Below are 57,671 nucleotides of genomic sequence, written 5' to 3'. Positions count from 1 at the left end.
ACGCCAGATAACTATTGGCGATAACACCTTCCCGCTGCCATCGCCTTTTTTGGTACTGGCTACCCAGAACCCTATCGAGCAGGAAGGTACCTATACGTTACCTGAAGCACAGGTAGACAGGTTTATGCTGAAGGTGGTTATCGGTTACCCAAATAAAGAAGACGAAAAACGCATTATCCGCTCAAATATATCGCCATCGGGCATGCCGAAACCCAATCCTATCATTAAGCCTGAAGACATCCTGAAAGCCCGTAAAGTGGTAAGGGAAGTTTATATGGACGAGAAGATTGAGCAGTATATTGTAGATATTGTATTTGCTACCCGTTTCCCTGAACAATATAAACTTGCCGATTATAAAAACCTGATCACTTACGGTGCATCACCACGTGCCAGCATCAATTTGGCGCTGGCGGCTAAGGCTTATGCGTTTATCAAGCGTCGCGGTTATGTGATCCCTGAAGATGTAAGGGCTATATGCCACGATGTTATGCGCCACCGTATCGGCCTAAGCTACGAAGCGGAAGCCGAGAATATGACCAGCGAGGATATAATCACCGGGATATTGAACGCGGTAGAAGTACCGTAAACCCCACCCACCCCCCTAAATGGAGAGGGCTTTAAATAAATGATGATATTAAAGAACATATAACAAGTCTCCCCTTTAGGGGAGATTTAGAGGGGCTTAAATGGCTAAGGATACCAAAGACCTGCTGAAGAAAGTAAGGAAGATCGAGATAAAAACGCGGGGGCTGAGCAATCATTTGTTCAGCGGCGAATACCACTCGGCCTTTAAGGGGAGGGGTATGGCTTTTAGCGAAGTGCGCGAATACCAGATTGGCGATGAAATACGCACCATCGATTGGAACGTGACTGCCCGCTTTAATCACCCTTATGTAAAGGTGTTTGATGAGGAGCGCGAATTGACCGTGATGATCCTGATGGATGTAAGCGCCTCGGAAAACTTTGGTACCAACACCCAGCAAAAGCAGGAACTGGCTACCGAACTTTGCGCCGTTTTGGCTTTTTCAGCCATTCAGAACAATGATAAGGTTGGCGTGATCTTCTTTAGTGATAAGATAGAGAAGTTCATCCCGCCCAAAAAAGGTCGCAGCCATATCCTGATGATCATCCGCGAGCTGATCGCTTTTACACCCGAAAACAAGGGTACAGATGTAGGCCAGGCGCTGAAGTTTTTTACCGGTGCCATTAAAAAGAAATGTACCGCATTTTTAATGTCCGATTTTATCAGTCCAGCATTTGAAAACGAGTTGAAGATAGCCAACAAGAAGCACGACATTATTGCCCTGAGGCTATATGATAAACACGATGAGGAATTTCCTGACTTAGGCCTGATCCCATTAAAGGATGAAGAAACAGGTCAGTTGGTTTGGGTGAATACCGGCGATAAACAGGTACGCAATGCTTATAAAGCCGAAGCCTTGCGCCGGAACGCTAACCTGAAGGATGTGTTCAGTCGCTCGGGTGTGGATGCTACGGCTATCGGCACGCACGAATCATACGTAAAACCATTAATGACCTTATTTAAAAAACGCGAAGGCAGAAGGTAAAGATGAAGCAACAGTATTTTAAATTTTTGGTTATCGCGTTAGCACTGATTTGTTGTTTTAAAGCCAATGCGCAATCGGTGCAGGTTGTTGCCAAACTGGACAGCCCCAGCATAAAGATTGGTGAACAAACCAAATTAAGCTTTATTGTACATCAGCCAGCTAAAGAACGGGTTAACTTCCCGCGGATTGACAGCATCAGCAATAAAATAACATTGGTAAGCGCTAACAAAGCCGATACCACTTACGACCAAAGCCGCGCTAACATCACTATAAACAAAAGCTACACTATTACCGCTTTTGATGCCGGTACCGATACCATCCCCTCGTTTGATTTTGGCTCAAGCGGCGGCGTGCAAAAAAGTAACCCGCTTATCCTCAAAGTTATAACGGTTAAGGTTGATACTACTAAAGGCTTTTACGACATTAAACAACCACTTTCTGTACCCTACACATTTTGGGATTTGCTGCGTGAATATTGGATGGTGCTATTCCTTCCGCTGGCGGTGATACTGATCATTTTCTTTACCATCTGGTATTTCAAAGCGCGGAATAAGAAAGAAGTGGTGGTGAAAAAAGTTATTCCGGATGTGCCTTTGCATACCCAAATGCTGAATAAGCTGAATGAACTGCGTGCCAAAAAGCTGTACCTGCACGATGTAAAGGCTTACCATAGCGAACTGAGCGACATTATCCGCGAATACCTGGAGAAACGCTACGCTATTAAAACTCACGAAAAAACAACCGACGAGATTTTCACGGGATTAAAATATATAGAGATTGAGCAAGAGAACCGCAACCTGTTGCGCCAGATATTATTGCTGGCCGATTTGGTGAAATTTGCGAAGGAAAAACCATTACCCAACGAAAATGAGCAAAGCATGGATAATGCCATTGCTTTTATCAGTAATACAAGGCAGGTAAGTGTTGTACCGCCTGCACCAACGGAAGGAGGCCATACCGATGCGCATGTTTAAAGGCATTGAATTTGCACATCCCGGCTTTTTTTGGTTACTGTTGTTAATTCCGCTAACGGTAGCCTGGTATGTCTGGCGCCAGCGCCGGTTGTATGGCAACATGAGCGTATCGGCCATAAAAGGTTTTGCCTTGCCGGCTAAAACCTTGTTACCAAAGTTCAGGCATACAGGGATAGTGTTGCGATCGTTAGCGCTGATTGCGTTGATATTTGCCCTGGCGCGCCCGCAATCATCCCTAAGCTGGCAAAACAGCACAACGGAAGGTATAGATATCATCATCGCCTCGGATATTTCAGGCAGTATGCTGGCCGAGGATTTTAAGCCGAACAGGTTGGAAGCAGGCAAAGCTATAGCTATCGACTTTATAAAGAACCGCCCCGATGACCGCATAGGTTTGGTGATCTTCAGCGGCGAAAGCTTTACCCAGTGCCCGCTGACGATCGACCATGATGTATTGATAAACCTATATCAGGATATTAAATATGGGATGATTGAGGATGGTACCGCTATAGGCGAGGGCTTGGCTACCGCCGTTAACCGCATAAAGGATAGTAAGGCCAAAAGCAAGGTAATTATTTTGCTTACCGATGGTTCAAACAATATGGGGTCTATCCCGCCACTTACCGCTGCCGAAATTGCCAAACAATTTGGCGTGCGGGTTTATACCGTAGGCATAGGTACGCATGGCATGGCCCCAATGCCGTTCCAAACGCCACAAGGTACGGTATATCAAAACATGCTGGTTGATATTGACGAGGGCACCTTAACCAGGATTGCCAACGTTACCGGCGGCAAGTATTTCCGTGCTACCAATAATGCCAAACTGAAAACTATTTACGAAACCATTGATAAACTGGAAAAGGCGAAAATTGATGTAACGCAATATCATAAAAAAACAGAGTTGTTCCTGCCGTTCGCGCTGGTGGCTTTGTTCTTTTTATTGTTGGAATTTATACTGAGAAACACCCTGTTCAGAGGGGCTTTAACATAACAGATGCTACGTTTTGCACATATAGATATTTTGTGGGGATTGGTTACTATACCGGTGTTCATTTTCCTGTTTTTGGAAATTACCCGCTGGAAAAGTAAAGCCATAAAAAAACTGGGCGATAAGGAAGTGGTAAAGCAAATGATGCCGGATGTTTCCTTCTCGCGCCCCTGGTTAAAATTTATCCTGTTTATCGTAGCCTATAGCCTATGCATCATCGGCGCTGCCGATCCACAGATAGGTTCAAAAGTGGAAGATGTGAAGCGTAAGGGTGCGGATATTATGATACTGCTTGATGTATCCAATAGCATGCTGGCCCAGGATTTGGCGCCTAACCGTTTAGAGAATGCCAAGCGCGCGGTTGCACAATTGATAGATAACCTGAAAGACGACCGTATTGGGATGATCGTTTTTGCAGGGCAAGCTTACGTGCAACTGCCAATTACAACCGATTATTCGGCAGCTAAGCTATTCTTAAGCACTATTAACACCAATATGGTGCCTACACAGGGTACGGCCATAGGCGCGGCAATTGATTTGGGCATGAAATCGTTCGATTTTAAGAACGGTACGGGTAAAGCAATGATCATCATCACCGATGGCGAAAACCACGAAGATGATGCGGTGGCCGCGGCTAAAAATGCTACCGATAAAGATGTATCCATACACGTAATAGGCGTAGGTTCGGTTGAGGGTGCGCCCATACCCGTTTACCAGGATGGCAAAATGGTGGGCTACCACATGGAAGAAGATGGCAAAACACAGGTGTTAAGTAAACTGAGCGAGGATATGTGTAAGGAGATAGCTACAGCGGGAAATGGCGCTTATGTACGCGCTACCAATGCCAGCAGCGGATTAAATCTGGTGATGGATCAGATAGGGAAGATACAGCGCAAAACGGTGGACAGCAAGAGTTTTAAAGACTATGAGGACAGGTTCCAGTTTTTCCTGGGTTGTGCATTAGTGCTGTTGGTTATTGAATTTTTTATATCGAACAGGAAAAGTCAGCGTTTAAGCAATTTGAAGTTATTTGAGGTGAAGAACACATGAAAAGGCTGATCATTATCTTATTGTTTTTATTGCAGGGAAGCTGGCTGTACGCGCAGCAAGAGAAAAGTCTTTTGAATAAGGGTAACCAGCTTTATCAGCAAAAAAAGTACGGCGAAGCCGAGCAGCTTTATCGCCAGGCCTTACAAAAGAAAGCGCAGAACCTGGAGGGTAATTTTAACGTGGGTGATGCCATGTTCAAACAGAAAAAATTTCAGGAAGCCGGCGAACAGTTTGGCAAGCTGGCGGGCAGTACCACTAATAAGCAAGTAGCGGCGGCGGCCTATCATAATATGGGTAATTCCCTGCTGGAAGATAAAAAGCTGGAAGAAAGTATTGAGGCTTATAAGAAATCACTATTAAGAAATCCGAAGGATCAGGAAACCCGCTATAACCTGGCTTATGCGCAGGAAAAATTAAAAAAGCAGCAACAGCAAAATAAAAACAATAAGAACAAGAATAAAAACGATAAAAATAAAGACAAAAAAGATAATAAGGACAAAAACAAGGACGATAAGGATAAAAAAGATAAAGACAAAAAAGACCAGGACAAGAAGGATCAGGATAAAAAGAACCAGGACGATAAGAACAAACAAGACCAGCAAAAGCAACCACAGGATCAGAAACCGCAGATGTCGAAAGAAGACGCCCAGCGCATGCTTGATGCCCTGAACAATAACGAAAAGCAAACCCAGGAAAAACTAAAAAATCAAAAACTAAAAGGCGCAAAAGTGAAAATTGCTAAGGATTGGTAGTTTTGGATACAGATAAATGAACGGCAGATATTACATATTATCGGTTTTAATATTGTGGGCAAACCTGCTGCTTGCTCAAAGCGCCAGCTTTACGGCATCGGTAAGCAGCACCCAGGTAGCAGCTGGCGAACAATTCCAGGTAGATTTTACGCTGAACGGTAACGGCGAACGCTTTCAACCACCTAATTTTAATGGGTTCCAGGTACTTTCAGGCCCTAATGTTTCTCAAAGCATGACTTCAATTAACGGGAACACCTCCGTTAGCATGGGTTACAGCTTTATATTGGCCGCAGTTAAAGAAGGCGACTATACAATTGGTCCTGCAACAATTTATGTAAACGGTCATATTTTAGGCACGCGGCCTTTAAAAATACATGTGGTAAAAGGGTCGCCGCAACAGGCCCGTCGCATGCGGCAGCAACAACAGGCGATAGACCAGGTGCCTGCGGCCGATCTATCCAAAGCGGTATTTCTAAGGGCAAGTGTCAGCAAAACCAAAGCCTATATTGGTGAACAGTTAAATGTTACTTACCGCCTATACACGCGCGTCGGCATATTGCAAAATCAGTATGATAAATTACCTGAACTGAATGGTTTTTGGAGCCAGGACCTGAACGAGCATAAACAACCAACCGCAGCGGTATGGCGAACCGAGATTTTAAATGGTACCCGCTATAATGTAGCCGATATAAAAGAAACCATCGTTTTTCCCGAACGCAGCGGAGATCTGACCATCGATCCTTTTGCTATGACCCTTGTAGTACGTGTACCGGCACCGGCCCACGATATTATGGAAGAGTTTTTTGGCAACAGCTTTAAAGATGAAAAGGTGAAGCTGAAAAGTCCGCCTATTATTGTGCATGTGAAAGACCTGCCCGCTGCCGGCAAACCTGTTGATTTTAGTGGTGCGGTTGGTACATTCACTTTAAGTGCCGACCTGGATAAAAAAGCGCTGAAAGCCAATGAATCTCTAAACTATAATGTAAAAATTACTGGTGTAGGGAACATTATGCTGGTTAAAAATCCAACTGTTGGTTTTCCTCCTGATTTTGAAAAATACGATCCCAAAGTTACCGATACCTTAAGTAAGGAAGGGGGCAAGATACATGGCAGCAAGTTGTATAATTACCTGCTGATACCGCGACATGAAGGTAACTATACTATTGATCCGATTAAGTTCACCTATTTTAATCCGGCTACCGAACGCTATGTAACGCTGACAAGTAAAGCATTTCCGGTGGCGGTTGCCAAAGGCGACCGCCAGACCAATGTGAGCGCGCTGGCAACCGATAAGCAGGATGTAAAACTACTGGATAAAGACATCAGGTACATCAAGACCAGCGATTTTGGGCTGACAGAACAAGGTGAAAACTTCTTTGGCTCGGTTGGTTATTACCTGCTGCTTTTACTTGGGCCTGTGCTATTCGTAGCCGCGTTCTATTACCGCAAATGGTTACAGCGCCATAACAGCGATATTGTTAAGGTAAAAAGCCGCAAAGCCAGCAAAATAGCCCGTAAGCATTTGGCTAACGCGCAGGCACAACTGGCCACTAAAAATAAATCTGGCTTTTACGAGGCCTTGTTTAAAGGTATTTACGGCTATTTAAGTGATAAACTGAATATACCATACGCTAATCTGGATAAAGAAACTATAGCGGAAGCCTTAAGGAAACGGTCGGTAAACGAAACTTTGATCACCCGTTTGCAGGATAATTTAGACCTGTGCGATATGGCGCGTTTTGCCCCGGTGACCGGTATTTCCGAACAGGAGGTTTTCGAGAAAACAAAAAACACCATCAATGATATTGAAGATGAATTATAAACGCGTGATTTACCTGTTTTTAGTCATTGCCATGCCATTGGTAACATTTGGTAAGGGCGATGTAAAAGCGCTTTTCGATCAGGGCAATCAGCTATACCAGAAAGCTAATTATAAGGGGGCCTTAGCCGCTTATCAGCAAGTATTAAGTAGTGGCTATCAATCGGCAGCGTTGTACTTTAATATGGGTAATGCCAGCTTTAAAACAGACGATATCCCCTCAGCTATATGGTACTACGAGAAAGCGCACAAACTATCGCCCGGAGATGATGATATCAACTTTAACATCCGTTTTGCCAATCTTAAAACCGCCGACAGGATAGACGAGGCCCCTGAATTTTTCCTGACCAAATGGTGGCATAACTTCATCCTGATGTTTTCGTTAAGCACGCTATCAGTATTAAGCATAGCATTTATCCTGCTAGGGTTTCTGCTGTTGACAGGTTATTTGTTCACAAGCTCGGTCACACTTAAAAAAGCTTCGTTCTATACGTCAATGGGTTTATTCGTGCTTGGTTTAATTACGATACTGATGGGCAACCGCCAGGCGGCCTATTTCGACAGCCACAAGCAAGCTATCATTTTTAGCGGTTCGGTTACGGTAAAAAGTACACCGGCCACTGCGGCTAAAACCCTTTTCCTGCTGCACGCCGGTACCAAGGTTGATGTAATGGAAACCAACGCCGGTCACGTAAAAATAAAACTGGCCAATGGCAGTGAAGGCTGGATCAGTGCCGGGGATGTGAAGGAGATATAAAGCACCATTCGTCATGCCGAACTTGTTTCGGCATCCCATCATGCATATAAATGCCTGTCCTGTGAGATCCCGAAACAAGTTCGGGATGACGCAAGATATACTTTTTACTTATCCCCCAAAACTGATAAAATATTCCCTGCCGGGTCCTTAAACCAGGCAATGACAGGGCCGCCGTTGCCGCGCGCGATGCCTTTAGCGTCGGTTTTTAGCTGATCGTAATCGTAGTGTTCAAATTGCACACCTTTGGCGGCCAGGGCATCTACAGCTTTTTCTACATCATCTACAGGGAAGTTTAAAATGGTGTAGGTAGCAGGCTCGTGGTTTGGTTTGGGATAAACCATAATGTTATTTTCGTTCCCGGCTATTTTTATACCCAGCAGGGTAACGCCCATTTCTTTCCGGGTGATTTCCAGTCCAAGCGTTTCTCCATAAAACTGCGCGGCTTTCTCTATATCGTCTACAGAAAATCCGCTGAATGCTTTTGTGTCCTTAAACATAGCTTTGTTATTGATTGGTGTATATACAAAACTACCGGGAATGGATTTGGTTTGGTGGGTGCGATAGTGCCAATGTGGGGGTGCTTTGCGACAACCTTTAAGCGAAAAACCTATTATGTCATTTCGAATGACGAACGAGGAGAAATCTTCTACATGCAGACAGCCTGCACGTAGAAGATTTCTCCCGCTGGTCGAAATGACATGTTGTGTGTGGCCTACGCCCTCGTCTTCGGCGCACTTTTCTGTGCGCCCAGCTCAAATGGCAAATTCCTGTACCTTTTACCTGTAGCGGCGAAAATGGCGTTGGCTACGGCCGGCGCAATAGGGGGCAGACCGGGCTCACCTAAACCTGTCGGTGCATCTTCAGATGGGACGAATTTTACGATCACCTCTAAAGGCGCGTCCTTCATCCGCAAAAACTTGTAGCTATGGAAATTCTTTTGCACTGCAGCGCCCTTATCAAAGGTGATCTTACTGAACAGTGCGTGGCTCAAGCCGTCAATAATTGCGCCTTCAACCTGGTTTTCGGCACCGGCAAGGTTCACTACCCGGCCGCAATTAACGGCACAGTATACTTTGCTTACGCGTGGCATACCGTTTATTAAAGTAATTTCAGCTACCTGTGCTACATAGGTATTGAAAGAATAATAAGCGGCGAAACCCTGGTGGGTGTTTTTATTGGTGTTTTTACCCCAGTTACTCATTTGGCTCACCAGGTTTATCACACTTTTAAATTTATCAATATTATAACCTGCCTGTCCTGCGGGCTGGTTTTTGGCTTTCTCTAAAAGTTCCAGTCGCAGGGCAATAGGGTCTTTCTTCATTTCAATAGCCAGTTCATCCAAAAAGCTTTCATCACCAAAAGCGGCAGCATTGGCAGTTGGTCCGCGCCATGGGCCTGTAGGTATATTAGATTTTAAGCTATGATTGTCCAGCCTGAAGTTTGGTATGGCCGCTGCCGGGAAGCCGTTACGCATAGTGGCAGAGCCACCAGTCAATACAGCCGCATTAGCGTGCCAGCCTATTAGTTGGTTATCGGCGCTAATTACCGCTCGGTATTTAGACATGCTGGCCGGACGATAATAATCGCCTTGTATATCATCCTCACGTGTCCACATCATTTGTACAGGGGCTTTCGCTGCAGCGGATATTAAAGCAGCTTCTACACCGTTATCCGGGCGCAGCTTACGGCCAAAGCCACCACCCTGGCGCGGCATCCCCAGGGTTACATTTTCAGGCGGGATACCCAAAGCCTTTGCTACCTCGCTCCGCATAGCTTGCGGTACCTGGGTAGGGCCAAACAAATCGGCTTTGCCATCTTTTACATCAGCAAAAAAGTTCATAGGCTCCATTGGCGCGTGAGAAAGGTTCGGGACAGAATATACTGCTTCTATCACCTTACCACCTGATGCCAGTGCTTTATCAAAATCGCCATCGTTACGGGCAGCATTGTCGGATTTCGTTTCTATCAGTTTGGCAAACGCAGCTTCATGTTCGGCAGTGCTTTCCAGCGGGCTGGCATCTTCCCAAACAACCTTTAATTTGTCCCGGCCTTTTTTTGCAGCCCAGGTTGATGTAGCCAATACGGCCACCACGCCATCGGCCTGTACCACGTTTTTCACGCCGGTTACTTTGCGGGTTTCGGTATCATCAAACGATTTTAGTTTCTTACCAAATGCAGGCGGGCGTGATACCATAGCAAACAACATCCCCGGGCGGCGGGTATCAATACCATACAGGGGTTGCCCGGTAATGATCTTATGGTTATCTACATTATGCACCCGTGTGCCTATGATCTTAAAGTCTTTAGGGTCTTTTAACGGTGCGTCGGCGGGTACCGGGAGGGTAGCGGCCTTTGCGGCCAGTTCGCCATAGCTTAGTTTTTTACCGCTGGGTTTGTGGATGATATAACCGTCTTCGGCATAGCACTCATCCTCTTTCGCGTTCCACTGCTGAGCGGCCGCGGTGATCAGCATTTGGCGTGCTGTAGCACCGGCCTTGCGTAAAGGCGCAAACCTGCCGCGGATAGCGCCGCTGCCACCTGCCACCTGTCCGCCATATTTGGGGTCGTAAGGTGCCATTTCAATATGTATGGCATCCCATTTCACACCAAGCTCTTCGGCCAGTATCATGGGCAGCGATGTTTTTACACCCTGGCCAATTTCGGGGTTAGGGGCCATTAATGTAACCAGGCCGGTATTGCTAATGGTTATATATGCGTTAGGCGAAAAAACAGCATCGGCTATATCTCCGGCTACAGCATCGTTTAAAAAATTAAAGCCCAAAACCAGGCTGCTGCCCGCGGCAATGCTGGTTATTTTTAAAAAACTACGGCGTGATACAGCTTCCATTATTTCTTAACTCCCTTCTTTGCGGCTAAGTGTATGGCCTTGCGTATGCGGTAGTGCGTAGCGCAGCGGCATATATTGGTTATGTTGGCATCAATATCATCATCGGTAGGGTTGGGCACCCGTTTTAATAAAGCCGCTGCCGCCATTATCTGGCCGGCCTGGCAATATCCGCATTGGGCTACATCCATTTCAGACCAGGCCGCTTGTACCGGGTGGGTACCTGTGGCGCTTAAACCTTCAATGGTAGTTATCTTACTTTTATCAACCGCCGATACCGGGAACGAGCAGGAACGCACCGCTTCGCCGTCGATATGCACGGTGCAGGCGCCGCACTGGGCAATGCCGCAACCAAACTTTGTACCTACCAGGTTTAACTGGTCGCGCAGTACCCAAAGCAGCGGGGTATCTTCGTCGGCGGTTACTGTTACCGGCTTGTTGTTCACAGATAAATGATATGTAGCCATAAATATTGGATTTATCTATCAAATTTAGGATTAATGTGAACATCTGCACATTTTGGCAGGTAAAATTTTCCATACACATATGATATATTTACTATATTGTTAGCCATTTAATTAAATGTAGATTGAAGCGCTACCCCCTGGTTATGAGAGGCCTGTTATTATTTTTCCTGGTTTTTTCGGCGCTGACCGCATTTTCAGATTCAAAAACAGACAACCTGTTTGATGAGCTGAAAGCGGAATTTGGCAAGAAAAGTTATTACGACCATCAGAAGGAAGTGCGTATTCAACACCTGAAGGCCGCGCTCTTTTCTGTTCCGGGAACCGATCTTAACAGGCAATTTAATATTTGCAATAAACTATATGATGAGTATAAGTCTTATCAGTACGATTCGGCCTATGTATATGCCAATAAGCTGCAGGGGTTAAGCAATGCCCTGCACGATAAAGCCAAAATAGATTTCAGTAAAATAAAAATTGGTTTCATCCTGCTATCATCGGGGATGTTTAAGGAAACATTTGATAGTATGCACGGTATTGATGTGCATAACCTGGACGATAGCGTAAAAGTGGAGTACTATTCGATACTTACCCGCGCTTATTACGATTTGGCCAATTATGATAACGACCGCATTTATTCCCCGCGTTATAAAATGCAGGCCAATATGTATATCGATTCGGCTATTAAACTAAGCAAACCCGGGTCGTACGATAATATTTATCTTACGGGGTATAAGAAGTTAAAGAATGGCCATATCGATTCTGCAGCCGCCATATTCAATCAGTTGCTTGATCCTAAAAAATTGACAGAGCATCAATATGCCATTGTCGCATCAACATTGAGCAATGTTTATTTGAACACCCAAAAGGATAAATGTATTGAACTGTTGACCCGCGCTACCATGAGCGACATCCGGTCATCAACCAAGGAAACGATAGCCTTGTTTTGGCTGGCCGAACTGCTGTACAAAAAGGGCGATATCCAGAACACCTATATCGCCTTAAAATACGCCCAGGCCGATGCCGAGTTTTATGGCGCCCGTCAGCGTAAAATCCAGATAGGGACATTAATGCCTATTGTAGCCGCGGAAATAATTACCTATAAAGAAAGGGAAGAACGACGTTTTATCATTTTTTTAAGCATTGTGACCGTATTGGCGGTGCTGGTTATTGTAATTTCCATCCTGTTGTCTAAGCAGTTGAAAAAACTGAAGCAGAAGGAAAAGATAATTGATGATAAAAACGTGCAGCTGGAAAAAGTGAACCTGAAACTTTTGGAAGGCGCCAAAATAATGGAAGACTATATTGGCTATTTCTTTAACGTGATATCGGGTTATATACTTCAATTGGAACGCATTAAACGTTCGGTTGATACCAAGCTGTCCATTAAAAAGTATGACGATATACAACTGATGGCCAACAACATCAATATCAAGAAAGAACGGGATACACTGTTCTATACCTTCGACCATGTGTTTATTAAGATATTCCCCAATTTTATTGAGGAGTTTAACGCGTTGTTTAATAAGGAAGACCAGATATGGCCTAAAGAACATGAGGTGCTAACCACAGATCTGCGCATCTTCGCCCTGATGCGGATGGGTATCTCCGATACGGAAACCATTGCCAAGATATTGGAGTATTCGGAAAAAACTATTTACGTATACAAACAACGCATCAAAGCCAAGGCCCTCATTCACGGCGATGAATTTGAACATCGTATAATGGCCATTAAAGCCGTTGATATTAGCGGTAGGTAATCATTTTAAAACTTCGTCCTAACGTCCTGCCGAACTTGTTTCGGTATCCCATCAAGTAGTTTACCTGTCCTGTAATATCCTGAAATAAATTCAAAATGGCGCGATAATTATTACCCCATTGTAGGGTTCTTTCCTAAAATCGCATCTCAATTGTATTAAAAAACTTACCAAACCCATTAAATTTTTTGCGATGTGTTAATTTGTAATTGTTTGATTATTAGTAACTTAATTTTTAAAAACATCGATTTTAATTAAATTTTTAATAAATAAATAGGTTACCCTAATCTGCTCAACTTTCTTTGTGTTGTTATAAAGCATTCAGCCAAATAAAAAGGCGGTGTTAATAAACATTTAACCAATTATATTTTTTTCCTGTACGCTGATATAAAATGATAGCCCTGTGGCTTCATTGTTGCCTAATAAAATGTTTTAATTTTTAAGGCATCATGAAACACAATAGCAATGTTTTAGCAGCCATTGAATAAAAGTTTTAAAAACCTGTAATAAACTTTAAGTATGACGACACTTTACCCAACCTAAAGTCTACCAATTAAATGGCCTGCAAGCCATCAGGCGGTTAAGCGCCGGGGTTGTTTGGGCAGCAATTTGCACAGACAACCAGGAAAAATACCAATCCCAATGCCCATTATTAACCTTAAAATAAATTAAATGAGAAACTATTATTTAAAAAAGTATATGCTGCTTGTTGCATTACTGGTTATTTCGTGCCAGTTGTTTGCGCAAACAAGAAGTATTACCGGTAAAGTTGTTGATGAGAACAACCAATCGCTGCCGGGTGCCACTGTAACCATTGGCGGTACAGCTATTGCCGCATCTACAGATGCGACAGGAGCGTACAGAATTAACGCCGTAAAACCGGGCACCTATACGCTTTCGGTTAGTTTTGTTGGTTATATCACTGCACAAAAATCGGTAACTATAGGTGCCGATAACGCTGTGGTAAACTTCAACCTGCAACCATCATCAAAAAGCCTGAACGAGATTGTGGTTATTGGCTATGGTACCGCGCGCCGTAAGGACGTTACCGGCGCTATTACCACCGTAACTTCAAAAGATTTCCAGACAGGTAACATTACCTCGCCCGAGCAATTAATTGCAGGCAAAGTTGCCGGTGTATCTATCACCTCAAACAGTGGCGCGCCTGGTGCGGGCAGTACTATCCGTGTTAGGGGCGGCGCTTCGTTAAACGCCAGCAATGACCCGTTGATCGTTGTGGACGGTGTGCAACTGAGCAATGATAACATTCCGGGTGCACCAAACCCTTTATCGTTAATTAACCCTAATGATATCGAATCGTTCAACATCCTGAAAGATGCATCGGCCACGGCTATTTACGGTTCGCGCGCTTCAAACGGTGTAATAATTATCACTACCAAAAAAGGTACTTCAGGCAAACCACAGGTTAACTTTAACACCCAGGGTTCGGTGGCTACTTTGCCAAAAGAGGTAAGCGTACTTAGTGCCGACCAATTACGCGCTTATGTAAACGCTAACGATGCATCGGGTACTTATAAAGCTTTATTAACCAATAGCAATACCGATTGGCAAAAGGAAATTTATCAAAATGCTTTCAGCAACGATAATAACCTGAGTGTTTCTGGTACAGCGGGTAAAAACCTGCCGTATCGTGTATCGGTTGGTTACCTTGATCAAAAAGGTATCCTTAAAACCGGTTACCTTAACAGGGCTTCAGGCGCTATCAACTTATCGCCTAAGTTTTTTGATAACCACCTGAAAGTTGACATTAACTTAAAGGGATCGGAAAGCAAAGTGCGTTTTGCTAACCAGGATGCTATTGGCGCAGCTACTTTCTTCGACCCAACAAAACCAATACTATCCGGTAATACTAAATATGGAGGTTATTATGAATATCTTGATGCCGACCCAACATCAGCTACCGGCCTTAAACAATTAGCGCCACGTAACCCTGTTGGTTTACTACAGGAAAAAACTGATAAAAGCGATGTTAAACGCAGCATTGGCAACGCGCAGTTGGATTATAAATTCCATTTCCTGCCCGATCTGCATCTGAACGTAAACTTAGGTTATGACGTATCGGAAGGTAAAGGCACTATTGTTATCCCTTCAACAGCGGCATCGGGCTTTAACAGATTTAAAGATGCTAATAACGTATATCATGGCGGTACCAATAACGAATATCGTACTACTATCAGCAATACCACATTCGAGGCATATTTGAACTATGTGAAAGACCTGAAATCTATCAATAGCCGTTTAGATGTGGTTGCAGGTTACGCGTATTATGATTATACTACAACTAACTATAACTTTCCAGACAAAACAACTGATGGCACTATAGTAACCAACCCAACTTTTCCTTACGATAAGCCGGAGCACAGGTTATTATCATACTATGGCCGTGTAAATTATACTTTTGATGATAAATACACCTTAACCGGTACTATCCGTCGTGATGGTTCATCAAGGTTTAGCCCCGATAACCGTTTCGCGGTATTCCCTTCAGGCGCGTTCTCATGGAATATTAATGAAGAGCCGTTTATGAAAGGCAATACTACTTTCTCTAACCTGAAATTACGTTTAGGTTATGGTATAACCGGTCAGCAGGATGGCATTGATAACTATGCCTACGCATCGTATTATGCTTTAAGCGATTCACATGCGCAATACCAGATAGGTAATAACTTTTACGCGCTATACAGGCCGGCCGGTTTTGACCCAAGGCGTAAATGGGAGCAGAGCGCTACCACCAACGTGGCTTTTGACTATGGTTTCCTGAATGGTCGGATTAACGGTAGTATCGATTTTTACTACAAAAACACCACCGATTTGCTTAACTCGGTAAATATCTCTGCCGGTCAGGGTTTCTCTAATAAAATTGTAACCAATGTGGGTGACATGACTAATCGTGGTGTCGAGTTTTCTATCAACGCACAAGTAGTCCGCAAAAAAGACCTGGCCTGGGACGTAGCTTTCAATGCCACCTATAACGAGAACAAAATTACCAAGCTAACACTGGTTGATGATCCAACTTCACCGGGCAATGCTACAGGTAGCATATCTGGCGGTACTGGTAATAATATACAAATAAACTCAGTTGGTTCTCCGCGCAATTCTTTTTATGCTTACCAGCAGGTATATGATGCTAACGGCAAACCTATTGACGGTGCATATGTAGACCGTAATGGCGATGGCACTATTAACGAGAAAGACCTTTACCGCTATAAAAGTCCCGATCCTAAATTCTTCCTTGGTTTCTCAACCAGCTTGAACTATAAAAAATGGACAGCGGGAGTGGTAATGCGTTCAAGCCTGGGTAACTACGCTTATAACAACGTATTCTCTAACGCGGGTACACAGCAAAGCATATTCAATCCGCTGGGATATTTGAACAATGGTTCAACCAGTGTATTGGAAAGTGGCTTGAGCGGCAAAAGCGATAAAAATGTTTTATCTGATTACTATATCCAAAACGCGTCGTTCGTGAAAATGGATAATGCCAGTCTTGCCTATTCTTTTGGTAAAATACTAAAAGGCAGCGCAAACCTGAGCATTAACGCCAACGTACAGAATGTATTCACTATTACCAACTATAAAGGTGTCGATCCTGAAGTTGGCGGTGGCATAGACAATAACCTGTACCCAAGGCCGCGCACATTTGTGTTAGGAGTAAACCTGAAATTTTAAGCTACCGTATATAACCATATATACGCCAAAAAATATAGCGATATGAAGAAAAATATGATCAAACAAGCCATTGTAGCCCTGATAATAACAGGTACATTGGTTTCATGTACCAAAAAGCTGGATTTGCTGCCTACTAACGATGTTACGGCAGAAACGGTTTACAGCACTGTGACTGGATACAAACAAGCTGCTGGTAAAGTTTACGGAGCGTTTGCCTTAACCGGTAACCAGGGCCCTGCTGGCGATGATAACACCAAAGATATAAAAGGCATTGACGAGGGTACTTCCGACTTTTTACGTTTATTCTGGAAAGCCCAGGAACTAAGCACCGACGAGGCTGTAATAGGCTGGGGCGACGTTGGTATCCAGGATTTTCATAATATGAACTGGAGCGCCAGCAACCCTTTCTTGAAAGGCTTATACTACCGCTCGCTTTACCAGGTTACCCTGGCAAACGATTTTATCCGCCAGTCGGCTGATGATAAATTAAGTAGCCGCGGCATTACCGGTACCGATGCGGATAACATCCGCAAGTTCCGCGCTGAGGCCCGTTTTTTAAGGGCTTATCAATATTGGGTACTGCTTGACCTGTTTGGCAGCGTGCCATTGGTTACAGATGCCGATGTGATTGGTGTTACCGTACCTAAACAAGCTTCACGTACCGAATTGTTTAACTATGTTGAATCGGAACTGAAAGCCATTGATGGCCAGTTAGCCGCGCCAAAAAGCAATGAATACGGCCGCGCCGATCAGGCCGCCGATTGGGCTTTATTAGCACGTTTATACCTGAATGCGCAGGTTTACACAGGCACCGCTAAATATACCGAAGCCATTACTTACGCAAGTAAAGTAATTGGTGCTGGCTATAGCCTGGTAACTAATTACCCATGGTTAATGCTGGCTGATAATAACTTAAATACTAACGAGTTTATTATGACCATTAATTATGATGGTTTACATACCCAAAGCTACGGCGGTTCAACCTTCCTGGTGCATGCAGCGGTAGGTGGTTCAGAAAGCGCCAGCCAATTCGGTATCGGCGGCGGCTGGGGTGGTGCACGTACTACTAAAAACCTGGTTAACCTGTTCCCCGATGCTACAGGTGCTGCCGATAAACGGTCGCAGTTCTATACCAACGGCCAAAATCTCGAAATCAAAGATATCAGCGCATTTACTGATGGTTACGCGGTTACTAAATACAAAAACGTGACCCGTACAGGTGCGCAAGGCCAAAGCCCTGATTTTTGCGATGTAGATTTTCCAATCTTCCGCTTACCTGAAATGTACCTGATATATGCCGAGGCTGTATTACGTGGTGGTAGCGGTGGCAATTTGGTTACTGCTCTTGGTTACATCAACGCCCTGCGCGCACGTGCTTATGGCAATGCTACAGGTGCTGTTGCAACTATCGACCTGAACTTTATCCTTGACGAGCGTGCCCGCGAATTATACTGGGAAGGCTTCCGCCGCACCGATCTGGTGCGTTACGGTAAATTTACCGATGCCAGCTACTTATGGCCGTTTAAAGGCGGTGTAGCCGGTGGTAAAGGTGTGGAATCGTTCAGGAATATCTATCCGATACCATCAGATGATATTACCGCTAACCCGACACTTAAACAAAACACAGGATACTAAAAATATAAGGGCGTGGCTGCAAGGCCATGCCCTTTAAACAAAACTTATTTTAACCTGAGAGTAAAGATGAAAACATTAATTACCAAATTTTTAGCATTAAGCTGCCTGGCTGTAACAGTGCTGGCAGCATGCAAAAAAGATGAAACCAGGGTAGTGGCCAATAGCAATCCAACAGCCAGCACTTTGACTTTATCTACCACCGCGCCTACATTAAATAAGGCTACCTTAACGGCTAATGCCATTACTATTACGGCTACCCCGCAAAGTTATGGCTATAATGCTGCCGTTAATTACACTTTGCAACTGGCGGTTAAGGGAACCAATTTTGCTAAGCCCGTCGAGATCGGTTTAACTGCATCAGCCCTGAGTAAAAGCTGGACAGTGCAGGATTTTAACAACCTGTTATTATCTATGAACCTGCCGTTCACTTCAGCGTCGCAGGTTGAGGTTCGTTTAAAATCATTTTTAAGCCCAACTTCAACTACAGGCATTGTCTATTCAAACGTAGGTACTATTACTGCTACACCTTTCCCATTGGTGGCTTATGTTTATGTACCAGGTGCTTATCAGGGTTGGAACCCGGCTACAGCGGATAGCTTGCAATCGGCTACAGGCAATGGCGTTTATACGGGTATTATCAACTATACCGGCACCGATTTTCACTTTAAAATTACCCCAGCCAAAAAATGGGATGTAGCTTATGGTGATGCAGGTGGCGGGAAGATCAGCACCAGTGGTGGCGATATCCTTGCACCGGGTGCAGGGCTGTACCAGGTAACTGTAGATTTAAACGCCAATACCATTACTATGGTTAAAGCGGCTGCGTATTACAGCGTTATTGGGGATGCTACCGCAGGTGGCTGGGGAAACGATACCGACATGAAATTTAACAACGGCACCCAAATATGGGAGATCACCATACCATTAGTTTCAACAGGCCAGTTCAAAGTACGTAAAAACCACGATTGGACAATTAGCTACGGTATCCCTAAAACTGGCGCTAATGGCAGCACACTGGCGTCGTCAGATGATGACAACATCCCGGTTGCTGCAAACGGCACGTATAAGTTTACTTTCGCACCTATCGGCACCGATAATGCAAAGGCTACCTATACGCTGGTAAAACAATAACATTTCTTATCCGGCCTGCCCAAAGCAGGCCGGATTATTAAAACTAAATTTTACCCTAATAAATATCACGCCTAAAAATGGGTGAATGATATCGTATTATCTCTAAAATTCTAAAAATGTACATTAAATTTCGCTGGCTGTTAATCTTGTTGTTAGTGGTAGGATATGTGGGTGCTTTTGCGCAGAACAGCCCGGTTAAAAGCGTGGGTAATGTGCGTAACGTTACTATAAATGGCCAGCAAATAAACATTACTACCGATAACGCTTTCGCGGAAGTTACCGTGTACAGCCCTAACATTATCCGCGTCCGTATGGATAAGCAGCAGTTGCCTGCCGATTTCTCGTACGCCGTTATCGCGCAGCCGCAAAAAACTAAAGCTACTATTTCACAAACCCAAAGCGAAGTAACTATCGTCACCGATTCGCTGAAGGCTACTATTACCAAATCGCCATTCGCGGTTACGTTTTATACTACCGATGGTAAGATCATCAACCAGGATGAAACCGGCCTGACCACCTCATGGGTGAACGAATCGGTGACTACCTACAAACATATGCAGGACGGCGAGCGCTTCATCGGCCTCGGCGAAAAAACCGGCGACCTTGACCGCCGTGGCAACGGCTACACCAACTGGAATACCGATGCTTTTGGTTATCAGGCCAATCAGGATCCTATTTATGCTACTATCCCGTTTTATATGGGCATACACCATGGCTTAAACTATGGTATATTTTTAGATAACACCTATCAAAGCGATTTTAACTTTGGTGCCAGCAACAACCGCTTCTCGTTCTTCGGCGCGCGCGGGGGCGAGATGAATTATTACTTCATTTATCATAAACAGGTTGCGGACATCATTTCTTCATATACCCAGCTAACCGGTCGCATGAAAATGCCGCCGCTGTGGAGCCTGGGCTACCAGCAAAACCGTTACAGCTATTACCCCGAAACCGAGGTTTTCCGCATTGCACAAACGCTGCGCGAAAAGAAGATACCTGCCGACGGCATTACGCTGGACATCCATTACATGGATCATTACAAAGTATTTACCTGGGACAAGGAACGTTTCCCTGATCCTAAAAAAATGACTGACAAGTTAAAAGATATGGGTTTTAAAACCACTGTCATCGTCGATCCCGGCGTGAAGGTGGAAAAAGGCTACGGTACTTACGAGCGTGGTTTGGCCGCGAACATTTTTGCCAAATATCCCGACAGCACAAATTATACCGGCGAGGTATGGCCCGGGTGGTGTCATTTCCCCGATTTTACGAATCCCAAGGCGCGCTTATGGTGGGGCAGCGAATTGAAAAAATACGGCGAAGATGGTATCAGCGGTATCTGGAATGATATGAACGAGATCGCGACCTGGGGCCAAAAAATGCCGGACAATATTATATTCGATTATGACGGCCGCAAGGCATCGAACATGCAAACACACAACGTTTACGCCATGCAAATGACCCGCGCCAGCTACGAGGGGGCAAAAGTGGCTTTCAATAAACGCCCTTTTGTATTAACCCGTGCGGGGTATGCAGGCTTGCAGCGCTATACCGCCATCTGGACTGGCGATAACCGCTCGGAGGACAGCCACATGCTGGCAGGTGTACGCTTACTGAATAGCATGGGCTTAAGCGGTATCCCGTTCACCGGGATGGATATTGGCGGCTTTACCGGTGGTGCAACACCAGCATTATTTGCCCGCTGGATACAGATAGGTGCGTTTAACCCCTACTTCCGTAATCACACGGCCGTAAACACCAAGTCGGCCGAGCCATGGACTTTTGGCGAGGAGGTAATGGAAATATCGCGTAACTATATCAGTCTGCGTTATAAACTGATGCCGTACCTGTACAGCACGTTTTACGAGGCCACCCAAACCGGCAAACCGGTAATGCGTTCACTGGCTATCGATTATACGCAGGATCAGAATATCTATAACACGCAGTTCCAAAATCAATACCTATTTGGCAGCGCATTTTTGGTGATGCCTTTCGAGGGGGGCGCGCAGTTTGGTAAAGTATATTTCCCTGCTGGCAAATGGTATAACTTATACGATGGCGCGGTACAAGCCGGTGGCGAACAAAAGCTGATTGAAGTAGGTATGCAGAAACTGCCGGTTTATGTGAAGGAAAGCAGCATTATCCCTATGCAATCGCTGGTACAAAGTACTGCTGAAAAGCCGACCGATACCCTAATGGTACACATTTACCAGGGCGCGCAAAACAACAACTATACTTATTACGAGGACGACGGCGAGAGCTTTAACTACGAGAACGGCGCTTACTTTAAACGCCTGATCAGTTATGATGCGGCTAAGCGCGAGATTGCTTTCGCTAAAGCGGATGGTGCGTTGAAATCGAAATTCAATAAAATAAAAGTGATGATGCATGGATTCGGGAACGGGGCATTTAAAATGAACGGCAAAAGCATCAATATGAATGACGATTTTGTATCGTTCCTGAACCCGCTCAGTAAGTTCGATCCGCAAGGCTCGGCCAATGCTACCGAAGGTGAGAAGGTAAAAAGTATCATTATAAAAAATAACGGGGAAGCATTCTCCATCAGCTACTAATATGAAACTGAAATTAACCATACCATTTTGTTTCACCCTGATATCGGGCTACCTAATGGCGCAAATACCCGCGCTGGATAAAGTAGAGCCGGCCTTTTGGTGGGCAGGGATGAAAAACCGTAAGCTGCAATTGCTGGTACACGGGCAAAACATTGCGGGCAGCACGGTAAGCCTGCATTATCCCGGCGTAAAGCTGGCAGCGGTGCATAAGGTTGAAAATGCTAACTACCTGTTTATCGATTTGGAAATATCGGCGGCAGCCAAACCGGGCAAATTTCCTATCAGCTTTAAAAAAGCCGGTGGCAAGGATTTGGTCTATAATTATGAGTTGATGCAACGCAATCACTCAGCGCAATGGGCGCAGGGTGTTACAAATAAAGACCTGATCTACCTTATTATGCCCGACCGTTTCAGCAACGGCGACCCGAAAAATGATGTGGTCCCCGGTATGCGCGAAACAGGTTTAAGCCACGATTCGATGTATTCTCGTCATGGCGGCGATTTGCAGGGTATCATCAATCACCTGGATTATTTGAAAAACTTAGGCGTTACCGCGATATGGCTGACGCCGGAGATTGAGAACGACGAGCCCCACGCATCCTACCATGGCTACGCGGTGACTAATTATTATAAAGTCGATCCCCGTTACGGGACTAACGAATTGTACAAAACCTTTGTAGCTAAATGCCACGAAAAAGGCCTGAAAGTAATTAAAGATCTGGTGCATAACCACGCCGGTACCGAAGGCTGGATATTGCAGGATATGCCGATGAAAAGCTGGGTACACCAGTGGCCAAAATATACCAACTCCAACTTCCGCGACGCGGCAGTGATGGACCCCCACGGTGCTGCTGCCGATAAAAAACAAATGCTGGATGGCTGGTTTGATCGCAGTATGGCTGACATCAATCAAAACAATCCCTATGTGCAGAACTATCTTACCCAAAACCATATTTGGTGGGTGGAATATGCCGGTGTTGATGGCTTCCGCCTGGATACTTACCCGTATAACGATCCCGCCTACATGGCCGATTGGGCCCGCAAGGTAAAAGCCGAATTTCCACACTTGTCCATCTTCGGCGAAACGCTGGTATGGTCGGTGCCTAACCAGGCTTATTTTACACAGGGCAATACCGTTAACCGTGGCTTTGACACCCAACTGCCCGGTGTAACCGATGCGCAGATAAAAGACGCTATATACGAAGCCCTGAATGGTAAAGAAGGCTGGACAGACGGCGTTAACCGCCTGTACAACATCGTGGCGCAGGATTTTATGTACCAGGACCCAACCCGCAACACTATCTTTTTAGATAACCATGACATGAGCCGGTTCTACAGCATGGTAAAGGAAGATTTTACCAAATACAAAGCAGGTATGGCCATGTTGCTCACCATGCGCGGCGTGCCCCAAATGTACTACGGCGACGAGATACTGATGAAAAACTACAGCGACCCGGATGGAAAGGTACGTGAGGATTTCCCGGGCGGCTGGGCTGGTGATAAGAAAGATAAATTCACCGAAGCCGGGCGCAGTAAGCAGGAAAACGAAGCCTTTGATTTTGTACGCACGCTGGCCAATTATCGTAAAACCAGCACCGCGCTGCAAACCGGTAAAATGATGCAGTATATCCCGCGCCAGGGCGTGTATACTTATTTCAGGTACGACGCAAAAAGCACTGTGATGATAGCTTACAACGGCAACGACAAGGAAACAATGCTTGATACCGGCTATTTCACCGAACGCATGGCTGGCTTCACCAGCGGTGTTGATGTGCTGACCGGCAAGAACCTAACTAATTTAAAGCAGGTAATTATACCTGCCAAAACCACAATTGTAATTGAATTAAAGAAATGATTGCGCTTGAACAACAGGAGGAGGTAACAGTGAAGCCTACAGCGAAAAAGGTAATAGAGCGGCCGAAACTAAGCTTTTGGCAAATCTTCAACATGAGTTTTGGCTTCCTGGGGATACAGTTTGGCTTTGCCTTGCAAAACGGCAACGCGTCGCACATATTGCAAACATTTGGGGCCGATGTAGAGCACCTCTCATTGTTTTGGCTGGCAGCGCCTATTACGGGCATGATCGTTCAACCTATTATCGGCCATTACAGCGACCGCACCTGGAACAAACTGGGCCGTCGCAAGCCATACTTCCTTACCGGGGGTATCCTGGCAGCTATAGCGCTGGTGCTGATGCCCAATTCATCCATGCTGATGTTCCTGCCGCCGCTAATGGTCGGCGCGGGTATGCTGATGATTATGGATGCTACCTTTAACGTGGCTATGGAGCCTTTCAGGGCATTGGTTGCTGATAATCTGCCGGATAGTCAGCGCAGTACCGGTTTTTCTGTACAGACGTTTTTAATAGGCATTGGGGCGGTAGCCGGTTCGTGGCTGCCTTACATATTTGCTGAAAAGCTTGGTGTTGCTAAAGTGGCGCCTAAAGGCCATATTCCCGATAATATCCTGTTCTCGTTCTACGCGGGCGCGGCGGTGCTGGTGATTAGCCTGTTATATACTATTTTCACTACTAAAGAATATCCGCCTGCGGTTTACCGGCAGTTCGATCATGAAGAAGCCGAGGAAGGCCACCAGGGTTTATCCGCCATCTTCCGCGACTTGGCACACATCCCCGCCACTATGAAACAGTTGGGTTTGGTGCAGTTCTTCTCGTGGTTCGCGCTGTTCTCTATGTGGGTGTTTATGGCACCGGCTGTAGCCCAGCATGTTTATCATGTAGCGCCAACCGATACCACTTCTGCCACCTTTGCCGACGCGGGTAACTGGGTAGGTATTTGTTTTGGCATTTACAACGGTATCTCGGCCATTTACGCCCTGATGTTGCCAGCTGTAGCCCGTAAAACCAGCCGCAAATCGGCACATGCTTTATCGCTGATTGCCGGAGGGGTAAGTTTGGTATCCATATTTTTTATCCAAAACCCTACCATGCTGGTTATCCCCATGATTGGTATCGGCCTGGCCTGGGGCAGTATTTTGGCCATGCCTTATGCCATCCTTTCCGGATCGATCCCGGCTAAGAAGATGGGGGTGTATATGGGCATTTTCAATTTGTTCATTACCATTCCGCAAGTGGTTAATGGCTTTTTTGGCGGCTGGGTAGTAAAAAACATCTTCGGCGGTCAGGCCATTTATGCCATTGTACTGGCGGGCATATTTATGCTGTGCGCAGCGGTATCGGTACTATATGTGCAGGATAGCCGCGATATCAAAGTATCTAAAAAATTAATAGTAGCTGAATAAACATCATCTATCAAAATAAATATCATGAGAAAACTATTTTTATTGCTGACAACCTGTGTGCTGTTGTTTTGTGCGGCGTGCGGCAAAAAAAGTTTAGACCCAACGCCCGATAATGGCAATGGCGGCACAGTTACACCACCGGTAGCTAACGGTAAAGCGTTACCCTCAGGCGCTAAGGATGGCGTGACCTTCATCAACAACGGCACATCGGCTATATTTAACCTGATAGCTCCGGGCAAAACATCGGTAGCGGTTATTGGCGAGTTTAATAACTGGCAGCCTACCGCCATGAATGTTACCCCCGATGGCAACAACTGGTGGGTACAAATTGATGGCCTTGATGCTAATAAAGAATATGCTTATCAATTTTTAGTAGATGGTACACTGAAAGTAGCCGACCCGTATTGCGAAAAGATCTTAGACCCCAGTAACGATCAGTACATCAATCAAAAAACAACAGTTTACCCTAACCTTAAAGGTTACCCCACCGGGCAAAGCGGGATAGTGAGCGTAATGCAGGCCAACCAAACCGCTTACAGCTGGAAGAACACCAGCTTCGCCCGACCGGACAAAAAGAATTTGGTGATCTACGAATTGCATGTGCGCGACTTTGTTGCTACCCATGATTATAAAACACTAAAAGATACCCTGAACTACCTGAGCAATTTGGGCGTTAACGCGGTTGAACTGATGCCGGTGAACGAGTTTGAGGGTAATTCATCCTGGGGATATAACCCATCGTTCTACTTCGCGCCTGATAAGTATTACGGTACCAAGAACGATTTGAAAGCACTGATTGACGAGTGCCACAGTCGTGGTATGGCAGTGATTTTGGATATGGTGCTGAACCATTCATTCGGACAATCGCCAATGGTTCAGTTGTACTTCGACCAGGCATCGCAAAAGCCTACCGCCGCTAATCCCTGGTTTAATATCAATGCCACGCACCCTTACAGTGTTGGCTACGATTTTAACCACGAGAGTGCCGCCACCAAATATTTTTCTAAAAACGTAATGAAGTTTTGGATGCAGGAATACCACATTGATGGTTACCGTTTTGACCTGGCCAAAGGTTTTACTCAACACGTCAGCAGTGATGATGCAGGTTTTGCCGCCTACGATGCCAGCAGGGTTGCCATTTGGAAGGAGTACAACAGCTTTATAAAAAGCGTTGACCCGAATAATTTTTACGTGATACTGGAACACTTTGCGGTTGACCAGGAAGAGAAGGAACTGACCGATAACGGCATGATGGTTTGGTGCAACAACAACTATAACTTTAACGAGGCAACGATGGGTTGGGTGCCCACCTCAAACTTCTCGCGCCTGTACTACACCAATCACACCGGCTTTACCCAGCCCGATGGCATTGTAGGCTACATGGAAAGCCACGACGAAGAACGCCTGATGTATAAGAATGAAATGTATGGGAATACGGGAGGCGCTAACGGCTATAACGTGAAAACCATAGCTACTGGCCTGGCCCGACAGGAAGCGGCCGCGGCATTCCTGCTGACCGCACCGGGACCGAAAATGATATGGCAGTTTGGCGAAGTGGGGTACGATATTAATATTGATTACAACGGCCGCACAGGTGAAAAACCTATCCATTGGGAATACAACCTGGATGCTAACCGCCATAAACTTTATAAGGCTTTTGCCAAGCTGATAAAAATGAAAATAGCTAACCCAGTGTTTACTGCCAGCACCATGACCTATAACGCCGCCGGTGCTATAAAAACGGAAACACTGAGCGGCTCTGGTGTTACCGTGGTTGTAGTGGGTAATTTTGATGTGAATGCCCAATCTGCTACTGTGGCCTTCCCAACCGCAGGCACCTGGTACGATTATATGAGTGGCACTACCATCAACGTAGCGCTGCCATACACTGCGACATTAGCACCGGGCGAATACCATATTTACAGCAATGTGGCTTTAAAATAAAATTGATTTTGGTTTGAATGATGGGCGGCGGCTTTCGGGTTGTCGCCTTTTTTGTTGGTAATGACTTCATCAGCCTACTATAGTTCGCTGCCGTTAAATTGGGCTTGTGAGCCCAAAAATATGGTTTACACGATTTTTTATTAAAGTGTTTATAATCAGCTAATTAATCAAAAATAACCCCTGATTTTGTAAACCATGTAAACCATGATTTGGCGATGGTTTACATAGGCCGCGGCTTGTGGCCCTCTTACTTCCTATTTAAATTGAAACGATTGCCGGAAGGCTACCAGCACTTTCAGGTATACTTCACGGTCGACACCAAAGGTAGCGGGATGTTCGGGCTTCACAGGCCGGCCATTTTTGAACCGCATAGGGAATAGTGCTACAAAGTCGCGCCGGGTAATTTCGTACCGCAGCCAGGGATCGTTACGGTGTATTTCTTCCAGCCGCATTTCAAACAGCGATACGTCTATTGGGTCAACATTCATTGCATCAAAAATATAAATCCTGTGGTTATAAATAATGGCAATATAAATATCATACGTTCCAACATTCGCCTGTCGACACAAAACCTTCATTTACCGAGACATCCATCTTTATATGTTTTAGCCTAAGTACGTTTGAGCAACAAATAATTACTAAAACTTTAACACGATGGAAAGGAAGAACTTTTTAAAAAGCTTAATGATAGGGGCAGTTTCAACATCTGTATTAATAGATGCTTGTAAAAAAGACAGCGCATCTACTACCGATACCACCACCGGGACAACCACCACTACCACCGGGGGCGCCAGTACATCAAACGGTTGTGTTGTAGCGCCCGATGAAACAGAAGGGCCTTTCCCTACAAAGGCGCCCGCATCCTATGTGCGCAGCGATATTACCGACGGCCGTACAGGTTACAAGTTAACAGCTAAAATTACAGTCGTTAATCATAACAATAATTGTAATGCCTTATCAGGGTTATTGGTTGATATATGGCATTGTGATGCCGAGGGTAATTATTCAGAATATGGCGGCACCAGCATGCAAAGCACAAATTATACAGCAGTACATTTTTTACGTGGCCGCCAAACTACCGATTCAACCGGTACGGTTACCTTCACCAGTATATTTCCCGGCTGGTACAGTGGCAGGGCTACACATATCCATGTCCATATTTACACTGCATCCGGTACATCTTTAAAAGTTACTCAAATTGCTTTTCCGGAAGGTACCGGCACTGCGCTTGCCGCAGTTAATGGTTATACCAAAGGAATGACAGGTTATACCTACAACAAAAACGACGGCGTTTTTAGCGATGATACTGCCGGTATCGAAATTGCCACGGTTACAGGCAATGTAACCGCTGGCTTTGCTTTATCTATCAACTTGTCCGTCTCAGTGTAACTATTCGATACCCAAACATATAACGGCGCTTAAGGGTTAACTTTTGCGCCTTTTTTATTACCGCAATGAACAACCGCATCATTACCCTGTGCTATCGTAAAATTATCAGACCAAATTCCCTGCAACCGTGGGAAAAAATGGTACACGAGGATAGCTATATGGAATTTAAAATGCAGGCGCAAAATTTTAGTGTCGGCACACAGATCACATCATATGCCGAGTTATTGCGACAAGTACCCAACGCCCAGCAATTGCCCGATAGGGTGGCGCCATCAGTTAGCGGTTATGTACAGCAGTTGGGCGGCATTATACCCGATATATTGAACACCCTGGGCAGGCGTTTTTTGCGTTTTAATAATTTCCAGTTTGAGATTATAAATTCCGATATTAGTGATAGCGATAAACATGTAATTGCGATCAATTTTTTTTCAACCCCTTTGCTGTGGATTGATACGGTGGATAATTACCTGCTGGTATCAGCATATCAGGAAAAAATCGGCACATCGGCTGATATTGAAATATTGACCGATCTATTTCAATTACAGCCATATTTAAATATACATAGTTTGGCCTTACCCGAATCCCTTTAGAGAAGGCTTATAGATATCAATGGAAAAAACATCACCAGGACAAATATATTTGGCTGATTTGCGCGGTATTACTGAAACGGAGCAAGCAACGCAATGGAGTACCTTTAATTATGGTGATTATAATGATGAAAGCCGCAAACCATTTGGGCCATTACTTACACTGAATGATGAATTGTTTATGCCCGGCCATAAAGCATTATATCAACCTATTCAGTCTGTATGGTCGGTAGTGATACCTATAACCGGCGAGTTGCTTTGTATTGATGACCTGCATAATAATAGCACAATTGATGTAGGCCAATTAAAGGTGCGGTATATACCCGCGGGCAATACCATTCAACTGGCTAACCCTTATGACAATGAACGAATAAATTTCCTGTACCTGGAATTTAAGGCCAATGAACTGGAAATGGCCACACTGGTACCCCAGGTATACAGTTTTGATTTTAATGGAAGACAAAATACATTGATCGATGTAGTCACCACCAGTCAGCCCGATGCCCTGCACGTTTTGCCGTTTACATTACACATTGGAATGTTTAATGGGCGTGAAGAAGCCTTTTACAAGGTAAAAAAAGATAATTTGTTTTTTGCTTTTATAATTGCCGGCGCGTTTGAATTGCAAGGGCGCCTAATGCACCAGCGCGATGGATTGGCCTTATGGGATTTGCATGAAGCGGATATGGAAGCATTAAGCAATAACGGTGTTATACTGATATTAGAAATGAAAAAGCAGGCTTAATGGCCTGCTTGCTGCATATAATTTCTGCTTTTAATATCCGTGGAATGGGTTAAACCCCTCCATGTCTTTTGTTAGCGCCACCCATTCGTTCTGGTATTGTTTTAGCGCCGATAAATAGTAAAATAATTACAATCGTGAGGATGAACTCCTGTACTCCAAATCCGCCCATAATAGTTTAATTTTTAGTGTTTATATTAATTAGTGATATAAATATATTAGTTTGTTTTTAATAAAAAAATAAAATAGCGACGAAAATTTATTTTGTATCGATTAAATTACTTTTTCTGTAAAGATTAAAGCAGCGCACGAATTTGTACCACTGCAATTAATAGATGTAAGTGCTATAAATAGTGAGTGTGATAATTAATTCACACGTCTATAATGGAAATCAACACGTTTCTTTTTGCCGTTGATTGTTCCGTCTATCCAGGCATTTAACGAATCTTTTCCGATAAATTGATAGGCTACAATTTGTGGGTAATCGTGTCCGGCATTGCTAAACATATACACCCCGTTATAAGCCGATGTCAGTTTAAAAGGAACAGGTTTGCCCTCATTTTGGCCGTTAACCGTTGGGATATAAAAGATGTAGCCCTCTTTAAGCAGCAATTGTATATTTTCTTCAATGATTGTATCAGCCCCCGAAATTCTGAAACCCCGGCCGGTTAGTTGAGTATCTCCTGCCCGTTCCCATTGCTCGCAAATAAAACCTTTTGGCGTTTTCATTTTCCAGGTGCCGCCGGCTAATTGGTGCAAAGGTTTAAAAGTATCCTGCTGAACATATAAAGTGAAGGATAGCAGGGAAAGCACGGGTAGTAACCAAATAATCTTCATGGTGTAAACACATTAGGTTTATCAAATTTACTAAATAAAACAAGGTAGTGATCATACCCCGTTTAGGGGGATATTTATAAGTGCTATCAGCATATCGTATGGTGTAATCAACACATTTGCAGGCATTTATTCGGGTGATATTTGGTTAAAATAAATATCACAAGATTATGAGAAACAAAATTTTACTGGTATGTATGGTCTTAGGATTATCTGCCGCAATCAGCACCGGTTATGCTTCCGATAAAACTACTCCGGGATATAACGAGGTAATAAACAACTATATCGATAGCTATATTAATGGCAATTACAAAAAGCTTGACAAGGTATTAAGCGACGATGCATGTGTTAAGATCCCTCGTGCCGATGTGGTGTTGGTACATAGCAAAAGCAAACTGCTTGAAAAAATGAAAGGCGAAGGAAATATTACCCAAAATTGCGAGTCGGAATATAAAGTGCTGGATAAAAGCGATGCTATGATTATAGCTAAGGTTGATTTTAAGTATCGCGAGTTTACCCAGCATAATTACCTGGTGTTGGAAAAAGATGAAAATAAAGAATGGAAGATAACCCAGGTGTGCAGGTTTTTTCAGGATGTAAAACAACCCAATGCCGAAACAGCGCCTAATGTTACGGCCAGCAAATAATTATTGCTACCTGTATAAAAAACGTTAAATTTAAAATAGTTTGACTCATAGGCTGGTTTATTATAATCACCCCAAACGGGTGATTTTTTTTATTTATAATAACGTTTATTTTGATTAGGAAATGGCTGTTGCCATTAAAGTTTATAAGGTTAAAATTGGATAACAGAATAAAGGATATCATGCGGCGGGTTATTGGCCTAATGGTTGTAGCGTGCGGCTTTTTGATAAATGTAAGTGATGCGCTGGCCCAAAAATATATGTTCTCGCATTACGATATAGAGAATGGGTTAATACAATCGCAGGTAAATAAAATATATCAGGATAACAGCCACCGTTTATGGATGGGCACATTAGGGGGCGCCTGCCGTTTTGATGGGATGGATTACTATGCCATATCAAAGGCAACCGGGTTGATCAATAACTTTGTGTTTGCCATTTACACGGATAAGCAGGGCACTGTATGGTTTGGCACATCGCACGGGCTGGCCTGTTTTAAAGATCAAAAAATACATAATTATACTATTCCTCCGGGCATAAAAATTACCTGGATAAACCAGCTTAAGCAGGATGCGGACGGTACCATATGGGGCATTATTGGCAACAGGCTTTTTAAGGTTAATGATAATAAGCTTGTTGTAGTAAAGGTAGCGGGTATATATGATACTGTTAGCGCTATTACTACAAATAAACAGGGAAAATTATTTGCAGCCGTGCATAGCGCGGGTATATTTTGTTTAAATGGCAAAAACTGGGAAACCTATCTGAAATTCTCGCCGCCGTTTACGGATGTATATGTTCAAAAATTACTGTTTGATAAACAAGAACCGGATAAGCTGTTTATACAAACGTTTAAATTTATCGGGGTAGGGCAAAAGGGCAAGCTGACTATATATGCCGGCGATATATTAAAGAGGATAGCCGCATCCTTTCTAACGATTGAATTGGATGCTTATAATGATATTTGGATTGGGACAAACAGCGGGGCATATCGTTTAAAAAACAACAAGTTAACCCATTTTGATAACAGTAATGGTTTCAGTAGCGCATCTGTCACTGATATTTATAACGATAAGGATAACAACCTGTGGCTCGGTACGCAGGGCGATGGTGTATATCGTTATAACGGAGATGACTATGTGATCTATGATCGATCCAACGCGGTAAAAGAGCAACCTATTGTAATGGCGTTGGCACAGGATAATGAACGAAACGTTCTGTTGGGTATTGATGGCGGCGGCGTTGCCCGTTTCGATGGTAAAAGTTTAACCAACATTTGGTTAAATAGTACGGGTATAGACTACCGCCGGGTACAGGCATTATATAAAGACCATAACGGAATAATTTGGGTAGGTACCAGTGGCAGCGGATTGTGGAAGTATGACGGCCGCAATTTTACCATTATAAAAGGTACCGAACATAACACTATAAACAATATTGTTGAGGATGCCGATAACCTGCTTTGGCTGGCTATGCCGCGCGGACTGTATTATTACGATAAAAGTAATTTTAATGCGGTAGGGGTAAATGTGCATACTTCAGCATTATTACCGTTAAGCAGGGATTCTATTTTATATGGAACACAGGAAGGTGTGGGACTACTGATCAACAAAAGAACAGTGCCCGACTTTAAAATAAAACAGATGGGGACATCGGCCATATTTTGCATGATAAAATATAAAAACTTTGCCATTATAGGGACGGATGATCAGGGCGTTTATATATGGGACCGCAATAATGGCCATGTGCGTAATTTACAAGTGAAAGACGGGCTTAAAGCCAATAGTATTTATAGCCTTGCGGTTGATGAGTTTGGATTAATTTGGGTAGGAACGGGACGCGGTGTAAGCCGTTTCAAGCTGAATCAGCAAAATATGGACTGCCAGGTATTTAACACCAGTTATTCTAAAGAACAGATCATTGAATCGAACCAAAATGCAATGTTGTATTATGATCATAAAATGTATGTGGGAACAACCAAGGGAATGTCTGTTTATAATACATCAATGCCGGTTACATCATCATTAGGGCCGTATGTTATTATAAACAATATCAAACTTTACGGACCGAACAATTCAAAATCTAAAATATTAATTGATGCGGCACAGTATAATAATATGGTACTGCCGTATAGCCAAAACCACCTGGCCATAGGCTTTTTAGGCGTTTATTTAAAAAGTCCCGAAAGTGTTACGTATCAATATCGTTTAACAGGGTTAGATGATAAGTTTTGCGCCCCTATGAAAAATGATGTGGTAGACTATCCTTCGCTGCCCCCTGGTCAGTATACTTTTGAAGTTAAAGCAATCAGTGGCGATGGGCAACTATCAAAAAACGTTGCCAGTTTTAGCTTTGAAATAACACCACCTTTTTATCGTACCTACATTTTTCAGTTCGGCGCTATTTTGTTCCTGATTTTTGTAGGCGTGGGTTTACAATACTTCTTTCACGAACGCAAATTACAACGTCAGCGATCGTTAGAAGCTATGAAGCGCGAAGAAAAACTGAAAATACGCCAGCAAACTGCTGAAGATTTTCATGATGACCTGGGTAATAAGCTAACCCGCATTACGGTGTTGTCGGATATTCTTGATGCTAAGATGGACCCCGATAAGGCGGAACAAAAGAAATTGGTATCGCAAATAAAACAAAACGCCGCTGCATTATATAACGGTACCCGTGACATACTTTGGGCTATGGACCCTAAAAGTGACAACCTGTACGAGGTACTGAACCACATTAAAGAAACGGGGATAGAGACCTTTGAAGATACCATGGTTGAGTTTGTTTTTGAAGGTATTAGCGATGAGCAAAAGGCAATTAAGTTACCAATGGAATATAGTCGCAATATCACAATGATATTTAAAGAACTACTCAATAACGTACTTAAGCACGCCGATGCCCGGCACGTAAAAGTTGAATTTAACTATCCTGAAAAAGATCAGGCTAAAATAAGGATAACCGATGACGGCATGGGTTTCGATACCAGTGCAACTAAACGCGGTCATGGTTTAAATAACGTGAAAGCCCGCGCCAAACGTATAGGGGGCGAAGTAACCAGCACTTCGGCCAAAGGGCAGGGAACTGCTATTGAGTTAATATTTAGAATAAACAAAAAAGCCTGATACAATAATTATATTTGATGGAAATGGAACGTGATATACGAATTGTGATAATTGAGGATGATGAAACCATCCGCACTGGTTATTCATTCCTGATTGGCTCTACCGATGGCTACGATGTAATAAATGCCTATGCCAGTTATGATGAAGCAGCCGGGCATTTAGTAGCCGACCGACCCGACGTAATATTGCTTGATATTGAGCTCCCCGGAACTAATGGGATTGAAGCATTGCCTAAAATAAAGAGAATGCTGCCGCATTGTTATGTGCTTATTTTAACCGTCTATGAATCGCAAAAGCAGATATTTGACGCGCTGGCTAACGGGGCATCGGGCTATTTAACCAAGGGGACACCTGCCGTAAAGATCATCGAATCGATAAAAGAGGTAAAAGAGGGGGGCGGCCCTATGAGTGTGAACATTGCCCGTATGGTGATCAGTTCGTTTATGAAAAATCCGGATTCACCACTTTCCAAACGCGAAACACAGATACTGGAGCTGGTGGTAGAAGGAAAAAGCCGTAGTCAAATAGCCAAGGAACTATTTATCGACCTGGAAACCGTACGCAGCCACATCAAAAACATCTATCTTAAGCTGGATGTAAATTCCCGCGCTGATGCCATTAAAACAGCTAAAGAAAATAAGCTGATATAAGAAGTTGAGACTCCGTCTGATTAGTGAGGGCCCCTTTCTAAATCACAAATGATACAAAACAAGAAAGCCCCGATACCTCGGGGCCTTCACCATAAACAAAACTATAAACTTTAACTATTATTTAAAAACGCTGTAAACGTTTGTTATTTTCCAGCCTTCGCCGGTGTTGGCTACGGTTACGTAATTGCTGCGGGTAAAGCCGTCATAATTCATGTCAACTTTTACTACGCTTACGTTATCGTTGTTTTCCACTACCGATGTTGATACGGTGCAGGTTTGCTCAACATCTTTGCTGCCTTTTAAAAAGTCAAGCATTTCGGTTTTGCCATAGCTTAGTACTTTAGTGCCGCGCAACATGCTGAACTTAGCAGTAGGGTCAAGTACTTCATTTAAGCCTTGCAATTTACCGCGGCTCATGGCATCCACATAAGTGTTAATAGCATGGTTTTTTGTTAATCTTTCTACTGGTTTATCTGCAGCTTTAGCAACACAAACAGTAGCTAATAAAGCGAAGCCTAAGGCTATTGATTTTAAGGTTTTCATATATTCGATTTTTAAAATGTGGTTATTGATTAATTACACCTATAAGATGCCGTCACAATACAAAACGTTACAGCAAATCGTACAGAATAGTGATATTTAACAATTTTTTAACAAATTAGGCTATAATTAACCAAACCCACTTTTGCGTGTTTGAAGCAGAAAACAGTGCATGATCAGCTATAATACCATCATATTACAATTTGCCGACCAGGGCGAAAAAACCGGGTGGACCTATATTGATGTCCCTGCCGATTTGGCTCAACAATTGAAACCTGGTAATAAAAAATCATTCAGGGTGAAAGGCATGTTGGATAGTTTTCCTATTAAAGCTGTAGCATTGATGCCTATGGGCGAGGGAGCTTTTATAATGGCCATTAACGCCGAGATGCGCAAGGGGATCCACAAGCGTGCCGGCGCTATGTTAAAGATAACGCTTGAGGTTGATACTAATACCGAAGTAATTATCCCTGATGATTTGCAGGAATGTTTTGAATATGAACCCCAGGCACAGGAATATTTCAATTCCTTACCCGAAGGCCATCGCCGTTATTTCGTAAATTGGATAAACAGCGCCAAAACCGAACCAACCCGCGCTAACCGCATAGCCAATACCATTGAAGCCATGCTGCATAAATGGACTTACAACGAAATGATGCGGGCGATGAAGAAGATGAAGGAGTAAATGTGTAAATGTACAGATGTGCGAATGACTAGATTTGTAATTCAATAATGACCAAATGACGGTGTAACGAAATGACTCGATGACGCGAAAGTAAAATGACCCACCTTCCCCCAATATATCTCTACCGTCGCATTGTGCAGGCAAAACTGTACATGGATAGCAACTACCATGAGAATATCGACCTGCATGCTATTGCTGATCAGGCTTATTTTTCGCGGTATCATTTTATCAGGTTGTTCAGTAAGATATATGGCAAAACGCCGCACCAATACCTCATTGGTGTGCGAATAGAGAAAGCCCGCCTGATGTTGCAAACCGATATGCCGGTGCAGCAGGTTTGTTTCGCGGTGGGGTTTGATAGTTTGGGGTCATTTACCAGCCTATTTAAACGCTGTATAGGGCAAAGTCCGGCACAATACCGCACGCAGCAACTGGCCCGCGTTGCTGAGATCGGTCGTGCGCCGTTAAAGTTTATTCCTAACTGCTTTGCCCAAAGCAACGGCTGGGTGCAGAATAGCAATTTTCAAGAAGTATAACCTACCTCTTTAACCGACATTTGACAAAAACAAAAACAAAGTCAAATGATCACCAAATTAAACCATGTAAGCATCTTCGTTCTCGATCAGGACAGCGCTTACGATTTTTATGTAAACAAACTGGGTTTTAAAGTACATACCGATGCAGCTATGGGTCCAGGTGCACGCTGGCTCACCGTTACCACGCCCGAACAACCCGACCTGGAAATTAGCCTGATGGCGATAAGTGAAGGAATGATGTTTAAAAAAGAGGCCGCTGCCGCCATGCGCGACCTGGTAAGCAAAGGCACCTTTGGGTTCGGCGTATTTGAGTGTAACGACCTGCAAGCTACTTACGAAGAACTAAAAGCCAAAGGCGTAGAGTTTACCAAAGAACCTACCAAGGAGTTTTACGGTTACGAAGCCCTGTTTAAAGACGATTCGGGTAATTGGTTTTCGTTAGGGGAGAAAAAGTAAATGTGGAAGTAATTATGAAAATGCCATTTCGAATGAGGTTTGGAGAGAATTCTATACGTTAAGATAGTTTGCTCTTAAAAGATCTTTTCTTTCCGTTCGAAATGGCATTTGATCGGTCGCTTATTTCTGCGGCATTTTAAAATGCATATCGTACTCGTCCAGCTTCACTATCCGGCCGCCTTTTAATTGCAGGTCGTTAACCAGGGATATTGAATCGGCTTTGCCTTTGGCATCGGTCCATTTTTGCACATACCATAGGGTTACCCACTCTTCTTTTTTATCTGTGCTTACTACTGATTCCCAATCTTTCATGTCAATTTTCAGGCCTTTCATGCTGGTTGCCATCTCGCTGGTCATTTTAATAAATTGTGCAATCGGGCCTTTAAATTTACCACCGTCATAGTTAAACTCAAGTGTATCTGCAAAGGCTTTCTTCAGGCCGGTGGTATCCATATTTTCAAACGCCTTAAGGGCATTTAGGGCAGTCATGGTATTGGCATGGCTGGTATCCATCATCCAATAATCCGGGTGTTTAATTTTGTAGGGATAGTTTGGCACATCGGCAGCGGCTTTAGTTGCAGTGTCCGAACTCGCTTTAGGGGTGCAAGCGGCCAGTAATAGCGGCATCAGCAATAATAAATAAGATTTTTTCATAATTGTATCGGGTTTAAATTTTATTAATTATTTGTAAGTTAAGTACTTATATTAATAGATTTATGTATTTTAAGTATTATAGTTTATTAACTATTGGTAGAAAAAACGCTGTCTCAAATGGTTAGTTTGGGGTTAAAAACATTCCACAATGTTACCTCAATGTGCAAAACTCATTTACTTCAATAGGGCAACTATAATTATATTTACCCATCCATAATTTTTAGCTGCTAATGAGTGAAGAGTTAGACGCGAACAACGCGCCTTTAGATAAAGAAGATAGTAAACTGCATAACGTAACATCGCTGGATGGGCTGTACGAGAACTGGTTCCTGGATTATGCCTCGTATGTAATACTCGACCGTGCTGTTCCGCATATACACGACGGGTTAAAACCTGTTCAGCGCCGTATCCTGCACTCGCTGAAGGAAATGGACGACGGACGTTTTAACAAGGCCGCCAACGTTATTGGTAACACCATGAAGTATCACCCCCATGGCGATGCTTCCATTGGCGATGCCATGGTGCAGATAGGACAGAAAAACCTACTGATAGATTGCCAGGGTAACTGGGGTGATCCGATAACCGGTGACTCTGCAGCGGCACCACGTTATATAGAGGCGCGCCTGTCAAAATTTGCTAACGAGGTTGTTTTTAACCCCGATACTACCGTTTGGCAGGCCAGCTATGATGGCCGTAATAAAGAACCTATCACACTACCTGTAAAGTTCCCGCTGCTGCTGGCACAAGGAGCTGAAGGTATTGCCGTAGGTTTGGCCACCAAAATATTGCCGCATAATTTTGTTGAACTGATTGATGCCTCGATAGCTGTACTGCAAGGCCAGCGCCCCGACCTGATGCCCGACTTCCCGACCGGGGGTATGGCCGATTGCTCGGCCTATAACGAAGGTCAGCGTGGCGGGCGTATCCGTGTGCGTGCTAAAATTGTGGAGCGCGATAAAAAAACGCTGGCTATTACCGAGATACCTTTCACTACTACTACCGGCGGTTTGATAGATAGTGTTATCGCGGCTAATGATAAGGGTAAGATCAAGATCAAGAAAATAGAGGACAACACGGCTAAGGATGTGGAGATTATGATCCACCTGGCGCCGGGGATATCGCCCGATGTAACTATCGACGCATTGTATGCTTTTACCGATTGCGAGGTTTCCATATCACCCAATACCTGCGTAATTAAAGGCGATAAACCACACTTTATGAGTGTGAACGACATACTGGAAGAAAGTACACTGTTCACTAAAGACCTGTTAAAACAGGAACTGCAGATCCGTTTAGACGAATTAATGGAGAAGATATTCTTCAGCTCGCTACTGAAAATATTTATCCAGGAGGGAATGTACAAACACCCTGATTATGAAAGCTCATCAACTTTTGAACTGGTAGTTGAGGCGTTAACCAAATTATTCACGCCTTTCTTCCCGCAGTTTTACCGCGAGATACTGCCTGAAGATTACAAGAAGCTGATAGATAAGCCAATGAGTAGCATCACCCGTTTCGATTTTAAGAAAACGGATGAGCAGATCAAAAATCTCAACGATGAAATAAAGCAGGTAAAACATCACCTGAAACACCTGACCGAATACACCATTGCCTGGTTTGAAAAACTGAAAGAGAAATTTGGTAAAGATCGTGGCCGTAAAACCGAGTTAAGGGCGTTCGATAGGGTGGAAGCATCGCAGGTGGCGTTGGCTAATGTGAAGCTGTACGTAAACCGTATAGATGGCTTTATAGGAACAGGGCTGAAGAAGGATGAATTTGTAGGCGATTGCTCGGATATCGACGAGATCATTGTATTCCGCGAAGATGGCCGCTTTATTGTGACCAAGGTGCAGGAGAAGGTGTTTGTGGGCAAGGATATTTTGCACGTTGCCGTATTTAAAAAGAACGACGAACGCACCGTTTACAATATGATCTATAAAGATGGTCAAAGCGGGGTATCATACATCAAACGCTTCAGCGTGGTTGGTGTTACCCGCGATAAGGAATACGACCTGACTAAGGGCAGCAAAGGCAGCAAGGTGTTGTACTTTAGCGCCAACCCTAACGGCGAAGCCGAGGTGGTAAACATTCAGCTGAAACCGCATTCCAAGTTGAAGAAGTTGCAGTTTGACGAGGACTTCTCTGAACTGGCTATTAAAGGCCGCGGTTCAATGGGTAATATCATTACCAAATACCCGGTTAAAAAGATCATCCTGAAAAGCAAGGGTGTGTCTACCCTGGCAGGCCGTAAAATATGGTACGATGAGATATTAAAACGCCTGAATGTAGATGGCCGCGGCAAGTATCTGGGCGAATTTGACGGCGAGGATAAAATACTCACGCTATTCGGTAACGGTGTGTACGAGCTTACCAGCTTCGACCTTAACAACCATTTTGATGATAAAATGCTGCTGATAGAAAAATATAATCCTGAAAAGGTTTATACCGTAGTGCATTTTGAGGGCAAATCCAAAAACTATATGGTGAAGCGGTTTGTGTTTGAAAACACGATTATTGGCAAGCAAACCAGCTTTATCAGCGATGAAAGCGGTTCTAAACTGATCCTCATCTCAGGCGCGGCGCAGCCAATTGCTAAAGTTGAGCAATTGAAAGGCAAAACACAAATCCCCGAAACAGTTGAACTTAACCTGGCCGATTTAATTGATGTGAAGGGTATGAAGGCTATGGGTAACCGCCTGTCGGCACATGTGGTACAAACTGTAACATTGATAAGCGAGCACGATGACGATAACGATGTGCCCGATCCGGAACCAAACACAATTGATGATACCGAAATTGTGGTAACACCTGAAGACAAGGCAGTAGCAGATGCGCCACCGGCAAAAAATGTTGAACCTGTTGCCGAACCGACAGATGCTGTAGAGCCAATTGCACATGTAATACCGGATGTGCCAGCAAAAGTAATTGAACCCGCAAAAGAATCGGTGAATTTGGAGCCAAAATTTGTAGCATCACAATCCGGAAAATCTGTGGAATCACCAACAGAATCGGTACAACCGCCCGTAAAGAAAGTTGATTTCGAAATAACCAACCCGGATGATATTGAGATTGATGATAAAGGGCAATTAGGGCTATTTTAAATATACCTATCGGTATGAAAGAGGTCGCAGTTATAGATACGATTACATTATTTCCCAAATTGCACGGGCATTTAATGGAAATGCTGCGCGGACTAAGTACTGACGATTGGCAGCGCTCAACAGTATGCAAAGGCTGGTCGGTGAAAGATATTGTGGCGCATATGGCCGATACTGAACTTAGGATGGTGTCGTTATATCGCGATGGATATACGCCGACGGATATCCCGGTAATTGATTCCTATCAAAGCCTGGTTGATTATCTGAATAAATTGAATAACGACTGGGTACCTGTGGCCAGGCGGTTTAGTCCTGCAATATTGATAAATTGGTTGCAGGATGCAGGGCCGCAATTGCACAAAATATATTCGGAGCTACCACCTTTTGAAAATGCCATATTTTCAGTGGCCTGGGCCGGCGAGAAAACATCACCTAACTGGTTTCATATTGCCCGGCAATACACCGAGCTTTGGCATCATCAGCAACAAATACGATTGGCTATTGACCAAACCCAACCGTTAATGTCGGCAGAGTTATATTATCCCTTGCTGGATACTTTTGTAAGGGCAATGCCGCACACCTACCGTACTATCGAAGCTAAAGACGGGACTACAATAAAACTAACCATTACAGGCGCTGGTGGCGGCAACTGGTATTTAGGCAAGGTATCCGGCGCCTGGCAATTATTCACCGGCGATGATGATGCAGCAACTAATACTGTAATAACTATAAATGGCGAAATTGCCTGGCGCTTGTTTACAAAAGGCATAGCATTACATGAGGCACTGACTCACATTACTATTAAGGGCGAACAAGACTTAGGCATGCCGGCACTTAGTATGTTATCTGTAATCGCTTAACTACATTATAAATTCATTACGCAAACGAACACCAAGTGTAACAGAAGCGAACAGTCGATAATTTATTAATATACTTAAACGGTTTATAATCAGTAGATTGTAAATATGGCATTGTTGTAGTGTTTGGTTAGGTAATTTAATGGATGCAGGCATGTTTAAAAGTTATTTCAAAACCACTTTTCGTTTTTTGCTGAAAAATAAAACCTTCAGCTTTATTAATATTATTGGTTTGGCTACAGGTACATTGTGCTGCCTGTACATATTGTTATATGTACAAACCCAGTTTAGTTATGATAAGCATCTGAAAGATGCGCAGGATATTTATCGTATTACCACTACCCTGCAACTGCGGGGCGACAGACATAATAACGCTACAGCGTCGCCGCCTATCGCGCCAGCTATGAAAAAAGATTTTCCGCAGGTACTGCAATATACCCGCGTAATACCCACGGGTACCCTGGGCTCTAAAGAGCATTTGTTGACTTATAAAGAAAAGTCTTTTTACCAGAAAGATGTTGTTTATGTTGATTCTACTTTTTTTGATGTTTTTACCTATCATTTTGTAAAGGGTAATAGTACTAAGGTGCTTAACGAGGCTTATTCTATTGTACTGTTAAAACCTGTAGCCGATAAACTTTTTGGTAACGAAGACCCTATTGGCAAAACCATCAGCATAGACGACGATGGTGGTAAACACGATTTTAAAGTTAATGGTGTAGTAGATGAAAGCCTGGGCAAATCGCATATTCAAGCCAATTTGTTTATTACTATGCGCGGTGGTGGTATTGGCGCCTATGTGTTGCAAAACAACGTATGGGCGGGTAATAATTTCACTGCATCATACGTAAAATTACGGCCAGGTACCAGCGCTGCAGCTTTAGAGAAACAATTCCCGGCATTTTTGGATAAATACGGCGCCGCCCAAATGAAAAGCCTGGGCATGACCAAGCAATTACACCTGCAGCCGGTTACTTCAATACATACCACAACAGGTTATGAGGTAGAGCTTTCTAAAACCTTAAGCCCATCGTTTCTTTATATCTTATTGTTAATAGCAGTGATGATACAGGTAATTGCCTGCATCAATTTCATGAACCTTTCCACCGCGCGCGCGTCAAAACGTGCTAAAGAAGTTGGTGTGCGTAAAGTTATCGGTGCCGGCCAGGGCGATCTGATCAAGCAGTTTTTGGGCGAATCGTTTTTCCTTGCTTTTTTAGGCGTAGTGATAGCTTTGCCTTTACTGTTGTTAATATTACCGTACCTTAATCAAATTACACGTACTGATATCCAGCTATCCTTTTTTAGTGATTACCGGCTATATCTCACTCTGACGGGGTTAGTTGTAGTGACAGGCTTGGTTGCAGGCAGCTACCCGGCGTTCTATTTATCGGCTTTCCGCACTATTAAAGTTATTAAAGGTAATTTTACCAGTCATGTTTCGGTAGCAGGTATCCGGCGTTCGCTGGTGGTATTTCAATTTGTACTTTCCATTGTACTGATAGCGGGGATCATTGTTATTTACAGCCAGTTGAATTATATTAAAAATAAAGACCTTGGGTTTGAAAAAAGCCAGCGGCTTATCTTTAGTTTTTATACAGGCGATACCCAGAAACAAATGGGCGCTTTTATGGGCGATTTGAAGCAGCTAAGTGATGTAAAAGCAGTTAGTAAAGCTGATAATTATCTGAGCCAGTTTATAGGGCACGATCATGGTATATACCTTGCAGGGGGTAACATGGCCGAAGCCACGGACGCACAAAATATATCTACCGATGAATATTTTGTAAAAGCCAATGGGATAAAAGTGATCGAAGGCCGCGATTTCAGGTTAAATGATTCTAACCGGGTATTAATTAATGAAACACTGGCAAAGCGTTTGGGTATAAAACCAGGCAAAGCATTAGGCACCAGGCTATATTCCAAATATGATAGCCAGGAAACATTTGTGGAAGTTGTTGGAGTAATGAAGGATTTTAACTACAATTCATTGCATGGCGAAGTAAAACCCTTTATGCTGATGTATAATCCAAACCAAGGCAATCTTACATCGCTTATTGTGGCAGTAAATACCACTAATTATAAATCGTTATTAAGCCAAATGGAACAACTGTGGCACAAAGATATTAGCGGCGCTCCTTTTGAATATACCTTTTTAGATGACGCCGTGCAAAAACAATATGAAACAGAAATTACCCTTTCTAATATCATCAATTCGTTTACATTAATGGCGATACTTATTTCATGCCTTGGATTATTTGGTTTGGCTGCCTTTAGCGCAGAACAACGGAGTAAGGAAATAGGCATACGTAAAGTATTGGGCGCAAGCATTCCTGCTATTGCCGGCCTGTTGTCAAAAGATTTTCTGAAACTAGTTATAATTGCTTTTGTTATTGCTACACCTATAGCGTGGTGGGGCATGGGCCAATGGCTTCAGGGTTTTGTTTACCGTGTAGATATTAGCTGGTGGATGTTTGCTTTGGCGGGGTTAATAGCGGTCATTATATCACTAATTACTGTAAGTTCACAAGCCTTAAAGGCTGCATATGCTAACCCCGTAAAAAGCTTACGTACCGAATAAAGATAAATAAGGGCGGGGTTATTATACTTCGCCTAAATAAACTTCTGTTTGATATTGCACACTAACTGTTTCATTTTCCTGGTGACGGTTGAAGATATCTTTTAGTTTATGCAGGAAGGTTTCGCCTTCGGGCGTTGCCTGGGCAGGGACGTATGATGAGGAAAAGGCTCGGCCAATTAATCCGGCTTCATCAAATACCTGCACATTAGGGAATTTACTAAACTGATATTGGCCATCCTTAAAAAATGCTGTAAAATCGGCTTCGGTAAGATTTTGGTGATTTACCCGCTTATAATCTGACGATTCCTGACGCAGCAGAAATTCATAGTCAATGGAAAATTCATCAGCTTCAATTTGCCTATTATTCCATATTAGCGCTACTTTACCGCCAGGTTTTAATATCCGTGCAAATTCTACTCTGCAGCGCTCTGCATTAAACCAATGGAAGGCCTGGGCGCATGTCACCATGTCAATACTGCCGGCTTGTAGGGTTGTCGCTTCGGCAGTTCCATTAATGCTGTGATAACGTTTATGGTCCCCTAATTGGGCATCTGCTGCCTGGCGCATGTCGCCATTAGGCTCCACAGCATAAACGGTATATCCCTCATCCAGCAAAAGCCTTGTCAAAATGCCTGTACCTGATCCAATATCGGCGATTTTAGAACCGGTTTTAAGTCCTCCATCATTGTGTAATAATTCCAACACCCCAACTGGGTACCCAGGACGATATTTAATATAATTATCAACCCGGTTAGAGAAACGTTGTGTGGAATCAGACATCGAATGATTTAAATACTGATATAGTAACTGGCATCAAACACATGGCCGTGTTCCAGTTTTTGTATACCATCTTTGTTTTTAAACTCTACAGGTGCGCCTGCATTATCAGCATGGCCCAGCCAGGGTTCAATACATACAAAGTCAGCCTCGGGTTTAGCCCATATGCCCAGGTAATTAAAATGCGGGAACTGTACCGTTATGCTTTCATCGTGTTTATGGCTGCGTATAGTTACCTGGCGCGATTTCATATGTTTAAAAACCAGTGCATCATTAGCAAACAACTTATGATTTAAAGCCAGGTTCTTGCCATCAAGTTTAGTAGGTTTTGTTTCGCCCGAAAAAGTCCCTTCGGGGGTTAATAAATGTTCGGTTAATGGTTCTTCAGTTTCAAATTCCAGGTAGTAATCATCATAGTTTTCGCCTTCATGAAAAGGGACATTAAAAGCCGGGTGGCCGCCTACCGAAAAGTAAATTGTTTTATCGTCAAGGTTGATTACTTTGAAGGTAACGCGTAACGCATTATCAATCAAATCATATATCACATGAAAGTCGAACTTAAATGGATACATTGCCAGCGTTTTTTCGCAGTAAGGCAACGAAAATTTGGCATGTGTACTGTTAGTTTCAATTGGTAAAAATTCCGAATACCGGGCAAAACCGTGGCGTTGTGTAATTTCATACGGTTTGCCATCAACAATAATTTGATTGTTAATAAGTGTGCCAATTACCGGGAAAAGAGTAGGCGAGTGCCATGGCCAGGCTTCACCGGCCTGCCACATTAGTTCTACTCCGGTTGCTTTATTAATTAATGATGATAGTTGGGCGCCTTTGGTATCAATAGCGGCTTTTAAAAATTCATTCTCAATAACGATCATATTGTAAAGGTTTGTGCCAATATATCACTTTACAACACTTTAATCGCTATCATGTTTCTTTTTCTTTTCCAATATAACAAAGGCGCTGCGTTTAGGCGCGGGCATCTCCGAATCCTCACCTTTAACCGATTTCCATACTACCTGATTCAGATCCAGATCGGGTACTTCATCCTCATCGGCCAGGTCAAACGCTTCAGATCGTTTACTACTTTTATTTACTGCCATATTCCGGATATTTAAGCTCACACCCGGGGCTTTTAAAGTAAATGGGGTAAAGTCGGGCTTATTGGTGAAGCAATCATATAATGGCATGGCTGCCGCGTCATATTGGCTCATCGGCGGTAAGCCTAATATTAATTCCATAGTGCGCAAAACACCTGAAGTAGAGTACATGCTGTGTACTACAGCATTTCGTTTTACATATGGGCCAACTACATAAACCGGCGAGCGGTGCGCATCTATATGATCGGGGCCGTTTTGGGCATCGTCTTCAAGTATAAACACTACCGACTCTTTCCAGATAGGACTATGTGATAAGTGTTCAACAAATTTTCCTACAGCCAGGTCATTATCAGCTACAGCTGATATAGGTGATATTTTGCCTTTCTTTTGTCCGCTGGTATGGTCGTTACAAATACGCACAGTGTTAAACTGCGGCACCTGGTTAATACTTAACAACGAATCAAAGTCATGTGCCCAGGCATTATAACGCACCTGGTCTGTAATATCCAGATTAAATGTAGGCGAATGCGGGCAAGCGTGGCCTTTAAGCGATTTTAGCCTGGCCCTGTCATGGTCTGCAAATTCACCATAAGTACGATAAGTAACGCCTGCACGCTGGCAAAAATCCCAAATAAAACCATCGCGCGGGTTAGCAATATGCATGGCACCCTCAGCACCATAAGCGCCGCCGCGTTTACCGTAACTGGTTGGCCAGGTTTTTTCTAAAAAATCGGTAGCATAAGCGCCCATGCTCCAGTTGTGCCCATCAGCACTAACTTCAGCATCTACATAAAAATTATCAGCCAACACAAATTCATTCACCAAAGCATGCTGATTTGGGGTTACTTTGCGGCCAAAAATACATAACGCACTATCGCCCATGCCTTGTTTTACATCACCCAAAACCTGGTCGTAAGTGCGGTTCTCTTTGATAATGTAAAACACATGTTTTATAGGCGATTTATCTCCCAGTTTACGCGGAATAGGATTTCCTTCCAGCCCCTGCGCAAGATTTACCTTATCGTTAGTGAACAAAGCATTAGCATAAACCTGTTTAGTGTAAGCCTTTAATTCATCGCCCGATGGCGCATCGATAATGGACATGGTGCCTTTAAACAAGCCTGCTATGTATTGGTCACGCTTATTGGTTGATCCTGTTTGATAGCCGTCGTCTGATTTTCTTAAAGGTTGCGGGCCTCTTGGATTGGCCATAGAGGTGAACCCCTTACCATTGGATACAAAAATTTGGTTGCCCAATGTTTTTACGTTGGTAGGGTACCAGCCTACAGGTATAAAGCCCATGCTTTGGCTGCTGCCGGGTTTGGTTACATTAAACACCGCCAGGCAATTGTTATCGGCATTGGCAATGTATAGCATCTTTTCATCCGGCGATAAAGCCAGCCCGTTAGTAGTTGAACCGGTTAACGTTGTAGGGTATAAAGCGGTTGAAAATGTTTCAATTACCGCGTCTGTAGATGTATTAACTACCGAAACAGAATTGTCATTGGCGTTAGCTACGAACAGGATTTTACCATTTTTACTCAGCAAAAGTTCGTTAGGGTGGTCCCCGGTTTTAATATGCCCGGTAATTTTTTGGGTTTGTGTATTATAGATAATTACCTCCTGATTTCCCCAAACAGAAACATACAAAGTTTTTTCATCCGGCGATAAAAGGCAATCATAAGCCTCGGCTGGTAGCTTTGTTTTATTCAGGATACTTTTTTTGCCTGGATCTATAGTGTAGATGTAATTATCTTCTTTTGTCACCGCGTATAGCTTGCTGCCATCTTTAGTAATAACCAAGCCTGCCGCGCATATTTTTTCATCCGGCCAGGGTTTGCCAAGGCTGATGGTATCGGCTTTGCCCAGTTTATTGTTTTTGATAGGATAAACTACTATGCAATTCTTGTTACCGCCTGCTGCGTATAACGTTTTCTCATCATTGCTAAACACCAAACCATACCATGATTGATCTATTACCCGCGTATCCAGTATCTTCTGTGCTTTGGCGTCTATTAATTGTATCGACTGTGTGCTTTGCCCGTTATTGGTAACTGCCAGATATTTCCCTGATGATGAAAGCTGAAGGTTTAAGGGCAAATCGCCAAGTGGTAGTGAGGCGTGGCCGGCGGGACTTAGTTTCCAGCCATTGGGCAATAATACCTGGTTCGTCCCGGTTATTTTACCAGGTAGCTGCGCCAGAGATATTTGGAAGAAACAAACAATTAAAACGTAAGTAATGGAAAGTTTTTTAGACATAATAGTAGCAATGAGTAATCAAAGCTAATAAAATGAAACGAACAAATGACGTGCTGTTGATTAAGTTTCTGTTAAATCATTAATATGTTACAAAGCACGGTGTAAAACTTAGTGAGCAGTTTTTATAGTAGAGCGGATGACCGAATCTTTTTGCGCCTGTGTAAGTTTATAGTCGAATTTATATAACGATCCTTCCCAATCTCCATATGATGGATTGGGTAATACAATATATTTGCTGCCAAAATCCTTTATCAGTTTTTTTGTATTTTCTTCACGCATTTGTTCGCTGGGGTGGTTATCATATAATGCATTAAAGTCGGCCAGGTTATCGCCGCATAATAAAACGATGGTGTATTTTTTTAGTACCTGCTGCCTGCGCGTTTCTTTGCTCGATGTGTTGGTTTTTAGTAGTAAGTGCGCATTGTCAGCATTGGGGAGGTGATAAAGTTGTAAATTTTTCAGGGTGCCAGCCCGTTCGTCCTCATCGCGGTTGGTAATGTAAAAAACAGTTACGCCTTTTGATGCTGCATATTTAAAAAAAGCAGGGGCGCCTGGTACGGTATCAGCAATGCCCTGGCTGGTCCACTTTTTCCAGTCTTTGGTATCAAATTCCTGATTGTTGATCGCAGCGCGTGCATCTTCGGGGCTGTTGTCTAACAATGTCTCGTCGATATCGGTAATGACAGCCAGCGGTTTGGTATGTTTATGTTTTACAGCTTCGGCAACACGCAGGCAGGCTATATTATATGCCTGGAAACACAGCGCTTTATATTCGGCAGAACGCTGTTGCCAAAGTGATGACCAGGTTTTTCCACCGTTGGCTGTGGATAACTTTTGAGACTGACCTGAAGAATTTATAGCAACGCAAATTAATGCCGTGCAAATAGCGAACTTGATTTTCATAAATCGGATGCGAGGTAAAGTAAATACCTAATAATGATAAACAGCTACCGCATTTTCCTGCAGGCTTTGCGCTGTTAACTCTTCAATAAAAGCCGAAAGGTTGTAGCCAGCCATGCTGGCGGCTTGTTCGATAGTAACTTTTCCGGTATCATATAGCCTGGTAGCCACAGCCGTTAAAACATCTTTTTCAGATATTTTTAATCCCTCAGGAAGGTTAATATTCAAAGTTTGCACAGTCAAATATAATAATAATTGACAATTACAACAATTCTGGTTTAATTTTTTCCACAAATTCTTTAATAAACTTATTTAGTTTGGGTTGTATTACCACCATGCAGTAGGGTTTCAGGTTATTATCGTTATAATAATTTTGGTGATAATCCTCGGCTTTATAAAATACATCTGCTGAAACCACCTGGGTTACAATAGGTTTATCAAAAACATGCTCATTAGTAAGTTTAATGATCATATCCTTAGCTTGCTGCCGTTGCTCGGCGTTGTGATAAAATATAGCCGAGCGGTATTGTGTACCTACATCATTTCCCTGCCTGTTAAGTGTAGTTGGATTATGAGATTTAAAGAAAGCCAGCAGTAATTCATTATAAGTGATCTCGTCCGCATCATACTCAATCTCAATAGCCTCGGCGTGGCCGGTATCGCCATTGCATATTTCCATATAGGTAGGGTTGCTGGTTTGCCCGCCAGTATAGCCTGATGTTACAGACTTAACCCCTTTAAGAATTTGAAAAATGGCTTCTGTACACCAAAAACAGCCGTTTGCAAAAGTTGCTTTTTGAATATTCATATGCTAAATTAACCACAAATTGGTAACATTGGTTTACTAAACCGTTGTTGCGATTTACAATAAGCCCGATAATTACTTTTACATGATGTTTAAAGCATCTGCCTATATTAAAATAACAGTATTGTTATTAGTGTTTTGCAGCAGGTTATTTGCGCAAAGCAATACGTCATTTTTAGATAGTATTGTAAAACACGCTGGTTACTACAGTATTAAAAAATCAAATCCGTTGATGTTTGTGCATCTGGATAAAACTGTATATATCAATAATGATATGATGTGGTTTACCGCTTATTTATTGGGCGAAAAATCAAAGAATATACAAAAGCACCAGGTTTTATCGGTAGCGCTGGTAAACAACAACGATCAGAAAATAGCGGTGCAGGGAAAGTTTGCCATGGCGTCGGGTTTGGCTTACGGCAACATAATGATCCCCGATACTGTTCCGCCTGGTAATTATAGTTTTATAGCCTATACTAACCGTATGATAGCTGGCAGGCCCGAAGCATATTTTGCGCAAGCTATTACCCTTAAAACAGCAGCGGACCCAGTATTTAGTGTTGAATTGGTGCTGGATACCTTATATAAAAGCCCCGAAAATGTGCGTATACTACTGAATACCCGGAGTAAACAAGGCCCGCTTGCCGATGCTGCCATAAGTTATTACTTGGGGAAAAATTCCAAAACGCGCATCGCCGGTAAGGCAAAAACAAATGTAATAGGCAGCTATACCTTAATTATACCCAAGGATCATATAACCACGGCACAGCATAATTTAGAAGTGCAGGTAAAATCAGGTTCGGAAACTAAAACCCTTCATCTAAACATCCCCATAAAGCATAATGTGGCAGATGTAAGATTTTACCCGGAAGGCGGCCACTTGGTTGTTGGTTTGCCTGGCAGGGTAGGCTGGGAAGTTAAAACGCCGGGCGGAACAGCTATTAAAACTACGGGGGTATTATATGCCGGTAAAAGTCCGATAGATACTATTGTTACTGATAGTTACGGGATGGGGGCGTTCTATATAAATCCCTTAGCCAAAGTAAACTATACAGTGCGCCTGTTGCTGGATAATGTGGCAGATTCGATATACAGGTTGCCAATTGCCCTGAATGATGGTTTAGTTATACGCATGACTCAAGCCCTGGCTAATGATACACTGAAATTTCAGTTAAAAAGCAGGTTTAATGGCAGGGTTTATTTACTGGTACATAATTATAAAGAAATATTCTCATTTACCGTAATAAACGGTTCGCAAAAAGGACGGTATATAAAAATAGCATTAACTGATATTCCGAGAGGTATCAACACCATTACAGTGCTGGATAGCCTTGAAAGGCCTTGCGCAGAACGCTTGTTTTTCGCCCATTATAATCAGCGCCCGCGATTGAGTATCACAACAGATAATAAGGAACCGGGTACGCGCCAAAAAATGCATATCAAACTACGAATCAATAATTCGGCAGGGAAACCAGATAATGGCATCGTATCGGTAGCATGTGTGCAGGATAACCGTTTTGAATTGAAGAATGATAATAACATTGAGCACTATGTTTATCTGCAAAGCGAGCTGGATAATTTACCTGTGAAGGATAACTTGATGGGCAATGAAGAACTTGATCATCAATACCTGAATGAACTGATGCTGGTGCGTGGTTGGAGCAAATACAAATGGCCCGAACTGGTACAATCGGCGCCGGCGGATACTGCAAAGAAATATAACGACCTGCTATTTGGCGGTGTGGTAACTCATTCGCAAAGCACATTGAAAAAACCTGTACAATTAGTGCTGATGAAAGATTCGGCAGGGATTGTCACTGTTGATAGTGATAACAAAGGCATATTCGCGTTAGATAACAAGACTGTTTATACCGTACCCGATAAAAAAGCGAGGCTGATCGTCAACGGAAAAAGCGATGAGTATGAGATCAAGGTCAACGACCCTTATATTGATGTGAACAAAACTTTGGCTAAGAATACAAGCCCCGTAATGTTTGATGAACCCATTGTACAAAACACAAAGGAATTGGTGCTTAAAGGATTAGAGCATGCTACCAGTTTAAAGGAAGTGGTTATCAAATCATCAAACAACAATTTCAGACATGGTTTTGGTTTCAATTCAAATGCTTGCGGTGATTATGTTTGTAAATTCCATATCCTAAATTGCCGAAACCATACTACCGACCCAGAGAACCATCCGCCGGTGCAGGGCGAAATGGTGATGCAATCCGGCCTAGGATTGTCGCCATACCATGGTTGTGCAGATGGTAGCCCTACAGCGGGAATGTTAACCTTCCAGGGTATATATACGGCTAAAGAATACTATGGTGCAGATTATGCTTTAATTAACCCAACCGAGCCGGATTATCTTTCAACCATTTGCTGGAAACACATGGTAGTCATTAATTCTGGTAAAGAAACCGATATCTCATTTTATACCAGCGATATAACCGGTAAATTCAGAATAGTAGTACAAGGTATCACCAACGAAGACGTGGTGTATGCCCAGGATACCTTTGTAGTAAAGAAAAAAATGCCTTAAGGGCACTGATTATAAACTTGCGAAATTTTTAGACGCCGTAAATTAATTACACTTTATTTATACCTTAGTGTCAACTATACAATTATTAATCTAAAATCTATGATAATGCTATCTACCAAAACTTTTACATTAAAAAGCCGACTGTTGCTTTTAGCCTTAGTGCTATTATCTGCAATAAAAGGCTACAGTCAGCAAACGCGCTCTGTTGCTGATTTTGACCGTGACTGGCGTTTCCATTTAGGCGATGTAAGCGACGGGCAAGAGGTATCAACAACAGATAACAATTGGCGCAAACTTAACCTGCCGCACGATTGGAGTATCGAAGGCGAGTTTAGTAAAGATAATCCCGCCACACCAGAAGGCGGTGCGCTACCAGGTGGTATAGGCTGGTATCGCAAAACATTCACCATTCCGGCTGCATCCAAAGGCAAAGAGGTGTATATAGACTTTGACGGCGTTTACCAAAAAAGCGATGTATGGGTAAACGGGCACCATTTAGGCTTTAGGCCTAATGGCTATATCTCCTTCCGGTACGAATTAACGCCATATTTAAAATATGGACAACCGAACGTTATTGCAGTAAAAGTGGATAATAGCAGCCAGCCAAACTCACGCTGGTATTCGGGTTCGGGTATATACCGCAATGTGTGGCTGGTAACTACAAACAAAGTAGCTATTGATCATTGGGGGACATTTATCTCAACTCCAAAAGTTAGCAAAAATGAAGCTACCGTAAATATGCAAGTTAAGCTGCATAATGCCAGCGGTAAACCCCAGCAGGCAACGGTTACCACTGCTATTTATGATGCAGCCGGTAAGCTGCTGAAAACGGTAACCAATAATGTAAATATTGTGGATAGTTCTGCAACAGCAACCCAGCAAGCCAAGGTGTTGGCACCTATGCTTTGGTCTGATGTGCACCCGTATCTTTATAAAGCTATAACTAAAGTATCATTGGGTAAAACCTTAACAGATATCTATACGACAAATTTCGGTATCCGTTATTTTGATTTTGATGTAGATAAAGGGTTCAGCATAAATGGCGTATCCGTAAAACTGCGCGGCGTTTGCGATCATCACGATCTGGGCAGTCTGGGAGCAGCCATTAACTATCGTGCTTTGCAGCGCCAGTTAGAAATACTAAAAGATATGGGTTGTAACGCCATTCGCACATCTCATAACCCGCCCGCGCCCGAATTGCTTGATCTTTGCGATAAAATGGGCTTTTTTGTAATGGATGAGGCCTTTGATGTTTGGGAGCGCGCAAAAAAGAAATATGATTATAGCCTTTTTTTTAAAGAATGGCATAAACGCGACCTGGAAGACCAGATATTGCGCGACCGTAATCACCCCAGCGTAATAGTATGGAGCATTGGTAATGAAATACCAGAACAACGCCGTCCGATAGCTGCGGATATAGCTAAAGAGCTGGCCGGTATTATACATAACCTTGATAGAACACGGCCTATTACTACAGCCAATAACAATCCCGATACATCAAATAAAATTATCAGTTCCGGCGCAATAGACCTTGCCGGTTATAATTATCATTATAAAGATTACCCAACATTTCAGCAACGTTATCCTGGTAAAAAATTCATCGGTACCGAAACAACTTCGGCTTTGGAAACGCGCGGCTACTATGATATGCCGCCAAATATTGACAGCATACGCCGCTGGCCTGTTAAAAACAACTATAACGACCATGTGAACATGAACCCGGACAACACTGTTTCAGCTTACGATAACGTTTCGGCACCATGGGCATCAACACATGAGGAAAGCTGGAAACCGATAAAGAAATATCCGTTCCTTTCAGGCATGTTCATCTGGACTGGATTTGATTACCTGGGCGAACCTACACCATATACCTGGCCTTCGCGCAGTTCGTATTTTGGTATTATTGACTTAGCAGGTTTTCCTAAGGATGTTTATTACATGTACCAAAGCGAGTGGACTGATAAAACAGTACTGCACCTGCTACCACACTGGAACTGGCAAACTGGTAAAACTATCCAGGTTTGGGCTTATTACAACCATGCCGATGAAGTTGAACTTTTCCTGAATGGTAAATCATTGGGTAAAAAGGCTAAAAAAGGGGATGACCTGCATATTTCATGGGCAGTACCATTCCAGCCGGGTACATTAAAGGCTATATCTTATAAAGATGGGAAAACCGTTAAAGTTGCAGAGATACACACCGCGGGCAAGCCAGCCAAAATTGAATTAGTAGCTGACAGGAAAACCATTAATGCTGACGGTAAAGACCTGTCATTTATTACAGTTAAAATACTGGATAAAGACGGCAACCTTGTACCCAATGCTGATAATAAGGTTGATTTTAAAGTAAATGGCAGCGCCTTTATTGCCAGTGTTGATAATGGTGACCCGGTAAGTCATGATCCGTTTAAGGCCAACTATCGCAAGGCATTCCATGGACTGGCGCTGGCTATCCTGCAATCGAACGAGAAAGCCGGCAATATTACCTTTACCGCTACCGCCGATGGCTTGGCCCCGGCAGTGTTGACATTGCAGGCCAAATAATAATAAGTTTATAGTTGCGACTGCGAATGTAATACAATGATAGTAACAGATGCCCTCTCCTTTGGAGAGGGTTTGGGCGAGGCTCTAACAAACAAAAGCCGCTCTGCATTATGCAAAGCGGCTTTATATTTAGCCCGTTTGGGAAGATTATTGTTGTTCTTTAGCAGGGTTACGATAGTAAACCTTATCTTCTAAAAACTCCTGGATAGCAACCAATGTTGGTTTCGGCATCCTTTCGTAGTGTTTAGAAATTTCAATTTGCTCGCGGTTTTCAAAAACCTCTTCCAGGTTATCGTTAGATGAAGCGAACTCCGATAACTTTTGGTGTAACTCCTCTTTAATGTTGTTTGATATTTGGTTAGCCCTTTTAGACACAATCACAATCGATTCGTAAATGTTGTCTGTTTTTACGTCAAGCTCACGCAAATCGCGGGTTACGGTGCTGTTAGCTACAGATGGTTTATTAATAACGTTTGTCATATCTTTATCTATCAATTATTAGTTTGGTATCTTTTGCGAATTGTTTTTCTCTGATGGTAGTGAAGTTTTATTTCCAGTACTATCTATCTTCGCTAATTTACGGTAATATTTCGCGTTTTTTTGTATATCAGCATAATAGGTTTTTACATCCGTTATACCTTGCTGACTATCTTTTTTCAAAGCCGCAGCTTCTTTTAAATATTTACTGGCAGGATATTTTTCAGCAAATTGGTCTGCAAATGAAATAGCCTGGTTAAAGCGTTCTTCCTGGCGCGCCTCGCTGCTGTTTTTAGCATACAAATACTGCGCCTTAATAGTTAAAAATTCCAGCTCCTCGGCATATTTCGTATCAGGGTAATCGCGTAGGGTATTGCCAAATGCAATCACCGCCGATTGATAATCCTGTATAGTTAAATACAATTTAGAATTCGCATAAGCTTTATCTTCCAGTTTATCACGTAAATCCTGTATCAGTTTACTGGCCTCGGCTACACGGTCGCTTTTAGGATATAGGTTGATGAACAATTGTAAGGCCTCAATAGCCTTGGTAGTGTTTTCCTGGTCAAGCGTGTAGTTAGGCGAATCAAGATAAAAACAATAAGCGGCCATAAAACGGCACTCTTCAGCTTTTGGGCTGCTCTGATAGTTTTCGGCAAAGTTTTTAAACTGGTACCTGGCCGATGTAAAGTCTTTTAATTTATAGTTTGTATAAGCATAATAATAAAACAGGTCCTCGGCAGCTTCGCGGCCACGGTAGCGTGGTGCCAGGTCGTCGAACAACTCCAGCGCTTTACTATATTCCTTTTTATTATATAGCTTAATAGCTTCCTGGTATTTTTTCAAGTTGTCGTTCCCAGCCTTAAGCTTTTCAAATTTACTTTTACAGCTCCCCAGCACCATCATTATAGCAACCGACACACTAAAAAATACGAGACTCAGTTTTTTAAACATTTTGCAAAGATAGTTGATTAATACAAATCAGTCAATTATTTATTTGGCTACTAATATATAAAGGTATAATCGCTCCTTTGGTATGTATAAGGGGCATTTAACATCTTTTAACAGTAATAGTACAACCAACCGGATGTAAATAAAACTTACTGTAGTCGTAGAAAATGCATTATTAATAATGCCTATTATATAAGGTGTAAATACAGCTATATAATATAGATATGTTTTGTAAAGCAGGGGCAGTGTTATTTCGGTACCGGTAGCCCCGCTTTCCGCTGCAAGTCCTCCTTCGTCCGGGCTTTCCGCTGCAATCGGAGTTTAGTTTCAGCGGATGTTGCTGTTAATTGTAATAGGGATACACATCTTTCGGACTTTCCGACTTACCGTCTTCGGACCTTATGCCAAATTTTTTCTCTCTTATTTGCAGCGTGTTATAAATACAATAAGTAAATAGTTGCGCTAACATTTGTATAATCAAAATTCATGCGTACCTTTGCAGCCCGCAAATAAGGAAAGCGGGACGTTCTCTGAAACTAAGAAATAACATTTAAAGCTTGAAAAAAGTTTAAAATAAATTTCACAGAAAGCAAAAAAGGTTATACCTTTGCAACCCGCAAACGAAGGAGTAAAAGTGTTGAAAAACGCTGGGAAACGACGAAAGGGATCACTTAAAAAATAAGTGAAAATAAATTTTGAGAATGTAAAAAAGGTTTCTACCTTTGCAGTC

General features: G+C 43.2%; 46 protein-coding genes (1 of these 46 running past the window's edge). 30 read left to right on the top strand and 16 right to left on the bottom strand.

The annotated features are described in order from the left end of the window. The 8 genes from IRJ18_RS13060 to IRJ18_RS13025 form a co-directional block, all read left to right on the top strand. Nucleotides 1-586, top strand: the 3' portion of a protein-coding gene (locus IRJ18_RS13060) for an AAA family ATPase (RefSeq protein ID WP_228072850.1). The gene continues 461 nt to the left of window position 1, outside the view; 586 of the gene's 1,047 nt are visible here — the last part of the coding sequence; the start codon falls outside the window, past its left edge; it ends in the stop codon at nucleotides 584-586. 100 nt (nucleotides 587-686) lie between these two features. Beyond that, nucleotides 687-1,568 carry a DUF58 domain-containing protein gene (locus IRJ18_RS13055; protein ID WP_194106767.1) on the top strand — a complete coding sequence of 294 codons (882 nt, stop codon included), beginning with the start codon at nucleotides 687-689 and terminating at the stop codon, nucleotides 1,566-1,568. Nucleotides 1,569-1,570: 2 nt separating this feature from the next. Next, a complete protein-coding gene (locus IRJ18_RS13050; RefSeq protein ID WP_194106766.1) occupies nucleotides 1,571-2,542 on the top strand; it encodes a BatD family protein in 972 nt (323 codons plus the stop codon). Continuing rightward, nucleotides 2,535-3,533, top strand: a complete 999-nt coding sequence (locus tag IRJ18_RS13045) for a vWA domain-containing protein (RefSeq protein ID WP_228072849.1) — start codon at nucleotides 2,535-2,537, stop codon at nucleotides 3,531-3,533. The genes IRJ18_RS13050 and IRJ18_RS13045 overlap by 8 nt, the downstream gene beginning before the upstream one ends. 3 nt (nucleotides 3,534-3,536) lie before the next feature. After that, nucleotides 3,537-4,580 carry a VWA domain-containing protein gene (locus tag IRJ18_RS13040; RefSeq protein WP_194106765.1) on the top strand — a complete coding sequence of 348 codons (1,044 nt, stop codon included), beginning with the start codon at nucleotides 3,537-3,539 and terminating at the stop codon, nucleotides 4,578-4,580. After that, complete coding sequence (locus tag IRJ18_RS13035; protein ID WP_194106764.1) at nucleotides 4,577-5,332, top strand: tetratricopeptide repeat protein; 756 nt, start codon at nucleotides 4,577-4,579, stop codon at nucleotides 5,330-5,332. The genes IRJ18_RS13040 and IRJ18_RS13035 overlap by 4 nt, the downstream gene beginning before the upstream one ends. A 16-nt stretch (nucleotides 5,333-5,348) precedes the next feature. Beyond that, complete coding sequence (locus IRJ18_RS13030) at nucleotides 5,349-7,154, top strand: BatD family protein (RefSeq protein ID WP_194106763.1); 1,806 nt, start codon at nucleotides 5,349-5,351, stop codon at nucleotides 7,152-7,154. After that, on the top strand, nucleotides 7,144-7,908 hold the full coding sequence (locus tag IRJ18_RS13025) for an SH3 domain-containing protein (RefSeq protein ID WP_228072848.1): 765 nt from the start codon (nucleotides 7,144-7,146) through the stop codon (nucleotides 7,906-7,908). The genes IRJ18_RS13030 and IRJ18_RS13025 overlap by 11 nt, the downstream gene beginning before the upstream one ends. Before the next feature lie 104 nt (nucleotides 7,909-8,012). Here IRJ18_RS13025 and IRJ18_RS13020 read toward each other — a convergent pair whose 3' ends face one another. The 3 genes from IRJ18_RS13020 to IRJ18_RS13010 all read right to left on the bottom strand — a co-directional run bounded on the left by IRJ18_RS13020 (nucleotide 8,013) and on the right by IRJ18_RS13010 (nucleotide 11,220). Further along, nucleotides 8,013-8,405: a VOC family protein gene (locus IRJ18_RS13020; protein WP_194106762.1), complete on the bottom strand. Its 393-nt coding sequence runs from the start codon at nucleotides 8,403-8,405 to the stop codon at nucleotides 8,013-8,015. 215 nt (nucleotides 8,406-8,620) lie between these two features. Further along, on the bottom strand, nucleotides 8,621-10,756 hold the full coding sequence (locus IRJ18_RS13015) for a xanthine dehydrogenase family protein molybdopterin-binding subunit (protein WP_194106761.1): 2,136 nt from the start codon (nucleotides 10,754-10,756) through the stop codon (nucleotides 8,621-8,623). Beyond that, nucleotides 10,756-11,220, bottom strand: coding sequence for a (2Fe-2S)-binding protein (locus IRJ18_RS13010; RefSeq protein ID WP_194106760.1), 465 nt, complete (start codon nucleotides 11,218-11,220; stop codon nucleotides 10,756-10,758). Before IRJ18_RS13010 ends, IRJ18_RS13015 begins: the two co-directional genes overlap by 1 nt. Nucleotides 11,221-11,363: 143 nt before the next feature. On the opposite strand from IRJ18_RS13010, the gene IRJ18_RS13005 reads away from it, so the two are divergent. From IRJ18_RS13005 to IRJ18_RS12970, 8 genes are all read left to right on the top strand, one after another. Continuing rightward, a complete protein-coding gene (locus IRJ18_RS13005; protein WP_194106759.1) occupies nucleotides 11,364-12,977 on the top strand; it encodes a DUF6377 domain-containing protein in 1,614 nt (537 codons plus the stop codon). A gap of 669 nt (nucleotides 12,978-13,646) precedes the next feature. Then, a complete protein-coding gene (locus IRJ18_RS13000) occupies nucleotides 13,647-16,664 on the top strand; it encodes a SusC/RagA family TonB-linked outer membrane protein (RefSeq protein ID WP_194106758.1) in 3,018 nt (1,005 codons plus the stop codon). A 42-nt stretch (nucleotides 16,665-16,706) separates the two neighbouring features. Continuing rightward, nucleotides 16,707-18,299: a RagB/SusD family nutrient uptake outer membrane protein gene (locus tag IRJ18_RS12995; RefSeq protein ID WP_194106757.1), complete on the top strand. Its 1,593-nt coding sequence runs from the start codon at nucleotides 16,707-16,709 to the stop codon at nucleotides 18,297-18,299. Between the two features lie 66 nt (nucleotides 18,300-18,365). Further along, on the top strand, nucleotides 18,366-19,430 hold the full coding sequence (locus tag IRJ18_RS12990; protein ID WP_194106756.1) for a SusE domain-containing protein: 1,065 nt from the start codon (nucleotides 18,366-18,368) through the stop codon (nucleotides 19,428-19,430). A 116-nt stretch (nucleotides 19,431-19,546) separates the two neighbouring features. Next, nucleotides 19,547-22,003, top strand: a complete 2,457-nt coding sequence (locus IRJ18_RS12985; RefSeq protein WP_194106755.1) for a glycoside hydrolase family 31 protein — start codon at nucleotides 19,547-19,549, stop codon at nucleotides 22,001-22,003. 1 nt (nucleotide 22,004) lies between these two features. Beyond that, nucleotides 22,005-23,858, top strand: coding sequence for a glycoside hydrolase family 13 protein (locus IRJ18_RS12980; RefSeq protein ID WP_194106754.1), 1,854 nt, complete (start codon nucleotides 22,005-22,007; stop codon nucleotides 23,856-23,858). Then, entirely contained in the window at nucleotides 23,855-25,264 is a 1,410-nt protein-coding gene (locus IRJ18_RS12975) for an MFS transporter (protein WP_228072847.1), read from the top strand. Before IRJ18_RS12980 ends, IRJ18_RS12975 begins: the two co-directional genes overlap by 4 nt. 24 nt (nucleotides 25,265-25,288) lie before the next feature. Beyond that, nucleotides 25,289-27,208 (top strand): alpha-amylase family glycosyl hydrolase, encoded by a 1,920-nt coding sequence (locus IRJ18_RS12970; protein WP_194106753.1) that lies wholly within the window; start codon nucleotides 25,289-25,291, stop codon nucleotides 27,206-27,208. Between the two features lie 254 nt (nucleotides 27,209-27,462). On the opposite strand, the gene IRJ18_RS12965 is transcribed toward IRJ18_RS12970, so the two are convergent. Continuing rightward, nucleotides 27,463-27,696, bottom strand: coding sequence for a hypothetical protein (locus tag IRJ18_RS12965; RefSeq protein WP_194106752.1), 234 nt, complete (start codon nucleotides 27,694-27,696; stop codon nucleotides 27,463-27,465). 166 nt (nucleotides 27,697-27,862) lie between these two features. Here IRJ18_RS12965 and IRJ18_RS12960 point away from each other — a divergent pair, with 166 nt between their 5' ends. From IRJ18_RS12960 to IRJ18_RS12950, 3 genes are all read left to right on the top strand, one after another. Further along, nucleotides 27,863-28,597 carry a dioxygenase family protein gene (locus IRJ18_RS12960; protein WP_194106751.1) on the top strand — a complete coding sequence of 245 codons (735 nt, stop codon included), beginning with the start codon at nucleotides 27,863-27,865 and terminating at the stop codon, nucleotides 28,595-28,597. Between the two features lie 65 nt (nucleotides 28,598-28,662). Then, complete coding sequence (locus IRJ18_RS12955; RefSeq protein ID WP_194106750.1) at nucleotides 28,663-29,187, top strand: hypothetical protein; 525 nt, start codon at nucleotides 28,663-28,665, stop codon at nucleotides 29,185-29,187. A 19-nt stretch (nucleotides 29,188-29,206) separates the two neighbouring features. Further along, entirely contained in the window at nucleotides 29,207-29,929 is a 723-nt protein-coding gene (locus tag IRJ18_RS12950; protein ID WP_194106749.1) for a pirin family protein, read from the top strand. A 363-nt stretch (nucleotides 29,930-30,292) separates the two neighbouring features. Here the strand turns inward: IRJ18_RS12950 and IRJ18_RS12945 are convergent, their stop codons facing one another. Beyond that, nucleotides 30,293-30,763: a DUF6265 family protein gene (locus IRJ18_RS12945; protein ID WP_194106748.1), complete on the bottom strand. Its 471-nt coding sequence runs from the start codon at nucleotides 30,761-30,763 to the stop codon at nucleotides 30,293-30,295. A 167-nt stretch (nucleotides 30,764-30,930) separates the two neighbouring features. Between IRJ18_RS12945 and IRJ18_RS12940 the strand changes: the two genes are divergently transcribed. The 3 genes from IRJ18_RS12940 (at nucleotide 30,931) to IRJ18_RS12930 (ending at nucleotide 35,179) form a co-directional block, all read left to right on the top strand. After that, the gene (locus IRJ18_RS12940) at nucleotides 30,931-31,407 is read left to right on the top strand and encodes a nuclear transport factor 2 family protein (RefSeq protein ID WP_194106747.1); all 477 of its coding nucleotides are present in this window, start codon (nucleotides 30,931-30,933) and stop codon (nucleotides 31,405-31,407) included. A 155-nt stretch (nucleotides 31,408-31,562) separates the two neighbouring features. Further along, the gene (locus tag IRJ18_RS12935; protein WP_194106746.1) at nucleotides 31,563-34,529 is read left to right on the top strand and encodes a ligand-binding sensor domain-containing protein; all 2,967 of its coding nucleotides are present in this window, start codon (nucleotides 31,563-31,565) and stop codon (nucleotides 34,527-34,529) included. A gap of 23 nt (nucleotides 34,530-34,552) precedes the next feature. Beyond that, nucleotides 34,553-35,179 (top strand): response regulator transcription factor, encoded by a 627-nt coding sequence (locus IRJ18_RS12930; protein ID WP_228072846.1) that lies wholly within the window; start codon nucleotides 34,553-34,555, stop codon nucleotides 35,177-35,179. 117 nt (nucleotides 35,180-35,296) lie between these two features. Here the strand turns inward: IRJ18_RS12930 and IRJ18_RS12925 are convergent, their stop codons facing one another. Then, nucleotides 35,297-35,722 (bottom strand): nuclear transport factor 2 family protein, encoded by a 426-nt coding sequence (locus tag IRJ18_RS12925; protein ID WP_194106744.1) that lies wholly within the window; start codon nucleotides 35,720-35,722, stop codon nucleotides 35,297-35,299. A gap of 169 nt (nucleotides 35,723-35,891) precedes the next feature. On the opposite strand from IRJ18_RS12925, the gene IRJ18_RS12920 reads away from it, so the two are divergent. From IRJ18_RS12920 to IRJ18_RS12910, 3 genes are all read left to right on the top strand, one after another. After that, complete coding sequence (locus IRJ18_RS12920) at nucleotides 35,892-36,404, top strand: YdeI/OmpD-associated family protein (RefSeq protein ID WP_194106743.1); 513 nt, start codon at nucleotides 35,892-35,894, stop codon at nucleotides 36,402-36,404. Nucleotides 36,405-36,556: 152 nt separating this feature from the next. Further along, nucleotides 36,557-36,940, top strand: a complete 384-nt coding sequence (locus tag IRJ18_RS12915; protein ID WP_228072845.1) for a helix-turn-helix transcriptional regulator — start codon at nucleotides 36,557-36,559, stop codon at nucleotides 36,938-36,940. 45 nt (nucleotides 36,941-36,985) lie between these two features. Further along, nucleotides 36,986-37,396: a VOC family protein gene (locus IRJ18_RS12910; RefSeq protein WP_194106741.1), complete on the top strand. Its 411-nt coding sequence runs from the start codon at nucleotides 36,986-36,988 to the stop codon at nucleotides 37,394-37,396. Between the two features lie 120 nt (nucleotides 37,397-37,516). On the opposite strand, the gene IRJ18_RS12905 is transcribed toward IRJ18_RS12910, so the two are convergent. Continuing rightward, nucleotides 37,517-38,050, bottom strand: coding sequence for a nuclear transport factor 2-like protein (locus IRJ18_RS12905; RefSeq protein ID WP_194106740.1), 534 nt, complete (start codon nucleotides 38,048-38,050; stop codon nucleotides 37,517-37,519). Nucleotides 38,051-38,280: 230 nt separating this feature from the next. On the opposite strand from IRJ18_RS12905, the gene IRJ18_RS12900 reads away from it, so the two are divergent. The 3 genes from IRJ18_RS12900 (at nucleotide 38,281) to IRJ18_RS12890 (ending at nucleotide 44,586) form a co-directional block, all read left to right on the top strand. Continuing rightward, on the top strand, nucleotides 38,281-41,151 hold the full coding sequence (locus IRJ18_RS12900) for a DNA gyrase/topoisomerase IV subunit A (RefSeq protein ID WP_194106739.1): 2,871 nt from the start codon (nucleotides 38,281-38,283) through the stop codon (nucleotides 41,149-41,151). Nucleotides 41,152-41,165: 14 nt separating this feature from the next. Beyond that, the gene (locus IRJ18_RS12895; protein ID WP_194106738.1) at nucleotides 41,166-42,008 is read left to right on the top strand and encodes a maleylpyruvate isomerase N-terminal domain-containing protein; all 843 of its coding nucleotides are present in this window, start codon (nucleotides 41,166-41,168) and stop codon (nucleotides 42,006-42,008) included. A gap of 151 nt (nucleotides 42,009-42,159) precedes the next feature. Then, nucleotides 42,160-44,586 (top strand): ABC transporter permease, encoded by a 2,427-nt coding sequence (locus IRJ18_RS12890; RefSeq protein WP_194106737.1) that lies wholly within the window; start codon nucleotides 42,160-42,162, stop codon nucleotides 44,584-44,586. A gap of 21 nt (nucleotides 44,587-44,607) precedes the next feature. Here IRJ18_RS12890 and IRJ18_RS12885 read toward each other — a convergent pair whose 3' ends face one another. The 6 genes from IRJ18_RS12885 to msrA all read right to left on the bottom strand — a co-directional run bounded on the left by IRJ18_RS12885 (nucleotide 44,608) and on the right by msrA (nucleotide 50,430). Next, a complete protein-coding gene (locus tag IRJ18_RS12885) occupies nucleotides 44,608-45,366 on the bottom strand; it encodes a class I SAM-dependent methyltransferase (protein WP_194106736.1) in 759 nt (252 codons plus the stop codon). An 8-nt stretch (nucleotides 45,367-45,374) separates the two neighbouring features. After that, nucleotides 45,375-46,241 (bottom strand): aldose 1-epimerase family protein, encoded by an 867-nt coding sequence (locus IRJ18_RS12880; protein ID WP_194106735.1) that lies wholly within the window; start codon nucleotides 46,239-46,241, stop codon nucleotides 45,375-45,377. 39 nt (nucleotides 46,242-46,280) lie between these two features. Continuing rightward, nucleotides 46,281-48,722 (bottom strand): bifunctional YncE family protein/alkaline phosphatase family protein, encoded by a 2,442-nt coding sequence (locus IRJ18_RS12875; RefSeq protein WP_194106734.1) that lies wholly within the window; start codon nucleotides 48,720-48,722, stop codon nucleotides 46,281-46,283. A gap of 108 nt (nucleotides 48,723-48,830) precedes the next feature. Beyond that, entirely contained in the window at nucleotides 48,831-49,625 is a 795-nt protein-coding gene (locus IRJ18_RS12870) for a 5'-nucleotidase, lipoprotein e(P4) family (protein WP_194106733.1), read from the bottom strand. Nucleotides 49,626-49,652: 27 nt separating this feature from the next. Beyond that, the gene (locus tag IRJ18_RS12865) at nucleotides 49,653-49,850 is read right to left on the bottom strand and encodes a UPF0175 family protein (RefSeq protein WP_194106732.1); all 198 of its coding nucleotides are present in this window, start codon (nucleotides 49,848-49,850) and stop codon (nucleotides 49,653-49,655) included. 34 nt (nucleotides 49,851-49,884) lie between these two features. Then, nucleotides 49,885-50,430 (bottom strand): peptide-methionine (S)-S-oxide reductase MsrA, encoded by a 546-nt coding sequence (msrA, locus tag IRJ18_RS12860; protein WP_194106731.1) that lies wholly within the window; start codon nucleotides 50,428-50,430, stop codon nucleotides 49,885-49,887. 82 nt (nucleotides 50,431-50,512) lie between these two features. Between msrA and IRJ18_RS12855 the strand changes: the two genes are divergently transcribed. Both IRJ18_RS12855 and galB read left to right on the top strand, forming a co-directional pair. Then, entirely contained in the window at nucleotides 50,513-52,969 is a 2,457-nt protein-coding gene (locus IRJ18_RS12855) for a hypothetical protein (RefSeq protein ID WP_194106730.1), read from the top strand. Nucleotides 52,970-53,074: 105 nt separating this feature from the next. Further along, nucleotides 53,075-55,513: a beta-galactosidase GalB gene (gene galB, locus IRJ18_RS12850; RefSeq protein WP_194106729.1), complete on the top strand. Its 2,439-nt coding sequence runs from the start codon at nucleotides 53,075-53,077 to the stop codon at nucleotides 55,511-55,513. Between the two features lie 147 nt (nucleotides 55,514-55,660). On the opposite strand, the gene IRJ18_RS12845 is transcribed toward galB, so the two are convergent. From IRJ18_RS12845 to IRJ18_RS21025, 3 genes are all read right to left on the bottom strand, one after another. Further along, nucleotides 55,661-55,993: a DNA-directed RNA polymerase subunit omega gene (locus IRJ18_RS12845; protein ID WP_194106728.1), complete on the bottom strand. Its 333-nt coding sequence runs from the start codon at nucleotides 55,991-55,993 to the stop codon at nucleotides 55,661-55,663. Between the two features lie 18 nt (nucleotides 55,994-56,011). After that, nucleotides 56,012-56,944 carry an outer membrane protein assembly factor BamD gene (locus IRJ18_RS12840; RefSeq protein WP_194106727.1) on the bottom strand — a complete coding sequence of 311 codons (933 nt, stop codon included), beginning with the start codon at nucleotides 56,942-56,944 and terminating at the stop codon, nucleotides 56,012-56,014. 474 nt (nucleotides 56,945-57,418) lie between these two features. Beyond that, the coding region (locus tag IRJ18_RS21025) for a hypothetical protein (protein WP_228072844.1) at nucleotides 57,419-57,671 on the bottom strand (253 nt) is incomplete at its 5' end.

It is taken from the genome of Mucilaginibacter boryungensis (assembly GCF_015221995.1).
Classification (GTDB): Bacteria; Bacteroidota; Bacteroidia; order Sphingobacteriales; family Sphingobacteriaceae; genus Mucilaginibacter; species Mucilaginibacter boryungensis.
The sequence above is the reverse complement of the archived record's forward strand: the minus strand, read 5'-3'. Positions and strand labels throughout refer to the sequence as shown.

Bases quoted from the DNA above. Each gene is read 5' to 3' on its own strand.
- IRJ18_RS13010 (WP_194106760.1), bottom strand. From the start codon at position 11,220: ATGGCTACATATCATTTATCTGTGAACAACAAGCCGGTAACAGTAACC.
- IRJ18_RS12990 (WP_194106756.1), top strand. From the start codon at position 18,366: ATGAAAACATTAATTACCAAATTTTTAGCATTAAGCTGCCTGGCTGTA.
- IRJ18_RS13025 (WP_228072848.1), top strand. From the start codon at position 7,144: ATGAATTATAAACGCGTGATTTACCTGTTTTTAGTCATTGCCATGCCA.
- IRJ18_RS12845 (WP_194106728.1), bottom strand. From the start codon at position 55,993: ATGACAAACGTTATTAATAAACCATCTGTAGCTAACAGCACCGTAACC.
- IRJ18_RS12905 (WP_194106740.1), bottom strand. From the start codon at position 38,050: ATGAAAAAATCTTATTTATTATTGCTGATGCCGCTATTACTGGCCGCT.
- IRJ18_RS12880 (WP_194106735.1), bottom strand. From the start codon at position 46,241: ATGATCGTTATTGAGAATGAATTTTTAAAAGCCGCTATTGATACCAAA.
- IRJ18_RS13030 (WP_194106763.1), top strand. From the start codon at position 5,349: ATGAACGGCAGATATTACATATTATCGGTTTTAATATTGTGGGCAAAC.
- IRJ18_RS13020 (WP_194106762.1), bottom strand. From the start codon at position 8,405: ATGTTTAAGGACACAAAAGCATTCAGCGGATTTTCTGTAGACGATATA.
- IRJ18_RS13040 (WP_194106765.1), top strand. From the start codon at position 3,537: ATGCTACGTTTTGCACATATAGATATTTTGTGGGGATTGGTTACTATA.
- IRJ18_RS13005 (WP_194106759.1), top strand. From the start codon at position 11,364: ATGAGAGGCCTGTTATTATTTTTCCTGGTTTTTTCGGCGCTGACCGCA.
- IRJ18_RS12895 (WP_194106738.1), top strand. From the start codon at position 41,166: ATGAAAGAGGTCGCAGTTATAGATACGATTACATTATTTCCCAAATTG.
- IRJ18_RS12840 (WP_194106727.1), bottom strand. From the start codon at position 56,944: ATGTTTAAAAAACTGAGTCTCGTATTTTTTAGTGTGTCGGTTGCTATA.
- IRJ18_RS12950 (WP_194106749.1), top strand. From the start codon at position 29,207: ATGGAAAAAACATCACCAGGACAAATATATTTGGCTGATTTGCGCGGT.
- msrA (WP_194106731.1), bottom strand. From the start codon at position 50,430: ATGAATATTCAAAAAGCAACTTTTGCAAACGGCTGTTTTTGGTGTACA.
- IRJ18_RS12900 (WP_194106739.1), top strand. From the start codon at position 38,281: ATGAGTGAAGAGTTAGACGCGAACAACGCGCCTTTAGATAAAGAAGAT.
- IRJ18_RS12870 (WP_194106733.1), bottom strand. From the start codon at position 49,625: ATGAAAATCAAGTTCGCTATTTGCACGGCATTAATTTGCGTTGCTATA.
- IRJ18_RS12995 (WP_194106757.1), top strand. From the start codon at position 16,707: ATGAAGAAAAATATGATCAAACAAGCCATTGTAGCCCTGATAATAACA.
- IRJ18_RS12915 (WP_228072845.1), top strand. From the start codon at position 36,557: ATGGATAGCAACTACCATGAGAATATCGACCTGCATGCTATTGCTGAT.
- IRJ18_RS12980 (WP_194106754.1), top strand. From the start codon at position 22,005: ATGAAACTGAAATTAACCATACCATTTTGTTTCACCCTGATATCGGGC.
- IRJ18_RS12970 (WP_194106753.1), top strand. From the start codon at position 25,289: ATGAGAAAACTATTTTTATTGCTGACAACCTGTGTGCTGTTGTTTTGT.
- IRJ18_RS12890 (WP_194106737.1), top strand. From the start codon at position 42,160: ATGTTTAAAAGTTATTTCAAAACCACTTTTCGTTTTTTGCTGAAAAAT.
- IRJ18_RS12945 (WP_194106748.1), bottom strand. From the start codon at position 30,763: ATGAAGATTATTTGGTTACTACCCGTGCTTTCCCTGCTATCCTTCACT.
- IRJ18_RS13035 (WP_194106764.1), top strand. From the start codon at position 4,577: ATGAAAAGGCTGATCATTATCTTATTGTTTTTATTGCAGGGAAGCTGG.
- IRJ18_RS12855 (WP_194106730.1), top strand. From the start codon at position 50,513: ATGATGTTTAAAGCATCTGCCTATATTAAAATAACAGTATTGTTATTA.
- IRJ18_RS12985 (WP_194106755.1), top strand. From the start codon at position 19,547: ATGTACATTAAATTTCGCTGGCTGTTAATCTTGTTGTTAGTGGTAGGA.
- IRJ18_RS12910 (WP_194106741.1), top strand. From the start codon at position 36,986: ATGATCACCAAATTAAACCATGTAAGCATCTTCGTTCTCGATCAGGAC.
- IRJ18_RS12920 (WP_194106743.1), top strand. From the start codon at position 35,892: ATGATCAGCTATAATACCATCATATTACAATTTGCCGACCAGGGCGAA.
- IRJ18_RS12955 (WP_194106750.1), top strand. From the start codon at position 28,663: ATGAACAACCGCATCATTACCCTGTGCTATCGTAAAATTATCAGACCA.
- IRJ18_RS12965 (WP_194106752.1), bottom strand. From the start codon at position 27,696: ATGAATGTTGACCCAATAGACGTATCGCTGTTTGAAATGCGGCTGGAA.
- IRJ18_RS12975 (WP_228072847.1), top strand. From the start codon at position 23,855: ATGATTGCGCTTGAACAACAGGAGGAGGTAACAGTGAAGCCTACAGCG.
- IRJ18_RS12930 (WP_228072846.1), top strand. From the start codon at position 34,553: ATGGAACGTGATATACGAATTGTGATAATTGAGGATGATGAAACCATC.
- IRJ18_RS13000 (WP_194106758.1), top strand. From the start codon at position 13,647: ATGAGAAACTATTATTTAAAAAAGTATATGCTGCTTGTTGCATTACTG.
- IRJ18_RS13055 (WP_194106767.1), top strand. From the start codon at position 687: ATGGCTAAGGATACCAAAGACCTGCTGAAGAAAGTAAGGAAGATCGAG.
- IRJ18_RS12960 (WP_194106751.1), top strand. From the start codon at position 27,863: ATGGAAAGGAAGAACTTTTTAAAAAGCTTAATGATAGGGGCAGTTTCA.
- IRJ18_RS12925 (WP_194106744.1), bottom strand. From the start codon at position 35,722: ATGAAAACCTTAAAATCAATAGCCTTAGGCTTCGCTTTATTAGCTACT.
- IRJ18_RS12940 (WP_194106747.1), top strand. From the start codon at position 30,931: ATGAGAAACAAAATTTTACTGGTATGTATGGTCTTAGGATTATCTGCC.
- IRJ18_RS13045 (WP_228072849.1), top strand. From the start codon at position 2,535: ATGTTTAAAGGCATTGAATTTGCACATCCCGGCTTTTTTTGGTTACTG.
- galB (WP_194106729.1), top strand. From the start codon at position 53,075: ATGCTATCTACCAAAACTTTTACATTAAAAAGCCGACTGTTGCTTTTA.
- IRJ18_RS13015 (WP_194106761.1), bottom strand. From the start codon at position 10,756: ATGGAAGCTGTATCACGCCGTAGTTTTTTAAAAATAACCAGCATTGCC.
- IRJ18_RS12875 (WP_194106734.1), bottom strand. From the start codon at position 48,722: ATGTCTAAAAAACTTTCCATTACTTACGTTTTAATTGTTTGTTTCTTC.
- IRJ18_RS13050 (WP_194106766.1), top strand. From the start codon at position 1,571: ATGAAGCAACAGTATTTTAAATTTTTGGTTATCGCGTTAGCACTGATT.
- IRJ18_RS12885 (WP_194106736.1), bottom strand. From the start codon at position 45,366: ATGTCTGATTCCACACAACGTTTCTCTAACCGGGTTGATAATTATATT.